Consider the following 57671-nt stretch of genomic DNA (forward strand, 5'->3'; position numbering starts at 1 on the left):
CCCGGGACCTCGTTGTGGCCGACGATGTGCTCCCGGTCCACGGGTATGCCGTAGCGCCGGCAGATGTCCGCGGTCAGCTCCGCCGACGAGCGGTACATCACGTCGGTCAGCGTCTCCGGGCGGTCCACGAAGCCCTCGTGCTCGATGCCGACGCTGCGCTCGTTCCACTCCCGGTTGCCCGCGTGGAAGGCCACGTCCAGCTCGCGGACCGTCTGCGCCACGTGCCCGTCCCCGGCGCGGATGACGTAGTGGGTGGCGGCGCCGTGGCCCGGGTCGCCGAAGACCTGGAGCGCCACCGCGTAGCTGCCCTCGGTGACGTGGATGACGACGCGGTCGATGCCGTAGTCCGCGGGGCGGTCGGCGCGGCGCCAGTTGGCCTCCGAGGCGCCGGCCCAGCCGGCGGCGGCGTAGTCCAGCTCGCCCGGCCTGCGCGGCTTGTCGATGCCGGGGATCTGCCACCACATGCGCTTGAGCTGCTCGTACCCGGCCCAGCCGAGGCCGGCGCCGACCGCGCCCACGCCGAGGGCGGCGAGCACGGCGCGGCGGCTGGAGCGCGTGCGCGGCTCCGCGCTCGCGGGCGGCCCGGGATCCGCGCCGGGCTCCCCGGCCCCGCGCGCCGGTTCTGCGCCGTCCGTCGTCGGCATGCGGTCAGTTCCTTCTCGTTCCCGCTTGTTCCCGCTCATTGGGTCTCGATCGGCCAACGCCTCCGGCCGCCGGACGGTTCCGCGCCGCGGGCTCGTTACCCTGGAGTGGCTATGACACCACGAGCGACACACACGGCCCGCCCCGCCCGTCTGAAGGTCCTCGCCGCCATGTCCGGCGGCGTGGACTCCGCCGTCGCCGCCGCCCGCGCCGCGGCGGCGGGGCACGACGTCACCGGGGTGCACCTCGCGCTCTCCGCCAACCCGCAGTCCTTCCGTACCGGCGCCCGCGGCTGCTGCACCATCGAGGACTCGCACGACGCCCGCCGCGCCGCCGACGTCATCGGCATCCCCTTCTACGTCTGGGACCTCGCCGAGCGGTTCCGCGAGGACGTCGTGGAGGACTTCGTCAGCGAGTACGCCGCGGGCCGCACGCCCAACCCCTGCCTGCGCTGCAACGAGAAGATCAAGTTCGCCGCGCTGCTCGACAAGGCGCTGGCCCTCGGCTTCGACGCGGTGTGCACCGGCCACTACGCGAAGGTCGTCACCCGCGAGGACGGCAGCCGCGAGCTGCACCGCGCGGCGGACGCCGCCAAGGACCAGTCGTACGTCCTCGGCGTGCTGGACGAACGGCAGCTCGCGCACGCGATGTTCCCGCTCGGCGAGACCGACACCACGAAGGCCGAGATCCGCGCGGAGGCCGCCGAGCGCGGGCTGTTCGTGGCGAAGAAGCCCGACAGCCACGACATCTGCTTCATCGCGGACGGCGACACCCAGGGCTTCCTCGCCCGCCGCCTCGGCACCGCCGAGGGCGACATCCTGGACGAGTCCGGCGCCCGCGTCGGCACCCACTCCGGCGCGTACGGCTTCACCGTGGGCCAGCGCAAGGGCCTGGCCCTGGGCCACCCGGCCCCCGACGGCCGGCCGCGCTACGTGCTCGACATCTCGCCCGTGGACAACACCGTCACGGTCGGCCCGGCCGCGTCCCTGGACGTCGAGGCGCTGACGGCGATCTCGCCGCGCTGGTGCGGTACGCCGCCGGCGGGACCCGGCGCGTACACCGCCCAACTGCGCGCGCACGGCGGCGAGACGGCGGTGACCGCCGAGGTCGCCGGCGGCGAGCTGCGGGTGAGCTTCGCCGCGCCGGTCCGCGGGGTGGCGCCGGGCCAGGCCGTGGTGCTCTACGACGGCACGCGCGTGGTCGGCTCCGCCACCATCGCCACCACCCGCCGCGCGGGCGCGCCGGCTGCATAGTGCGGCCAAGGCGGCATAGTGCGGCCAAGGCCGCGTAGCGCGGCCGAAACGCGCCGGTCCGCGGCGGTGATGCCCGCGCGTACGGTGTGACGCATGAACATCTGCGTCTTCCTCTCCGCCGCCGACCTCGACGAGCGCTACACGGCGCCCGCCCGCCACTTCGCCGAACTCCTGGGCAAGCGCGGGCACACGCTGGTGTGGGGCGGTTCCGACGTGGGGCTGATGAAGGTGGTCGCCGACGGGGTGCAGGAGTACGGCGGCCGGCTCGTCGGGGTCTCGGTGACGTTCCTGGCCGACAAGGCGCGCGCGGGCGCCGACGAGATGGTGATCGCCCGGGACCTCGCGGAGCGCAAGGCGGAGCTGCTCGGCCGCTCCGACGCCGTCGTGATCATGGTTGGCGGCACCGGCACGCTGGACGAGGCCACGGAGATCCTGGAGCTGAAGAAGCACGGGCTGCACGCCAAGCCGGTGGTGCTGCTCAACACCGCGGGGTACTACGACGGGCTGCGGGAGCAGTTCCGGCGGATGGAGGCGGAGGGGTTCCTGCCGCTGCCGCTGACGGAGCTGATGTTCTTCGCGGACGACCCCGAGGCCGCCATGACGTACCTGGAGGCCCGTCCGGCGCGGTGACAGGATGACCGCATGAGTGAGATCACCCCTGCCACCACACATCTGATCACGGGCGCCGGCTCCGGCATCGGCGAGGCGCTGGCCCGGCGGCTGGCCGCGCGCGGATCCGCCGGGCTCTGGTTCCTCGTCCGCGGCGAGGCCCGCGCCGCGGAGTTGGCGGAGCGTTTCCCCGGCGCGCACACCGTCGTCGCCGACCTCGGTGCGCCGGGCGGCCTGGCCGACGCGCTGGCCGGGCAGGAACTGCCCGCCCGGCTCGACTCGCTGGTGCACGTCGCGGGCGTGGTGGAGCTGGGCCCGGTCGCGGAGACCACCCCGAAGGTCTGGGACGAGACGCTGGCGGTCAACCTGACGGGTCCCGCCGAGCTGACCCGGCTGCTGCTGCCGCGGCTGCGGGCGGCGCGGGGGCACGTCGTGTTCGTCAACTCCGGCGCCGGGCTGAACGCGGGGCCCGGGTGGGGCGCGTACGGCGCGAGCAAGCACGGGCTGAAGGCGCTGGCCGACGCGCTGCGCGCGGAGGAGGCCGGCAGCGGCGTGCGGGTCACCACGGTCTACCCGGGCCGCACCGCCACGCCGATGCAGGCCAAGGTGCACCGGCAGGAGGGCCGGGAGTACGAGCCGGGGCGCTGGATCGACCCGGAGTCGGTGGCGACCACCCTGCTGACGGCCCTCGACCTGCCGCGCGACGCCCAGCTCACCGACGTCTCCGTACGCCCCGGCCCGTAGCCCGGCGGGTCTTTCGGCATACCCTCACCCTCGTGACTGAGACAGCGACGCGCCCCTGGGGCGCAGGTGCCGCCACCGGCGTGGGATCCATGCCGGGCGAGGACGCGCGGGAGACCGCGCGCACCGTGACCGGCGAGGTCGGCGACTTCCCCTTCCTGCCCGAGCTGCCCGCCCGCGGGCCCGGCGCCGACATGGTCGGCCGCAGCGTGGGGATGCTCGTCGACGTCTACGCGCACCTGCAGCCCAGTGGCTGGCGCATCGCCGACCGGCCGGGGATGGACACCCGCAGATCGCGCTCCTGGCTGGGCGAGGACCTGGACGCGCTGGAGGAGTTCACCCAGGGCTACGCGGGACCGCTGAAGGTCCAGGCCACCGGGCCCTGGACGCTCGCAGCCGCGCTGGAGCTGAAGGGCGGCGAGGCCGCCCTGCGGGACCCCGGCGCCTGCCGCGACCTGGCCGCCTCGCTCGCCGAGGGGCTGCGCGCCCATCTGGCGGAGGTACGCCGCCGGGTGCCCGGCGCCGAGGTGGTGCTCCAGCTCGACGAGCCGTCCGTGACCGCCGTGCTCACCGGCCGGGTCGCCACCGCCAGCGGCTACCGCACCTACCGGGCCGTGGACCGCGCCGTCGTCGAGGGCACCCTGCGCGACGTGATCGCCGCCGCCGGCGCCACCGGCCCGGCCGGCACCCCGGTCGTCGTCCACTCCTGCGCCCCTGACGTGCCCTTCGCCCTGCTGCACCGCGCGGGCGCCGCGGCCGTGTCGTACGACGCGGCGCTGCTGACCGAACGCCAGGACGAGACCGTCGGCGAGGCCGTGGAGGGCGGGCTCGGGCTCTTCGCGGGCGTCGTGCCGGCGACGGCGAACGCGTCCGCGGGCGCGCCCGGCGGTGCGGGTCCGATGTCAGACCCTGCGGGTAGCGTCGGGGGTGTCAGGACGTTGTGGCGCAGGCTGGGGCTGTCGCCGCAGGCGCTCGCCGGCAGTGTGGTGATCACTCCGGCGTGCGGCCTCGCGGGCGCAGACCCGGAGTACGCCCGCCGGGCCCTCGCCCACTGCGTCCGTGCCGCAGGGTCCCTCGCCCGGGACCCCGAGTGACAACGGGAGGCCGGTGTGAGTACGGACAGCGTGGCGCGTGAGCGGCATCGGCTGCTGGCGGAGCAGATCGAGGAGCACCGCTTCAGGTACTACGTGACGACGCCCGTCATCAGCGACGCCGACTTCGACAAGCTGCTCCGGGAGCTGGAGGCGCTGGAGGAGGAGCACCCGGAGCTGGTCACGCCCGACTCGCCGACCCAGAAGGTCGCCGGGGCGTACGAGACGGAGTTCACCTCCGTCCGGCACCGCGAGCGGATGCTCTCCCTGGACAACGCGTTCACGGACGAGGAGCTGGACGCCTGGGCCGACCGGATGGCCAGGGAGCTGGACCCCCAGCCGTACCACCTGCTGTGCGAGCTGAAGGTCGACGGCCTCGCGGTCAACCTGACGTACGAGCACGGCCGGCTGGTCCGCGGCGCCACCCGCGGCGACGGCCGCGCCGGCGAGGAGATCACGCCGAACATCCGCACCATCGGCGAGATCCCGCACCGGCTGCGGGGGGAGAACGTCCCGGATCTGGTGGAGATCCGCGGCGAGGTGTACTTCTCGCTCGCCGACTTCCAGAAGCTCAACGAGGACCTGGTGGCCGAGGGCAAGCCCCCCTTCGCCAACCCGCGCAACTCCGCGGCCGGTTCGCTGCGCCAGAAGAACCCTCAGGTCAGCGCCTCCCGCCCGCTGCACATGGTGGTCCACGGCATCGGCGCGCTCGAAGGCGCCCGCTTCGACCGCCTCTCCGGGGCGTACGACCTGCTCAAGGAGTGGGGCCTGCCCACCTCGCCGTACACGAAGGTGGTCGACGGGATCGACGGCGTACGGGCCTTCATCTCCCGCTACGGCGAGCGGCGGCACGACGTGGCGTACGAGTTCGACGGCGTCGTCGTCAAGCTCGACGAGATCGCCCTCCAGGGCCGCCTGGGCTCCACGTCCCGCGCGCCGCGCTGGGCCATCGCGTGGAAGTTCCCGCCGGAGGAGGTGAACACCAAGCTGGTCGACATCCGCGTCGGCGTCGGGCGCACCGGACGGGTCACGCCGTACGCGGTGGTCGAGCCGGTGACGGTGGCGGGATCCGAGGTCGAGTTCGCCACGCTGCACAACCAGGACGTGGTGAAGGCCAAGGGCGTCCTCATCGGCGACACGGTCGCGCTCCGCAAGGCGGGCGACGTGATCCCCGAGATCATGGGCCCGCTCACGGACCTCAGGGACGGCAGCGAGCGGGAGTTCGTGATGCCCGCGGAGTGCCCCGAGTGCGGCACGGCGCTCAAGCCCATGAAGGAGGGCGACGTCGACCTGCGCTGCCCCAACGCCCGCTCCTGCCCGGCCCAGCTCCGCGAGCGGCTGTTCTACCTCGCCGGACGCCGCTGCCTGGACATCGAGAACTTCGGGTACGTCGCCGCGACGGCGCTCACCCAGCCGCTGGAGCCGGCGGAGCCGCCGCTCAGGGACGAGGGCGGCCTCTTCGACCTGAAGGTCGAGGACCTGCTGCCCATCAAGTCGTACGTGCTGGACCAGGACACCGGACTGCCCAAGCGCGACCCGGAGACGGGCGAGGAGAAGGTCGTCACCTTCTTCGCCAACAAGGAGGGCAACCCGAAGAAGAACACCGAGCTGATGCTCGGTCACATCCGGGCCGCCAAGGACCGGCCGCTGGCCCGGGTCATCGCCGGGCTGTCCATCCGGCACGTCGGCCCCGTCGCCGCCGAGGCGCTGGCCCGCGAGTTCCGCTCCATCGACCGGATCATGGCGGCGAGTGAGGAGGAGCTGGCCGCGGCCGAGGGCGTCGGGCCCACCATCGCGGCCTCGCTGACCCAGTGGTTCGCCGAGGACTGGCACCGCGAGATCGTCGAGCGCTGGCGCGCGGCGGGCGTGCGGATGGAGGAGGAGGTGAAGGAGTCGGAGGGTGCGCGTCCGCTGGAGGGGCTGACCGTCGTCGTCACCGGCACGCTCCAGTCGCACACCCGGGACGGCGCGAAGGAGGCGCTGCAGAGCCGCGGGGCCAAGGTGACGGGTTCGGTCTCGAAGAAGACCGACTTCGTGGTCTGCGGCGACAACCCCGGGTCCAAGTACGACAAGGCCGTGCAGCTGAAGCTCCCGATCCTCGACGACGCGGGCTTCGCCGTCCTTTTGGAGCAGGGACCCGACGCCGCCCGCGACGCCGCCCTGCCCCCGCCCGAGTAGCCGCCGCCCCCGGCCTGTTCGCGTGCAGACCGAAACCCGGCGAGTCGGGGGCAATCGGGCGACCGCAGCCGATCGCCGCCCCAGAAAGGCTTTCGCAGCCTAGTGTGGATGGGCGCGCCGACGCGCGCCCAGGCGGTGAGAGGGACGGGATGCGACCGACGGAGAGCACGGAACCGGCGCCGGTGCTGCGCCGGTTGGTGCTGCCCGCCCTGCCGTGGCTGGCGCAGGCCGCGGGCGGCCTGGTGTTCGCCATCGGGGTGCTGTACGGGCTGCGGGAGGGCCACGCGCTCTTCCCCCGCGGCACCGCGGGCTGGGGCCTGGCCGTCCTGACGGTCGTCCTCATCGCCCATCTGGTCGCACCCGGCCGCGACCGCTGGTCCGGCGGCAACGGCTCGGCCGCCGCGCTCACCCTCGCCGTGCTGCTGCTCTACGGCTGGATCCCGGCCGTCGCCGTCAGCCTGCTGGTCATCCTCGCCGTCGCCCTCGTCCGCCGGCCGTACCGCCGCCAGGCGCCGCTGCACGGGGCCGTCGAGATCCTCGGCATCTCGACGGCCGCCGTGGTGCTGTGGACCTGCGGCGAGCACCCGACGGTCGAGGAGCCCTGGGAGCCGGGCTCCTGGGACCTGTACGCGCTGCCCGAGCTGATCGCCGCCGCCCTGGCGTACGTCCTGGTGACCCGCGTGCTCACCTGGTACGCGGACCCCGGCCACCGCGAGGGCCCCGGCCTGCTCGCCCGCGCCGCCCTCACCCGCCAGGGCCTGAGCGGCGCCGCGCTCCTCGGCATCGCGCCGCTCGTCATCGTCGTGGCCGTCAACACCCCCGTGCTGCTGCCGCTGTTCGCGGTGCCGCTCATCGCCCTCGACTCCAGCCTGTGGATGGCCCGCGCACGCGCCGAGGAGCAGTTGCGCGACCCGCTGACCGGACTGCCCAACCGCCAGTGGCTGCTGGAGCGCACCTGGCACGCCCTGGCCGAGGCCGAGAGCACAGGACGCCGCGCCGCCCTCATCCTCATCGACCTCGACCGCTTCCGCGCCGTCAACGACACCCTCGGCCACCGCGCCGGCGACCGGCTGCTGCTCCAGCTCGCCGGCCGGCTGCGGCTCGCGCTGCCCCGCGGCGCGGAGGCCGCCCGCCTCGGCGGCGACGAGTTCGCCGTGCTCATCCCGCTCACCGACTCCGCCACCAGCGCCCAGCGGGTGGCCCGTACGCTCGTCGCCGCCCTCGGCTCCCCGCTCGACCTCGACGGGATGAGCCTGGTGCTGGAGGCCAGCGCCGGCGTCGCCGTCTACCCCGAGCACGCCACCGAGACCGAGGGCCTGCTCCAGCGCGCCGACGTGGCGATGTACCAGGCCAAGCGGGACCGCAGCGGCGTCGAGGTCTACGAGGCCCGCCGCGACGGCAACACCCCCGACCGGCTGGGCCTGCTGGGCGACCTGCGCCGGGCGCTCCAGGCCCGCGAGGTCGCGCTGCACTACCAGCCGAAGGTCGGCTTCGACGGCCGCGTCGTCGGCCTGGAGGCCCTGGTCCGCTGGGCGCACCCGGAGCGCGGGCACGTGAACCCGGAGGAGTTCATCGCCATCGCCGAGACCTCGGGCCTGATGCCGGTGCTCACCGAGTACGTGCTGGAGACCGCGCTCGCCCAGGTCGCCGACTGGCGCGCCGCCGGCCTCCAGGTGCCCGTCGCCGTCAACGTCTCGCCGCGCGACGTGCACACGCCCGGCTTCGCCGGCGCCGTCGCCGCCCGCCTCGCCCGGCACGGCGTGCCGCCCGGCGCGCTGCAACTGGAGATAACGGAACACGTGCTGCTGGAGGACCCGCAGCGCGCGGCCGACACCCTCGCCGGGCTCACCGGGCACGGCGTGAAGATGTCGCTCGACGACTTCGGCACCGGCTACTCCTCGCTGGTCCATCTGCGCCGGCTGCCGGTGAGCGAGCTGAAGATCGACCGCTCGTTCGTCGCCCGGCTGGCCGTCGACCCGGAGGACCTGGAGATCGTCCGCTGCACCGTCGACCTCGCGCACTCCCTCGGCCTGCGCGTCGTCGCCGAGGGCGTCGAGGACGACGAGACCTGGGAACACCTGCGCGACCTCGGCTGCGATGCGGTGCAGGGCTGGCTCGTCGCCGCCGCCATGCCCCCGGCGGAGACCACCGCCTGGCTGCGCGCCCGCGGTCCCGGCCCCGGGGCCAGGGCCCTGCCGGCCGCGGCGTCCGCCGCGCGCGCGGCGGACGAGCCGGCGACGGCCGTGGCCGTGCCGCAGCCGGACGAGGCGGAGGAGCCGGTCAAGCCGGTGAAGTGACCGGTGCCCCGCCGCTGCAGGGCACCCGGGCGGACGAACCGTCACGTACGGCCGGGGCGGCCGTGGAGGCGGCCGGAACCGCCCCCGCCGGGAAACCCGGTCGGGCGCACCGCCCCGCGCCCCATAGGATTGCCCCGAAACCGTCACACCACCCTGTGAGGATGACCCGCATGCCTGGCATCACGCGCGAGGAGGTCGCCCACCTCGCCCGGCTGGCGCGCCTGGAGCTGAGCGGCGAGGAGCTGGACCACTTCGCCGGCCAGCTCGACGCCATCATCGGCGCGGTCGCCCGCGTCGCCGATGTGGCCGGCGAGGACGTACCGCCGACCAGCCACCCGCTGCCCCTGACGAACGTCATGCGCCCGGACACCGTCCGGCCGAGCTTCACCGCGCAGCAGGCGCTCTCCGGCGCGCCCGCGCAGGAGCAGCAGCGTTTCAAGGTGCCGCAGATCCTGGGGGAGGAGTGACCGTGGCCGACAGCTCGGGAATCATCAGGCAGACGGCGGCGGAGACCGCCGCGCAGATCGCCGCGGGCGACGTCAGCGCCGTCGAGGTGGCGGAGGCCCATCTCGCCCGCATCGAGGCCGTGGACGAGAAGGTGCACGCCTTCCTGCACGTCGACCGCGAGGGGGCGCTCGCCCAGGCGCGCGCCGTGGACGCCCGGCGCGAGCGCGGCGAGCAGCTCGGCCCGCTGGCCGGCGTGCCGCTGGCGCTCAAGGACATCTTCACCACCGAGGGGGTGCCCACCACCGCGGGGTCGAAGATGCTCCAGGGCTGGGTCCCGCCGTACGACGCGACCGTGACCCGGCGGCTGAAGGAAGCCGGCGTCGTCATCCTCGGCAAGACCAACATGGACGAGTTCGCGATGGGCTCCTCCACCGAGAACAGCGCCTACGGCCACACCGGCAACCCCTGGGACCTCACCCGGATCCCCGGTGGCTCCGGCGGCGGTTCGTCGGCCGCCATCACCGCGTACATGGCGGCGCTGGCCATCGGCACCGACACCGGCGGCTCCATCCGCCAGCCCGCCTCCGTCACCGGCACCGTCGGCGTCAAGCCGACCTACGGCGGCGTCTCGCGGTACGGGATGATCGCGTTCTCCTCCAGCCTCGACCAGGGCGGCCCGTGCGCCCGTACGGTGCTGGACGCGGCGCTGCTGCACGAGGTGCTGGCCGGCCACGACCCGATGGACTCCACCTCCATCGACGCCCCCGTCCCGGCCGTCGTCGAGGCCGCGCGCCACGGCTCGGTGGCCGGGACGCGCGTCGGCGTGGTCAAGGAGTTCCGCGGCGAGGGCTACCAGCCGGGGGTCATGCAGCGCTTCGACGAGGCCGTCGAGCTGCTGCGCGAGCTGGGCGCCGAGGTCGTGGAGGTGTCCTGCCCGGCGTTCGACAGGGCGCTCGCCGCGTACTACCTGATCGCGCCCGCCGAGGTCTCCTCGAACCTCGCCCGCTACGACGGCCTGCGCTACGGCCTGCGCGCCGGCGACGACGGCACGCACTCCGCCGAGGAGGTCACCTCGCTCACCCGGGCGGCGGGCTTCGGTCCCGAGGTCAAGCGCCGCATCATGCTCGGTACGTACGCGCTGAGCTCCGGCTACTACGACGCCTACTACGGCTCGGCGCAGAAGGTCCGCACTCTCATCACCCGTGACTTCGAGCGCGCCTACGAAGAGGTCGACGTGCTCGTCTCGCCGACCACCCCGACGACCGCCTTCCCGATCGGCGAGCGGGTCGACGACCCGATGGCGATGTACCTCGCCGACCTGTGCACCATCCCGTCCAACCTCGCCGGCAACGCCGCGATGTCGCTCCCCTGCGGCCTCGCGCCGGAGGACGGGCTCCCGGTGGGGCTGCAGATCATCGCCCCCGCCATGGCCGACGACCGGCTCTACAAGGTCGGTGCCGCGGTGGAGGCCGCGTTCACCGACCGGTGGGGCCACCCCCTGCTGGAGGAGGCACCCGCCCTATGAGCAAGTTCGCCAAGGCCAAGGACTTCAAGAAGTCCAAGACCGGTGTGTACATCTCCCTCACGTCCACGCTCTTCGGCGTGATCAGCGTCGCCAAGCAGATGAAGCAGGCGCGCTTCGAGGAGGACCGGCTGCGTCAGCTCGACGCCGCGGTGTCCGCCGCCGCCATCGCCACCGGCGTCGCCCTGCTGGTGCGGGAGCTGCGCCGGATGAACGACGACGACATCCTCGCCGGCTGAGCGGGCCGCGCCGGGGTCGAGAGGCTGGAAGAGAGCTGTGACTGTCACGTACGAGGACGCCCTCGCGACGTACGAGCCGGTGCTGGGCCTGGAGGTCCACGTCGAGCTCGGCACCGCGACCAAGATGTTCTGCGGCTGCGCCACCGCGCTGGGCGCCGGGCCCAACACCCAGACCTGCCCCGTCTGCCTCGGCCTGCCCGGCGCGCTGCCGGTGGTGAACGAGACGGGCGTGGAGTCCGCGGTCAAGATCGGCCTGGCGCTCAACTGCGAGATCGCCGAGTGGTGCCGCTTCGCCCGGAAGAACTACTTCTATCCGGACATGCCGAAGAACTTCCAGACCTCGCAGTACGACGAACCCATCGCGTACGACGGCTACCTCGACGTCGAGGTCGACGGCGAGGTCTTCCGGGTCGAGATCGAACGCGCCCACATGGAGGAGGACACCGGCAAGTCCACCCACGTGGGCGGTGCCACCGGGCGGATCCACGGTGCCTCGCACTCGCTGCTGGACTACAACAGGGCCGGCATCCCGCTGATCGAGATCGTCACCAAGCCGATCACCGGCGCCGGCGCCAAGGCGCCCGAGGTGGCGAAGGCGTACGTGGCCGAGCTGCGGGAGCTGATCAAGGCCCTCGGCGTCTCCGAGGCCCGGATGGAGCAGGGCCAGATGCGCTGCGACGTGAACCTGTCGCTGATGCCGGCCGGCGCCACCGTCTTCGGCACCCGCAGCGAGACGAAGAACGTCAACTCGCTGCGCAGCGTCGAGCGCGCGGTGCGCTCCGAGGTCGTCCGGCACGCCGAAGTCCTCGACGGCGGCGGCAAGATCGTCCAGGAGACCCGCCACTTCCACGAGGACACCGGCACCACCACCTCGGGCCGTACCAAGGAGGAGGCGGAGGACTACCGCTACTTCCCCGAGCCCGACCTCGTGCCCGTCGCGCCCGCCCGGGCCTGGGTGGAGCAACTGCGCTCCGGGCTGCCGGAGCTGCCGCGGCTGCGCCGCAACCGGCTGCGCGAGGAGTGGGGCGTCTCCGCGCACGACATGCAGTCCATCCTCAACGCCGGGGCCATCGGCCCGATCGTCGCCACCATCGACGCGGGCGCGGACGCCACCGCGGCGCGCAAGTGGTGGATGGGCGAGCTGGCGCGGCGGGCCAACGAGGACGGCGTCGAGCTGGCCGCGCTGGCGATCACCCCGGAGCAGGTCGCGCGGGTGGCGGCGCTGGTCGCGGAGGGCAAGCTGAACGACAAGCTGGCCCGCCAGGTCATCACCGGCGTCCTGGACGGCGAGGGCACCCCGGACGAGGTCGTCGACAAGCGCGGTCTGGCCATCGTCAAGGACGAGGGCGCGCTCGGCGCCGCGGTCGACGAGGCCATCGCGGGCAACCCGGCCATCGCGGAGAAGATCCGCGGCGGCAAGGTGCAGGCGGCCGGGGCGCTGGTCGGCGCGGTCATGAAGGCAACCCGCGGCCAGGCGGACGCCGCCCGCGCCCGGGAGCTGATCATGGAGAAGCTGGGCGTAGCGGACTGATGATGTGAAAAAAGCCACTCATCGGACAAACGATCTCCCGCACCTGTAACAGTGGCAGCGCAGGTGCAGGAGTCTTTGAGGGCCGACCTCCCTGAAAGATCGTGAATATCCCAGGGAGCCGCCCGTGTCCGGTCTCGCCCGGTGGTGTCTCCGCCGCCGCCTGCTCGTCGTCCTGCTCTGGCTCGCCGCCTTCGCCGGGACCGCCGTCGCGGCGGCCCTGCTGGGGCCGGCGTACTCGAACGACTACGACGTCCCGGGCACCGAGTCCGGGCGGGTGCAGGTGCTCATGGCCGAGGCGTTCCCCGGCATGGACGGCGTCGCGGACTCCGTCGTCTGGCACGACGACGGCGGGGTCGGCGACGCGCAGACCAGGGAGCGGGTGGACGCGGCGCTGACGGAGATCGCCGGGCTGCCGGGGGTCTCGGAGGTGAGCGGCCCCTACGGCTCGTACGCCGCCGGCGAGGCGGGGGCCGCCACCGGGAACGGCGCCGGCGACGGCGGGGCGGTGAGCGCCGACGGGCGCACGGCGTACGCCACCGTCACCTACGACGGGGCCGTGGACGACCTGGTGACCGGAGACATCCGCAAGGTCGTGGACGCCGCGGAGACGGCGGCGGGCGACGGTCTGGAGGTCGCCGTGGGCGGCCCCGGGGCCGGGCTGCTCCAGGCGCCGTCCGTGCACTACGGCGAGGCCGTCGGGGTGGTCGTCGCGGCGGTCGTGCTCTTCGTCGCGTTCGGCTCGCTCGCCGCGATGGCGCTGCCGATCGCGACCGCGCTCGTCGGCGTCGGCACGGCGTACTGGTGCGTCACGCTCCTCGGCCACGCCATGGCCGTCGCCGACTTCGCCCCCATGCTCGGCATGCTCGTGGGCCTCGGCGTCGGCATCGACTACGCCCTGTTCATCGTCACCAGACACCGCCGCGGGCTGCGCGAGGGGCTGCCCGTGGGCCAGGCCGCGCAGCGCGCCGTGGCCACGGCCGGGCGGGCCGTGGTCTTCGCGGGCGTCACCGTGTGCATCGCGCTGCTCGGCATGCTCGTGCTGCGGCTGAACTTCCTCACCGGCGTCGCCGTCGCCGCCTCGCTGACCGTGGTGCTCACCGTCGCCGCCTCGATCACGCTGCTGCCGGCGCTGCTCGGCGTCATCGGGATGAAGGCCCTCAGCCGCCGCGAGCGGCGGGCGCTCGTCGAGCACGGCCCGCGGCCCGACGTCCCGCGCGGGCTCGCCGCCCGCTGGGCCGGTCTCGTGCAGCGCCGGCCGCGGCTGCTGGGCGCGCTCGCGCTGGTGCTCATGGGCGTCCTCGCGCTGCCCGTCGCCGCGCTCCACCTGGGCAGCTCCGACCAGGGCAACCATCCCGCGAGCGCCACCACCAGGCAGGCGTACGACATGATGGCCGGGGGCTTCGGCCCGGGCAGCAACGGCCCGCTCACGCTCGTCGCCCACCTCGACGGTGCGGGCGACCGGGTCGCCTTCGACTCGCTGCCCGAGACGCTGCGCGGCACCCCGGGCGTCGCCGACGCCACCGCCGCGGTGCACGGCAAGGGCGGCGGCACCGGGCTGATCACCGTCACCCCGGAGACCGCGCCGCAGGACGAGGCGACGTCGGACCTGGTGGACCGGCTGCGCTCGGACGTGCTACCGGAGGCCGCGGACGGCACGTCGATGCAGGTGCACGTGGGCGGCATCACGGCGGGGCAGGACGACTTCGCCGAGGTGATCGTCGACAAGCTGCCGCTCTTCGGCGGCGTCGTGATCGCGCTGGGCTGCCTGCTGCTGCTGGTGGCGTTCCGCAGCGTGGGCGTACCGCTGAAGGCCGCGCTGATGAACGTGCTGGCCGTGACGGCGTCCTTCGGGGTGGTGGTGGCGGTCTTCCAGTGGGGCTGGGGTGCCGGGCTGCTGGGGCTGGGCGCCACCGGGCCGATCGAGCCGTTCCTGCCGGTGATCATGATCTCGGTGCTCTTCGGGCTCTCGATGGACTACCAGGTCTTCCTGGTCAGCAGGATGTACGAGGAGTGGCGGGCGACCCGCGACAACCGGCGGGCGGTGCGGGTCGGGCTCGCCGAGACCGGCCGGGTCATCAACTGCGCGGCGCTCATCATGATCGCGGTCTTCTCGGCGTTCGCGCTGGGCGGGGACCGGATCATCGCGATGTTCGGGGTGGCGCTGGCCGCGGCGGTGGCGCTGGACGCCTTCGTGCTGCGCACGCTGCTGGTGCCGGCGCTGATGCACCTGCTGGGCCGGGCCAACTGGTGGCTGCCCGGCTGGCTGGAGAAGCGGCTGCCGCACATCGGCGTCGAGGGGCCGGGGGAGCCGGCGGCGGCCGAGCACATCCGGCTGCCGGAGGAGACGGCGGTGCGTTAATACTCCTCTCAGACGGGCCGCCTACGGTGCCCGGCATGATTGCACTATCGAAGACCGACCGGGCGGCCGGCGCCGCCGGGACCGACGCCGCGGACGCCACGGGGGTCGCCGGCACCGCGAAGACCGCGGACGCGCCGGCTGCCGACGAGGCCGCGTACGGCGACACGGAGACCGGCGACACGGCGGAGGCCGACGGGGCCGATGAGACCGGCGGGGCCGGGAAGGGCCCCGACGGCGACGAGCCAGGTGAGCTGCTCCCCGCCGCCCGCGCCTCCACCGGCGTCGCCGCCGGCGCCGCGGCCATCGTGGGCGCCGCCCTGGGCCTCGCCTCGCTCACCGGCACCTGGCTGGCCGACCTCGTCTCCGCCCGCCGGGAGCTGACCGGCCAGCTCGAGTCCGCCAACGGCACCGCCGCCGAGCAGATCTCCGCCGCGTACGGCACCCCCTGGCACACCATCGCCCTCTTCAACGGCCTCACCGCGGTCGTCGCCCTGATCGTGTCGGCGGCGGTGCTCGTCCGCCCGGCGTTCGGCGACAGCGGCCCGCGGCCCGTGGTGTGGGTACGGGCCGTGGCCGTCGCGGGGGTGGTGCTGGGCGCGCTCGGGCTGGTGATCGCGGCCGTCATGCGCTTCGACGTCTTCGCCGGCCTGCCCACCGTGCCCGGCCAGTGAGAAAACCGATTCCACGCTGTCAGTGCAGCGTGCGATGCTCGACAGCGTGCAGAGCCGAACGATCAGCCCGGTGTTCGCAGGCCGTCATGACGAGTTGAAGACCCTCGACGCCGCGCTCGCCCGCGCCGCGCTCGGCGAGCCGCAGGTGCTGCTCGTGGGGGGCGAGGCAGGCGTGGGCAAGAGCCGGCTGCTGGACGAGTTCCTGGAGGCGGCGCAGGGCGCCGGCGCGGTCACCGCGGTCGGCGGCTGTCTGGAGCTGGGCGCGGACGGCCTGCCCTTCGCGCCGTTCGCCACGGCGCTGCGCATGCTGCACCGCAAGGTCGGCGCCGAGCTGACGGAGCTGGCCGCGGGCCAGGAGCCGGTGCTCGCCCGGCTCCTGCCCGACCTGGGCCCGGTCACCGAGGAGCCGCACGGCCAGGACAGCCGGGCCCGGCTCTTCGAGCTGACCGTCGGCCTGCTGGAGCGGCTGGCCGCGGGGCGCACCGTGGTGCTGGCCCTGGAGGACCTGCACTGGGCGGACCGCTCCACCCGCGAGCTGCTCGGCTATCTCGTCCGCTCGGTCCAGGGCGCCCGCCTCGTGGTCCTCATGACGTACCGCTCGGACGACGTCCACAGGCGCCATCCGCTGCGTCCCTTCCTCGCCGAGCTGGACCGGCTGCGCTCCGTGCAGCGGCTGGAGCTGGCCCGGCTCAGCGAGGACGAGGTGCGCAGCCAGCTCGCCGGCATCCGCGGCGTCGCCGAGCCCGAGCGCGAGCTGACCGCCGAGGTGTACGCGCGCAGCGAGGGCATCCCCTTCTTCGTCGAGGAGCTGGCCCTCAGCGAGGACGCGGGCCGCCTCAGCGACTCCCTCCGGGATCTGCTGCTGGTACGGGTCGAGGCGCTGCCCGAGGGCGCCCAGCGCGTGGTGCGCCTCGCCGCGCGGAACACGCGCGTCCCGCACGCGCTGCTCGCCGTCGTCTCCGGACTCACCGAGGACGAGCTGATCGAGGGCCTCCGCGCCGCCGTCGGGGCGAACGTGCTGGTGCCCGACGAGGAGGGCGAGGCGTACCGCTTCCGGCACGCGCTGCTGCGCGAGGCCGTGCTCGACGACCTCCTGCCCGGCGAGCGCACCCGCCTCAGCAGGCGGTACGCGGAGGCCCTGGAGGCCGACCCCGGGCTGGTCGCGGCGGAGGAGCGGGCGACCCGCCTGGCGAGCTACTGGTACTACGCGCGCGATGCCGCCAAGGCCCTGCCCGCCGTGCTCCACGCCGCCCTGGAGACCCGCGCCCGGCACGCCTACGCCGAGCAGCTCAAGCTGCTGGAGCGGGCGCTGGAGCTGTGGGACGAGGTGTCGCCCGAGGAGCGCCGCGGGCTGCCTTCGCAGGGCGGCCTGGAGTCGTATCCGCCGTGCGGCTGCGGGGACCGGCCGGAGGAGATCGAGCTGCACCTGGTCGACCTGCTGGCGCACGCCGCGTTCGCGGCCCGGCTCGACCACCAGTGGGAGGCGGCGCTGAAGTTCGTGAAGAAGGCGCTCAAGGTCGTCGACGAGACGCAGGACCCGCTGCGCGCCGCCTGGTTCTGGCTGGAGCGCTCCAAGCTCATCGCGCTCGCCGGCCGCGGCGACGGCCGCGCGGAGCTGACCCGGGCGCACGAGCTGGTGCACGACCTGCCGGCCTCGGCCACCCACGCCGACGTGCTCGCGCAGGTGGCGATGTGGGAGCTGCTGCACGCCTCCGACCTGGACAGCATGGCGCTCGCCGAGCGCGCCGTCGAGCTGGCCAGGCAGGCGGGCGCCGGGGACGTCGAGCTGGGCGCGCGGATCACGCTGTGCACGCTGCGCTCGGCCAAGGGCGACTCCGACGCCTGGATCGCCGAGTTGTACGAGATACGGGACCTGGCCCGGCAGCGCGGCGCCCATCGCCAGATGGGCCGCGCGTGTATCAACCTCTGCGACGCGCTGGAGAAGGCCGGCCGGTCCGCGGAGGCGGTCGAGGCGGGCCTCGCCGGCATGAAGGACATGTACGGCCGCGGGCTGTACGACGCCGCGGCCTTCGCCGCGCTCAACGTGGTGGAGTCGCTGACCTCGCTGGGCGAGTGGGACCGCGCCGAGCAGATGCGCCAGGAGTGGAAGCGGCACGCGGCCGGGTCCCGCACCGGCGCGTCGGTGGCGCTGCGGCGGGCCCAGCTCGCGCTGCTGCGCGGGGAGTTCGAGCTGGTGCCGGAGCTGATCGCCGCGGCCCGCAGGTACCGGGGGCGCAACGACGGCGAGCCGCAGTACGAACTGCCGTTCGCCGCGGTGGAGATGAGCGCCCTGTGGACGCTGGGCCAGGCGCCGGAGGCGCTGGACCTGCTGGAGCGGCACCTGGCGCTGCTGCCGCTCTCCGGCCAGGAGGCGTACGTCTGGCAGCTCCTGGTCGCCGGCGCCCGGCTGGCGGGGGATGTCGCCGGGGTGCCGGGCGTGCCGGAGGCGCGGCGGGCGGAGATCGTGGCGCGGCTGGCGGACGCGGCGGCAGTCCTGCCGGCCGAGGGGCCGCCCTGGACGCCGTCGTCCCGCCTCTTCGCGGCGGAACTGGCCCGCGCCCGGGGGCTCGCCGACCCCGCCGTCTGGGCGGCGGCCGCCGCGGCGTACGAGCCGCTGGGCCACCCGCACACGCTGGCGCACATCGCGTACCGCCGGGCGGAGGCGCTGCTCGCCGGCGCCGCGGGCGGCGGCGCGGCGGCCCGCGACATCGCGGCCCCGCTGCTGGCCGAGGCGCACGCGACGGCGGTCCGCCTCGGCGCGGCCCCGCTCCGCGAGTCCGTGGAACACCTCGCGGGCCGCGCCCGCGTCCCCCTCGGCCGGGCGTCCCGTCCGCCGGCGGACCCGGTGGAGTCGCTGGGCCTCACGGCCCGCGAGACGGACGTGCTGCGGCGGGTGGCGGTGGGTCGGAGCAACCGCGAGATAGCGGAAGAGCTGTTCATCGCGCCGAAGACGGCGAGTGTGCACGTGTCGAACCTGATGGCGAAGCTGGGTGTGTCGAACCGGGGCGAGGCGGCCGCGATGGCCCACCGCCTGCGCCTCTTCGAGGACTGAGCCCGCGGCTTTCCTGATTCGGGTCACGCGTGGCCGGCCGGGACTGCCGGACTCGTACCGTGACGGGGGCCTCCGGGCGGTACAGGATGGCGGTCCGCGTCGAACGGGCGCGGCCGTCCGCGGAGAGGCCCGCGACCATGCCCGCCGAGCCGTCAGAGTCCGGAGACAGACCGGCGCCCCACACCCCGGCGGGGCCGCCCGCGTTACCCCGGACGCGGCTGCGCGTCCTCGCCGTCTTCCTCTCCTTCGGCCTGCTCCTGGGCGTGTTCCGCGTCGCGAGCGGCGACATCTGGGCCGGCATCGGCTTCCACGTCGCCTACCAGGCCGCCGCCCAGCTCTTCGTCGGCGAGGGCGCGGTCTTCGAGGTGTCGGGGGAGGGCGTGTTCGGCGTGCTCGCGCTCGGCGGCCCGCCGTTCCTCGCCGCCTGGGCGTATCTGGCCGGGCGGCACCGCGCCGCGCTCGACTGGTCCGCCACCGCGCCATAGCGCCGGCCGCCGCCCGGGGGCGTACGGCCGGGTGTCAGGCGCTCTCGAAGAGGCGCATCCGGTGCGCCACCGCCGCGGCCTCACCGCGGTTGGACACGCCGAGCTTCGCCATCAGGTTGGACACGTGCACGCTCGCCGTCTTCGGCGAGATGAACAGCTCCTCGGCGATCTGCCTGTTGCTCCGCCCCGCCGTGACCAGCCGCAGCACGTCCGTCTCCCGCGCCGTCAGCCCCAGCGCCTCCGCCGGATCGGCGGGCGCCGGTGCCTGCGCCGCCGCATCGCCGGGAGCCGCGAGCGGGATCCGCGCGCGCGCCGCCAACTGCTCGACGCCGTCGCGCAGCGGCGCCGCGCCCAGCGCCTCCGCCGCCGCGTGCGCCTGCCCGAGCAGCCGCGCCGCCCGCTCCCGTACAGGCACGGCCGCGCCGCCCGCGAGCAGCGCCTCCGCCCACCGGTAGCGCACCCAGCCCAGCTCGTGCGGCCGCTCCAGCGGCTCCAGCGCCGACGCCGCCGCCTCCCACAGGGCCACCTCGGAGCCGCCCCGCGCCCGGGCCAGCTCCGCGACGAAATACCGCTGCCACGCCACCCAGATCGGCGTCGGCGTGTCCAACTGCCCCGCCGCGCGCTCCAGCCGGTCCAGCAGCTCGTCGCGGCCCGCCGCCGTGCCCGGCAGCCCGCGCGCGTCGCCCTCGGCCGCCGCCGCGGAGACCAGGAGCTGCCAGAGATACGACTCGTGCCCCAGCTCCGGCAGCTTCACCAGCCCTTCGGCGAGCATCGCCCGCGCCTCGTCGTACCGCCCGCGCTCCATCAGGATCCGCGCCCCGATCTGCACCATGCGGTACGAGCCCTGCGGCTCCGCCCGGCTCGCGCCCGCGTCCTCGCGCGCCTCGGCGAGTAGTTCCCCGGCCCGGTCCACGTCCCCGCGGTAGAGCGCGAGCCAGGCAGCGGCGAGCCCTGCGAACGCGCGGGTACGGGCCTGGGCCCCGTACGACCGCAGCCGGGCCAGGTCCTGCTCGGCGGCGTCCCACTCGCCGACGGAGATCATCGCGTCGACCATGTTGCACCCGATGAAGGCGATCGAATCGCGCAGTCCCTGCTTCCTGGCCGCCGCGAGACCGCCGCGTGCCGCCTCAATGGCGTCGCGGGACCTGCCGGTCATCTCCAGCACGGACGCGAGGTTGTTGTGCGCCCGGCCGATGACGGTCGGGGCCCCGCTGCGGTCAGCGGCGTCGCGCAGCTCGTACAGCTCGGCGATGCCGCGCTCGACGTCGGCGGCGTGGGTGCGGAGCGTGGCCAGCGTGATCCGCGCGTGCAGCTCGACCTCCGCGGCGCCGACCAGCCGGGCCTGCTCCACCGCGCTCTCCGCCAGTGGGATGCTCGCCGGATCGGGGCTGTGCAGCATCTTCCAGAGCGCGGCCGTCGCCAGCACGTCCGCCTTCACCGGCGACGGCGGCCGGTCCGCCACCAGCTCCTGCGCCTTGCCCAGCTCCGCCCAGCCGTCGGCGCCGCCGCTGTTCACGACCTGCCACTGCCGCTCCAGCCAGAACCACGCCGCCCGCTCCGGCTCCGCCTCCTCGTCGAGCAGCTCCAGCGCCCGGCGGGTGAGCGTGCGCGCCTGCTCGTGCGAGTCGTCGAGCCGGGCGGCGACGGCGGCCTCGGCGAGCAGGTCGACGAAGTGCAGGTGGGGCTGGTCGGCGCAGCGGCACAGCGGATACGACTCGGCGTAGCGCGCCGCGGGCAGCTCGCGCAACTGCTCCTCCGGCACCTCGTCCCACAGCTCGACGGCCCGCCGCAGCAGGGCCAGTTGCTCGGCGAACGCGTGCCGCACCCCCGCCTCGTCGGCCGCCTTGAGCGCGGCGGGCAGCGCCCGGGCCGGGTCGCGGGCCGCGTACCAGTGGCTGGCCAGCCGGGCGGCGTGCTCCTCCGGGCGGACCAGCGAGGGGTCGGCCGCCAGCGCCTCCGCGTAGCGCCGGTGCAGCCGGGAACGCTCGCCGGGCAGCAGGTCGTCCCCGGTGGCCTCGCGGAGCAGCGCGTGCCGGAAGCGGTAGCTGTCGGCGCCGGGGCCGCCCGCCGCGGGCATCAGGATGCCGGCGTCGACCGCGGGCCGCAGCGCCTCGATCAGCTCCTCCTCGTCCTGCCCGGACACCGCGAGCAGCAGCCCGAACTCCACGGTCGAGCCGGCCTCCGCGGCGGTCCGCAGCACCCGCTGCGTCGCCTCCGGCAGCGCCTCGACCCGGACGAGCAGCAGGTCGCGCAGCGACTCCGACAGCGCGTCCGGCGAGCCGCCGCAGTCCAGCAGGGCGGTCAGCTCCTCGACGAAGAAGGGATTGCCGTCCGAGCGCTGGAAGATCGTGTCCACCAGGTGGGGCAGCGGCCCGGCGCCGCGGATCGCGGTGAGCTGGCCGATCACCTCCTGCCGGGAGAAGCGCGCCAGCTCCAGCCGCTGCACTGTGCGCAGCCGCTCCAGCTCGGCGAGGAAGGGGCGCAGCGGGTGGCGGCGGTGGATGTCGTCCGAGCGGTACGTGCCCAGCAGCACGACGCGGGCGCCCTGCAAGGACCGGATGAGGTAGCCGAAGAGCTCGCGGGTGGAGCGGTCCGACCAGTGCAGGTCCTCCAGCACCAGCACCACCGTCCGCTCGGCGGCCAGCTTCTCCAGCAGCCGGGCGGCGTGCTCGAAGAGCCGGGCCTTGGCCTCGACGTCGTGCCGGTCCCCGGGCTCCTCCCCGCCGCCGGCACCCGCCAGCTCGGGCAGCAGCCGGGCCAGCTCGGCCTCGCCGCCGCGGGCGGCCCGCACCAGCTCGTCGCCGAGCGCGCGGTGCAGCGCGCGCAGCGCGGTGGCGAACGGCGCGAACGGCAGCCCCTCGGCGCCCAGCTCCAGACAGCCGCCGACGGCCACCACCGCGCCGGCCCGCTCGGCGCGGCCGGCGAACTCCTCCACCAGCCGGGTCTTGCCCACCCCGGCCTCGCCGCCGACCAGCAGGGCCTGCGGCGTGCCGGCACCGGCCCGCTCCAGGGCGGCGCCGAGGGAGCGCAGCTCGTCGGCCCGGCCGACGAGCACGGGGCTCACGCACGAGATCGTCACAGTGGAGAGCATCGCACAGCCTTACGACACGGCGGCAGCGCGGCGAAGCCGCGGGGGAGGGACCGCGGACGACGAGAGCGCCCGGCCCGCGATGCGCGGGTGGGCGCTCTGTGGTCCGGTCCGGGCGAGCGGGGCCAGGGCCGGTCTTCGGTGGGGGCGGCGGCCGCTGTCCGGCGGGGCAGCGGCCGGCCGCCCGGGGTCCTCGGGTCCCGCGGCGGGGCCCCGTCTCCCCGCGGCCCGGACCGTACGGCGATCCGCCGCACCGTACGGCACGTCAGGCCGCCTTCACCCAGCGGGCCAGGACGCGCGCCCGGCGGGCCGCGCGGCGCTGCTCCCGGCGGGCGACGGCGGCCTCGCGGGCGAGGCGGTACTGCGCCGCCTCGCGGCGCAGGTCGGCGGAGCGGGTCTCGTGCATCTGGTACGCGAACATCTCGTTCTCCCCTGCGTTCGGGCTGGTCTCCTGCGGTGTGATTCCAGCTTCGCGGCCCAGGGGGGTCCGCCACATCGGGAGACTTCCGCATCTCCGGGCGCCGCCCGCCTTACCCGGGGCGCCTACGCGCGCGTACATGCCTAAGGCCCCCGGGGATTCGCGCCGCCGGGGGCCTCAGGTGCCTTAGAGCCGCCGCCACCTCGGCCGGAGCCGGGCGGCGGGTCGCGGCCGTCCGTCCTACGCGTCCTCGAAGAGCCGGAGGCGGTGTGCCGTCGCGGCGGCTTCGCCGCGGGCGGAGACGCCGAGTTTGGCCATCAGGTTGGACACGTGCACGCTCGCCGTCTTCGGCGAGATGAACAGCTCCTCGGCGATCTGGCGGTTGCTGCGTCCCGCCGTCACCAGCCTCAGCACCTCCTGCTCCCGCGACGTGAGCCCCAGCGCCCGCACCGGGTCCGCCGGGGCCGGGTCCGGGCCGCCGAGGGAGACCCGGGCGCGGGAGGCAAGCGCCGTGACCGCCGTGCGCAGGGGGACCGCGCCCAGGGCGCCGGCCGCCGCGTGGGCGTCGGCGAGGAGGGGCGCGGCGCCCTCCCGGTCGCCGGTGGCCAGCAGCGCCTCCGCCCACCGGTGCCGCACCCGGGCCAGCTCGTACGGCCGGTCCAGCGGCTCGAACGCGGCCGCCGCCGCGGCCCACGGCGCCGGGTCGGGGTCGCCGGCGGCGCGGGCCAACTGCGCGCGCAGGAGCAGCGCGTGCGCCGCCCACACCGGCGCCGAGCAGGACAGTCCCGCCGCCGCCGTGCGGATCCGCGCCAGCGCCGCGGCCGTGCCCCGGGCGAACGCCGGCACCCGCCGCCCGTCCCCCTCGGCCTCCGCCGCCACCTCAAGCAGCAGCCACGCGTACCGGTGCACGCCCGGCGCCAGACCGGCGTCGACGGTGCGGGCGGCCTCCTCGCGGGCGCCCGTCAGGTCGCCGCGCGCCGCCGCGACCGACGCCGTCAGCGTGCTCAGCGGGATCGCCATCTGCGGCTGCGTCTGCTGCGGCCCGAGCCGGTCGCGGGCGGTGGCCAGCAGCGCCTCCGCCCGCGCCACGTCGCCGCGGAACAGCGCGAGACGAGCGCGGGCCTGGACGAGGTTGCCGTACGTCAGGGCGACGACCGCGTCCCGCTCCGCCCGGTCGGCGACGCGCTCCGCCTCGTCCCAACGGCCCATCGCCACCAGGGAGTCCACCTGGTTGCCGAGCGAGAAGGCCACCTTGTCGCGCCGCCCGCGGCTCGCCGCCGCCCGCGCCGCGTCCGCGGCGACCTCCGCCGCCTCCCGGGAGCGGCCCAGGTTCTCCAGCGCCGCGGCCAGGTTCAGCTCCGCGCGCGCCGCCGCCGTGTAGTCGCCGCTGCGCCGGGCCCGGTCGCGGGCCTCGCGCAGGATGCCGACGCCCACCTCCTCCCGGCCGGAGTCCTCCAGGTGGATGCCGAGGGTCACCTGCGCGTTCAGCTCCAGGTTCTCCTCGCCGGCCGCCGCGGCGGTACGTACCGCGAGCTCGGCCGCCGCCAGCCCCTCGGGCCGGCCCGGCCGGTGCAGCATCTCCCAGCTCGCCGCGGCCGTCAGCACCAGCGCCGGGACCCGCGACGGCGGCAGGTCGCGTACCAGCAGCAGCGCGTGGTCCAGCTCCGCGCGGCCGTCGCCGCGCGCCAGGTCCTCCACCAGCCAGTGCCGCTGCACCCAGAACCACGCCGCGCGCAGCGGCTCCGCGGCCTCGTCGATGGCCTCCAGCGCGCGCCGGGTGAGCGCCAGGGCCCGTTCCCGCTCGTCCGCGAGCCGGGCGGCGACGACGGTCTCGGCGAGCAGGTCCAGCTCGGTGAGGGGGGTGTCCGCCGCGCCCGTCTCGAAGTCCTCGATGCGGTCCGCGGGCCGCAGCCGGGCGCGGATCTCCCGCGGTACGTCGTCCCACAGCTCCATCGCGCGCTTCAGCAGTTCGTACTGCTCGGCGAAGGCGTGCCGGCAGCGCGCCTCCACCGCCGCCGCCAGCACCGCGGGCAGCGCCCGGGTGCTGTCCCGGCCGTGGTGCCAGTGGCGGGCGATGCGGGTGAGCCGCTGCTCGGCCCGGACGAGCGTGGGGTCGGCCTGGAGCACCTCCGCGTAGCGGCGGTTGAGCCGGGAGCGCTCGCCGGGCAGCAGGTCGTCGCGGACCGCCTCGCGCAGCAGTGCGTGCCGGAAGCGGTACGACTCGCCGTCCTCGTCGGGTACGAGCACGTTGTGGGCGACGGCCTCGCGCAGCGACTCCAGCAGCGCGTCCTCGCCCTCGCCGCTGACCGCGGCGAGCAGCGCGTGCTCCGCGTGGCTGCCGGCCTCGGCGGCGACCCGCACCACCCGCTGGGCCGGCTCGGTCAGCCGCTCGACCCGGACGAGCAGCAGGTCCCGCAGCGACTCGCTGAGGCTGCAGTCGGGGTTGGCCGACAGCTCCTCGACGAAGAAGGGGTTGCCCTCGCTGCGCCGGAAGATGTCGTCGGCGTGGGTGGGCGCCGGCACGGTGCCGTGGATGCCGGTGAGCTGGGCGGCGACCTCGTCGCGGCTGAGCCGCGCCAGCTCGATGCGGCGCACGGAGCGCAGCCGGTCCAGCTCGGCGAGGAACGGGCGCAGCGGGTGGCGGCGGTGGATGTCGTCGGAGCGGTACGTCGCCAGCACCAGGAGCCGGGTGGCCTGCATGGTGCGGAAGAGGAAGGAGAGCAGTTCGCGGGTGGAGCGGTCGGACCAGTGCAGGTCCTCCAGGGCGAGGACGACGGTGCGGTCCGCGGCCAGCCGCTCCAGGCTCTGCGCGGTCAGCTCGAAGAGGCGGGTGCGGCCGTCGCGCTCGTGCGGCGGGGCGCCGGCCGGGGGCGCGTACGAGGAGTCGGGCAGCAGCCGGGACAGCTCCTCCTCGCGGCCGCCGACGGCCGCGGCGATCGCCTCGTCGCCCAGCTCGCGCTGGAGGGCGCGCAGGGCGGTGGTGAACGGGGCGAACGGCAGCCCGTCCGCGCCCAGCTCGACGCAGCCGCCGGCCGCGGTCACCGCGCCCGCGGCCCGCGCCGCGGTCAGGAACTCCTCCACCAGGCGGGTCTTGCCCACCCCGGCCTCGCCCGCGACGACGAACGCCTGCGGCTCGCCCGCGGAAGCGCGGGCGAGCGCGGCGTCGAGCGTCTCGAGTTCTTCCGTGCGCCCGGCGAGTACAGGGCTGAGGCGGACGGCTCTCACGCCGCCGAGGATGTCATGCGCCTCGGCCCCGGCGACAGGTGCCGGCGGGGCGGCCATCCTCAGGCCGCCTTCACCCAGCTCCCGCGGCGGGCGGCGGCCCCGCCCGGGTCGCCGGCCGCGCCGCGGCGGCGCTCCCGGCGGGCGGCGGTGGCGCCGCGTGCCATCCGGTACTGCTCCGCCTCGCGGCGCAGCTCGGCGGACCTGGCCCGGTGGATCTCGTAGTCGTACATATTCGCTCCCCTGTGAGTCGGCTTCCTCGCCGTGTTCTCCCTGTGCCTCAAGACTCGTCTCCCAGGCGGGTGCGGCGCATCGGGCGACTTCCTCATCTCTCCGCGCCCGGCGCCTTAGATGCCCGCCCCGGCCGGGCCCCGCGGCCTAAGGCCCCTCTTACGGGCGCCGAGGACCCCCTCATACGGCCCTCCAGCGGCCCCCCGCGGCCCCGGCCGCGCCCGGTTCCCCGGCGACCTCCGGGCCGGCGCCGCGCCCGGCCGCGTGACGTGCGATGCTCGGTCGCGTGGAGTCCCCGGAGCCCTCGGAGCCGGCAGGCGCGGACGCCGGCACGCGCACCGGCGCCCGGGTCTTCGTCGGCCGCGCCGCGGAGCTGGGCGCGCTGACGGAGGCGTACGAGCGGGCCGCCGCGGGGGAGCCGTGCGCCGTGCTCGTCGGCGGTGAGGCGGGCGTCGGCAAGTCCCGGCTGGTGGAGGAGTTCCTGGCGCGCGCCGAGGCCGCCGGTGCGGTCACCGCCGTCGGCAACTGCATCGAGTCCGGCGCCGACGGCCTCCCCTTCGCGCCCTTCTCCACCGCGCTGCGCGCCCTGCGCCGCCGCCTCGGCGACCGGCTGGACGAGGCCGTCGCCGGGCAGGAGGGCGAGCTGGCCCGGCTGCTGCCCGAGCTGGGGCCGATCCCCGACGTGCCGGCGGCCGCCCAGGGCGAGGCCGGGCGGGCGCGGCTGTACGAGCTGGCCGCCCGGATGCTGGAGAAGCTGGCCGGCGAGCGGGTGCTCGTGCTGGTCGTCGAGGACCTGCACTGGGCCGACCACTCCACCCGCGAACTCCTCGGCTACCTGCTGCGCTCCGTCCAGGCCGCCCGGCTGCTCGTCGTCGCCACCTACCGCTCCGACGACCTGCACCGCCGCCACCCGCTGCGCCCCGGCCTCGCCGAGCTGGACCGGCTGCGCGGCGTCCGCCGGTTCGAGCTGGCCCGGTTCAGCCGCGACGAGGTGCGCAGCCAGCTCGCCTGGCTGCGCGGCGGCGAGCCGCCGGAGGACCTGGTGGCGGAGGTCTACGGGCGCTCGGACGGCAACGCGTTCTTCGTCGAGGAGCTGGCCGCGGGCCTCGGCGCCGGCACGGGCGGCAGGGGCGGCCCGGTCGCCGGGCGCCCCGCGGGCGGGATCGGCGAGTCGCTGCGCGACCTGCTGCTCGTACGGGCCGAGGCGCTGCCGGACCCCGCCCGCCGGATCGTCGCACTGGCCGCGGTCGGCGGCGACCGCGTCGACACCGCGCTGCTCGCCTCCGTCTCCGGGCTCGGCGAGGACGCCCTCTTCGACGCGCTCCGGACCGCCATCGGCGCCGGGGTGCTGCTCCCGGCGGACGAGCGGGTGGACGCGTACCGCTTCCGGCACGCCCTGATGCGCGAGGCCGTCTCCGAAGACCTGCTGCCCGGCGAACGCGCCCGCCTCAGCCGCCGCTTCGCCGAGGCGCTGGAGGCCGACCCCGCCCTCGTACGGGCCGACGAGCGCCCCGCGCGGCTGGCCGGCTACTGGTATCTGGCCGGCGATCCCGCCCGCGCCCTGCCCGCCGTCCTCGCCGCCGCCGCGGACGCCCGCGCCCGGCACGCCTTCGCCGACCAGCTCGCGCTGCTGGAGCGGGCCGTCGCGCTGTGGGACGAGGCGCCGCCCGCCTCCCGTACCGTGCCGGACTCCGGCGGCGCCTACCCGCGCGCCGAGGAGCCCGAGTTCGCCGACCTGCTGGCCGAGACGGTGTTCGCGGCCCGGCTCGCGTCCGCGTACGGCAGGGCGATCACGCTCGGCGACCGGGCGCTGCGGCTGCTCGGCACGCGCGCGCCGCTGCGCGCCGCGTGGTTCCGCGTCGAGCGCGCCCGCTGCGTCCAGGGCCTCGGCCGCGGCGACGGCTGGGCGGACCTGGACCGGGCGCAGGAACTGGTCCGCGGCCTGCCGCCGTCGCCGGTACATGCGCAGGTGCTCGCCGAGGTCGCCAACTGGCAGGCGATGCACACCCCCGGCGGCGGCGCGATCGAGGCCGCGGAGCGCGCCGTACAACTGGCCCGGCTGGTCGGCGCCGAGGAGACCGAGCTGACCGTGCGCATCCCGCGGGCCTGGATGATGGTCGACTCCGGCGATGTCGAGGGCGGCATCGCGGAGTTCCACGCGGTACGGGAGCGGGCGGTGGCCGACGGCCTCGTGGTGGCCGCGGCCCGGGCGTACGCGAACCTGCCCTCGGCCCTCGAAGGCGTCGGCAGGTCCGCGGAGTCGCTCGCCGCGGCCGAGGAGGCGATCGCGATGCTGGCCGACTCGGGGCTGGCCACGTACCTCTCGCTCAGCCACGGCAACCGCGCCAACGCGCTGCTGTCGCTCGGCCGCTGGGACGAAGCCGAGGAGGCCGTGGACGCGCAGTTCCGCACCGCGCGCAGCACGCAGTTGCGCGGTAGCGCGCTGCTGGACCGGGCGCTGCTGGCGCTGCTGCGCGGGGACTACGCCGTCGTGCGCGGCGAACTCGCCGCGGCCCGCGAGGAGTTCGGCAACGACCGGCAGCCGCAGTACGAGCTGCCGCGGGCCGGGATGACGATCCGGCTGGCCGCCGCGGAGGGGCGGGTCGCCGACGTGCGCGCCGCGTTCGGGCAGGCCGTCGGCGACGGGCTGCGGCTGGGCATGCAGCGCTACGCCTGGCCGCTGCTGTACGCCACCGCGGGCGCCGAGGCCCGGCTGCGCGGGCTGCCCGCGGCCGAGACGGGCCGGCCCGCGGCGCTGGCCGCGATCCGCGCGGCGATGCGCAACCTGCCGCGGTTCGCGCCGCCGTGGGAGGCGCTGGCGCTGATGACGGAGGCGGAGCTGTGCGCGGCCGAGGGCCGCGACGCGACGGCCCGCTGGGCGGAGGCCGAGGCGGCGTGGGCGGAGCTGGAGTGGCCGTACGAGCAGGCCGTGACCCGCTACCGCTGGGCGGAGTCGGCGCTCGCGGGCGGCCAGGCCGCGGCCGCCGCCCGGGACGGCGCGGCGCGGGTGCTGCGGCTCGCGTACGACACGGCGAGGGACCTCGGCGCGGCCGGGCTCGTCCGCGACGCGGAGGCCCTGGCTGCCCGCGCCCGGATCGCCCTGACCGCGGCCGCCGCCCCGGCGGAACCGGAGGATCCGGCGGAGTCGCTGGGGCTGACGGCGCGGGAGGCGGACGTGCTGCGGCTGGTGGCGGCGGGGCGGAGCAACCGGCAGATCGCCGAGGAGCTGTTCATCTCGCCGAAGACGGCGAGTGTGCACGTGTCCCACATCCTGGCGAAGCTGGGGGTGGCGGCGCGGGGCGAGGCGGCGGCGGTGGCGCACCGGCTGCGGCTCTTCGAGGGCGCCTGAGTCTTCGCCCCAGCACGTCTGCCCGCGTACGCCTCCTGGCGTACGCGTTCCGGGCGGGGCCCAGGCCCTGTCTGGCAGATCCCGCCTGCGTCCGGGGGTACCGCCCACGCGCGCTTGCGCGCTGTGGGGGAGCCCGCCCAGAGGGCGGACGGCGCTATGTGCCGGACAGGGCCTAGCTGACCTCCAGCCGCAGGATGCGGTCGTCGCCCTTCTCCGGCGTGCCGCGCAGGTCCGTCTCGTTGGTCATCAGCAGCAGATCGCCGTCCGACGCCCGCTGCACCGTGCGCAGCCGCCCGTACGTGCCGTCGAAGAACGCCTGCGGGTCCGCCGCCGCCTTTGTGCCGTCCAGCGGGATCCGCCACAGCCGCTCGCCGCGGAGCGACGCCATCCAGATCGACCCGTCCGCGAACGCGATGCCGCTCGGCGAGGCGTCCGGGGTGGGCCACTGCACGACGGGGTCGACGAAGCCGTCGCGGTTCTCCTTGCCCTCGACCTCGGGCCAGCCGTAGTTCTTCCCCGGCTCGATGAGGTTCAGCTCGTCCCACTTCTGGTCGCCGAACTCCGCCGCCCACAGCCGCTTGTCGTCGTCCCAGGCCAGCCCCTGCACGTTGCGGTGGCCGTACGAGTACACCACCGAGCCCGCCTCCGGGTTGCCGCGCGCCGGCTCGCCGTCGGGCGTCATCCGCAGGATCTTGCCGCCCAGCGAGTCCATGTCCTGCGCCAGCGCCGGCTCGCCGGCCTCGCCGGTGCCCACGTACAGCATCTTGTCCGGGCCGAACGCGATCCTCCCGCCGTTGTGCCGGCCGCCCTTGGGGATGCCGCGGAAGACGGTGTCCGGCGCGCCCAGCCGGTTGCCCTCCGCCCCGTCCGAGTCGTACGTCATCCGTACGATGCGGTTGTCGCTGTCGGAGGTGAAGTAGGCGTAGAGCATCTCGTCGGCGCCGAGCGCGAGTCCCAGCAGGCCGCCCTCGTTGCCCGGCTCGCGCTGCACGCCCGGCACCTCGCCGGCCTCGGTGACCTTCCCGCCCCCGGCCGCCACGTGGTAGACGGTGCCGGTGTCGCGGGAGGAGACCAGCAGGTCGCCGCCGGGCAGCTCGGCCAGGCCCCACGGGGTCTCCAGGTTCTCGGCGACGGTGCCGACGACCTTCGCGGAGCCCTTGGCCGGCGGCGGCTCGCCCCCGTCGGTGGCGCCGCCGCTGCCGGCGGGGGCGGTGGAGGACGACGCGTCCTTCCCGCCGGCCCCGTCGTCGTCGCCCGACGAGCAGCCTGCGGCGAGCACGAGTGCGGCGGCGGCCACGGCGGTGAAGGCGCGGGCTCTCACGGGACGGTTCTCCTTCGGCGGGCGGCGGCCGGAACGTACCCAGCACATCACAACCGGGCGTACACCGCGCGCCGGTGGGGCGTTCCCGCCCGTACCGACGGGCGTCACGCGTCCGTACGAGCCCGCCCGCCCGCGCGCGTACGCACCGGCCGCCCGGCGGCCCCCGGCCGGAAGGCCGTCCGCGCGGCTACTCCCACGATCCCTGCGCCGGCGGCAGCGCCGCGATCTCCGCCAGGTCCGCGGGCCCCAGCCGCAGCCCCGCCGCCGCGGCGTTCTCCACCGACCACCGCGCCCGCTTCGCCCCCGGCACCGGGACCACGTGCGCCCCCTGCGCCAGCACCCACGCCAGCGCCGCCTGCGCCGGCGTCGCGCCGTGCCGCTCGGCGACCCGGCGCAGCCCGGCGACCACCGGCTGGTTCGCCGCCATCATCTCGGCGGTGAACCGCGGGTGCCTGGCCCGTATGTCGTCCGGCTCGAAGCCCTGCCCCGGCGTCAGCGTGCCGGTGAGGAACCCGTGCCCCAGCGGCATCGCCGCGAGGAACCCGACCTGCCGCGCCTCGCACCACGGCAGCAGGCTCGCCAGCGCCTCCGGCGACCAGACCGACAGCTCCGCCTGCACGCTGCTGACCGGGAACACCTGCTGCACCCGGCCCAGCCGGCGGATCGTCGCGTCGTACATCCCGCCGCCCGCCCGGCGGTCCGCCCGCGCGCCGACCGCGCAGAACCCCAGCGAGCGCACCTTGCCCGCCGCCACCAGCTCGGCCATCGCCCCCCAGGTCTCCTCGACCGGGACCTCCGGGTCCTCGCGGTGCAGTTGGTACAGGTCGATGACGTCGGTCTGGAGCCGGCGCAGCGAGGCGTCGCAGGCGCGCCTGACGTACGCGGGGCGGCCGTTGGCGACGACGTGCTGCTCGCCGACGAGGAGGCCGACCTTGGTGGAGACGAACGCGTCCGCGCGCCGCTCCTTGAGCACCCGGCCGACCAGCAGCTCGTTGGTGAACGGCCCGTACATGTCGGCGGTGTCCAGCAGGCTCACGCCGGCGTCGAGCGCCGCGCACACGGCGCGTACGGACTCGTCGCCCTGCTGCCGTGACGTGCTGTACGCCCAGCTCATCGGCATGCAGCCGAGGCCGACCGCGCCCACCTCCAGGGCCGCCGCCCCGATCGTCCTGCGCTCCACGCAAGGCACACTAAACCCTGGCGCCGACACCCGGCCGGCGGCTTCCGGCCGCCGCACGCCCTCCTCACGCCCCGCGCGCCCGCGTCGATCACCTAGCCTCGTACCCATGAGCGATGGACAGGTGTGGCTGCCGATTCCGCCGGACCAGATCACCGGTCTGCCGCCGGAACTCGACTACGTCCACTGGGACGCCGAGCCCGAGTTCCCCGCGGACCCGGCGGACTGCGTGTTCCTGGTGGCCCCCTACATGCGCCGGATCACGCACGACCCGGTGCCGCGGATGACGGCGCTGAAGGTGCTGCAGACGCTCACCGCCGGGGTCGACGACTTCCTGCCCAGGCTGTCCACGCTGCCGCCGGGGACCCGGCTGTGCAACGCCCGCGGCGTGCACGAGGCGTCGACCGCGGAGCTGGCGCTCGCGCTCACCCTCGCCTCGCTGCGCGGCATCCCCGACTTCGTCCGTAACCAGGACGCGGAGGAGTGGCGCGGCGGCTTCCACCCGTCGCTCGCCGACAAGACCGTGCTGATCCTCGGCTACGGCGCCATCGGAGGCGCGGTGGAAGACCGGCTTGCGGGCTTTGAGTGCGAGCGGGTCATACGCATCGCGCGCTCCCCGCGCACCACACCGCGCGGCCCTGTCCACGCCCTCGACGGCGTAGGGGAGTTGCTGCCCGCCGCCGACGTGGTGATCGTGACGACCCCGCTGACCGACGCCACCCGCGGCCTCGTCGACGCCGGGTTCCTGGCCCGGATGAAGGACGGCGCGCTGCTCGTGAACGTCGCCCGCGGTGCCGTCGTCGACACGAAGGCCCTGCTGGACGAGGTGACACCGGGCCGGCTGCGGGCCGCGCTCGACGTGACGGACCCCGAGCCGCTGCCGCCGGGGCACCCGCTGTGGCATGCAGCGGGAGCGCTGATCAGCCCGCACACCGGCGGGCCCACGTCCGCCTTCCGGCCGCGTGCGGAGAGGCTGCTGCGTGCCCAGTTGCGGCGGTTCGCCGCAGGTGAACCGGTGGAGCACGTGGTCGCCGTTGCCTGATGGACAACCGCATGAACACTCTACGTAGTTGACAGGCAACTCTCGGTTTTAGTTACGCTCCGTAGAGGAAGTATGTCCCTGCGTGACGAACCTGGTGTATCGTCCGCAGCGGGGATTGCTCCCGACGTCAACGTGGCCGGCCCGCTGCCGGCGGCGCATCCGATATCGAGGGGGGCGATGGGCACATGCACGGCAAGTGGGAATCCTTTCCGGGACGCGGGCAGCGCGGTAGTCCCGCGCGCCTCCCGGTCCTGAGAGCCGGCGTCGCGGCGCGGCCGCGGACGGGGCCGGCTCCCGGCAGCCGGGGGGCGCGGTGACCGCGTCGATCGGGGCGGTGGTGCCCAGGCCGCCGTTGCCCGCGGGGTTCGTACCCCAACTGGTCCTCGCGGTGCTCTGCGCGGGGTATGCCACCGGTGCCGCTCTGGGCTGGGGCTCTTCCCGGATCGCCCTGATCATGGGGGACTTCGGGCTGAGCGCGGCGGCGTTCGCGGCCGCCTTCTCGTGTCTCTACTACGCGCGTATCCGCCAGGGCCGCTTCCGGCCGGCCTGGCTCATGTTCGGCGTCTCGTCCGCCATGGCGGGCATCGGCAACGGGATCTGGGGCTGGTACGAGGTCGTGCTCCGGCGCCCCCTGCCCGAGGTCTCCGTGGCGGACTTCTTCTTCCTGCTCTTCGCGCCGCCGGCGGTCATCGGACTGCTGGTGCTGGCCCGGCGGCCGGTGAGCAGAGCGGGCTGGATCTGCCTGGGCCTGGACACCTGGCTCATCGGCGGCTCCCTGCTCACCATCTCCTGGACGCTCGCCCTGGCGCACGCGGCGGGGGACGACGAGTCGGTGCCGCGGGTCGCGCTCTCGCTCGCGTACCCGCTGCTGGACATCGTGCTGGTGAGCATGGTGCTGGCACTGCACTTCCGGCGCACCGCGGCGGGCCGCTCCGCGATCAACACGGCGATCGGCGCGCTGGTGCTCACCGTGCTGTGCGACGCGCTGTTCACCTCGCCGCTGCTCCAGGAGCAGTACCGCTCGGGGCAGTTGCTGGACGCCGGCTGGTTCGCCGGCTCGGTGCTCCTCGCGTACGCCCCCTGGGTCGGCAGGGCCGAGGAGGCGGAGGAGGCCGAGGAGCCCGGCCAGAAGGAACGCGGCCGCCCCATCGCCGGGCACATCGGCGCGCTCGCGCCGTATCTCGCGGCCGGGGTCTGCACGCTGGGGATCCTCTACAACCTGCTGGACGGCCACAGTGTCGACCGCGTGGTGCTGATGACCGCGTGCACGGTCGTGCTGGCGCTGGTCGTCCGCCAGGCGATCATGCTGCTGGACAACATCAGCCTCACCCAGGAGCTGGCCCAGAAGGAGAACCACTTCCGCTCGCTGGTGCAGGGGTCGAGCGACGTCATCATGATCGCGGCGCCGTCCGGCGTGCTGCGCTACGTCAGCCCGGCCGCCCAGGGGGTCTACGGCACGGACCCGGAGGAGCTGGTCGGCTGCGAGCTGGCCGGGCTCATCCACCCCGACGACCTGGGCCGGGTGCTGCACGAGGTGCGCCGGTTCCTGTCGGCGCCGCCCGGCGGGGCGCGCTCGATCCGCATCGAGTGCCGCTTCCGGGCCGGCCGGGGCCGCCGCGGCGCCCGCGCCGGCGAGGGCGGCTACGGTGAGGACGGCTGGCTGAACGTCGAGTCGACGGTCAACCGGCACCACAACGGCCTGATCTTCAACTCCCGGGACGTCACCGAGCGCGTCCGGCTCCAGGCGCAGTTGCAGCACAGCGCCTCCCACGACGCGCTCACCGACCTGCCGAACCGGGCGCTCTTCACCGAGCGCGTCGGCCACGCCCTCGGCGGCCGGCGGGCCGGGGACGCGAACGCGGCCGTGCTCTTCATCGACCTCGACGGCTTCAAGGCGGTCAACGACACCGTGGGCCACGCCGCCGGGGACGAGCTGCTCATCCAGGCCGGCCGCCGGCTGCAGGAGTCGATCCGCTCCGGGGACTCGGCGGCCCGGCTCGGCGGCGACGAGTTCGCGGTGCTGCTCGTCGGCGGCGCGGCGGGCGAGAACCGGTCCGACGGCGCCGGGCGCGAGCGGCGCACCCGCGAGGTCGCCGACCGGCTGCGGGTGCGGCTCTCCGAGCCGTACACCGCCGGCGGCGTCGAGGTGCGGGTCGCGGCCAGCATCGGCGTGGCCTTCGCCGAGCCCGGCAGCACGCCCGCGGAGCTGATGCGCAACGCCGACCTGGCGATGTACCGCGCCAAGCAGGCGGGCAAGGCGCGCGTCGAGCTGTACGCGCCGCAGATGCAGGCCGAGGTGGTACGCCGGATAGAGATGGCGAACCGGCTGCGCTCCGCGCTGGACGACGGGCAGTTCACGCTCGTCCACCAGCCGGTGGTGGAGCTGTCGAGCGGGCGGCTGGCGGCGCTGTCGGCGCAGCCGCGCTGGCGCTCGGCACAGGGCATCGTGCACACGCCGGCCGAGTTCATGCAGGGCCCGCCGGACACCGGCGGGCGCGGCAGCGGGCAGGACCGGGCCCGTACCGCGGAGCTGGCGCGCTGGCTGCTGGAGGCGACGGTCGAGCAGGCCGCCGCGCGGTACGAAGCGGGCATGGGCATCCCCGTGACCGTACGGATGTCCGCCGCCCGGCTCACCGACCGGAGCATGTCCCCGCAACTGGTGGAGGCGCTGCTGATGCGGCACGGGCTGCCGCCCGGCGCGCTGACCATCGAGGTCGCCGACAGCGACGCCCGGGCCGGCATGGACGAGCTGGAGCGGCGCCTGGTGGCGCTGCGCCGCCTCGGCGTGCGCATCGCGCTCGACGGCTTCGGCAGCGGTCACGCCGCCATCGCCGCGCTGCGCCGGCTGCCGGTGGACGTGCTCAAGCTGGACCGCGGCCTGGTCGACGGCCTGGCCGAATCACCCCGGCTGCGTGCCATCGCGGCCGGGATGATCGGCATCGCCGGCGAGCTGGGCCTGGACTCGACCGCCGAGGGAGTCGACCTGCCCGAGCAGGCCGAGGTACTGCGCGCGCTGGGATGCCGGCACGCGCAGGGCATGGCCTACTGCGAACCACTGGAGGAGGAGCGAGTACGGGACGCACTGGCCCTGGGAGCGTTCGCGCTGCCGGAAGAGGACGCATCGGCCATTGCGCTCACATAGTGAGACCCGGGTTCCACGAACTTGACACCCCCGGCGCGCCGGGGGCAAGGTCTGGTCCATGCGCACCCGAATTCTCGTACTTGGACAGCGCGTCGGCTGAAGCGGATCCCGACTCCCGGACCGCGCCGACGCGCTCCCCTCGCTTGCCATCCGGCACGAGGGGTTTTTTGTTGCTCGAACCCGCTGCTCCAACCCAACCCTCGCACCGATCGAAGACGAGAAGAGAAACCGATGACCGAGCAGGCTCCCCCGCGGAGTGAGCCCCACCCGCAGCCGCCGCGGGCCCGCAGCGGGGGACAGTCCCGCGTTCCGGGGCACACACCGGCAGACAAGACCGTGACGGGCGCGCAGTCCCTCATCCTCGCCCTGGAGGCCGTGGGCGCGGACACGGTGTTCGGCATTCCGGGCGGGACCATCCTCCCCGCGTACGACCCGCTGATGGACTCCACGAAGGTCCGGCACGTCCTCGTCCGCCACGAGCAGGGCGCGGGCCACGCCGCCACCGGGTACGCGCAGGCCACCGGCAAGGTCGGCGTCTGCATGGCCACCTCGGGCCCGGGCGCGACCAACCTCGTCACCCCGATCGCCGACGCGCACATGGACTCCGTGCCGCTGGTCGCGATCACCGGCCAGGTGGTGGTCAAGTCGATCGGCACCGACGCCTTCCAGGAAGCGGACATCTGCGGCATCACCATGCCGATCACGAAGCACAACTTCCTCGTCACCGATCCGGCGGACATCCCGCGGGTGATCTCCGAGGCCTTCCACATCGCCTCCACCGGGCGGCCGGGGCCGGTGCTGGTCGACATCGCCAAGGACACGCTGCAGTCGCCCACCGTCTTCTCCTGGCCGCCGCGGCACGAGCTGCCCGGCTACCGCCCGGTCACCAAGCCGCACGCCAAGCAGATCCGCGAGGCCGCCCGGCTCGTCGGCGCCGCCCGGCGCCCGGTGCTGTACGTCGGCGGCGGGGTGCTCAAGGCCCGCGCCACCGCCGAGCTGAAGGTGCTCGCGGAGCTGACCGGCGCGCCCGTCGTCACCACCCTCATGGGCCTCGGCGCCTTCCCCGACACCCACCCGCAGCACCTGGGCATGCCGGGCATGCACGGCACGGTGGCCGCCGTCACCTCGCTGCAGAAGGCCGACCTGATCGTGGCGCTCGGCGCCCGGTTCGACGACCGGGTGACCGGCAAGCTGGACACCTTCGCGCCGTACGCCAAGATCGTGCACGCCGACATCGACCCCGCGGAGATCGGCAAGAACCGCGAGGCGGACGTGCCGATCGTCGGCGACGCCCGCGAGGTCATCGCCGACCTGATCGTGGCGGTGCAGAGCGAGCAGGAGCAGGGCGACCGGCAGGGCACGGGCACCGGCCGGTACGCGGAGTGGTGGCAGCAGCTCGACCGCTGGCGCGAGACGTACCCCCTCGGCTACGACCTGCCCTCCGACGGCACCCTCTCGCCCCAGCAGGTGATCCAGCGCATCGGCGAGCTGGCCCCGGAGGACACGGTCTACACCGCGGGTGTCGGCCAGCACCAGATGTGGGCCGCCCACTACATCGACTACGACAAGCCCCGCACCTGGCTCAACTCCGGCGGCGCCGGGACCATGGGCTACGCCGTCCCGGCCGCGATGGGCGCCAAGGCCGGCGCGCCGGACGCGACGGTCTGGGCCATCGACGGCGACGGCTGCTTCCAGATGACCAACCAGGAGCTGGTCACCTGCGCGCTGAACGGCATCCCGATCAAGGTCGCGATCATCAACAACGGCGCGCTGGGCATGGTCCGCCAGTGGCAGACCCTCTTCTACAACCGCCGCTACTCCAACACCGTGCTGCACTCCGGGCCGAACGGCAACGGCGGCGCGGCCGAGGGCGCCGGCGGCGCCGAGGAGCAGGCCCGCCAGGCCGCCGGCACCCGCTGCCCGGACTTCGTCAAGCTCGCCGAGGCCATGGGCTGCGTCGGCCTGCGCTGCGAGGACCCCGAGCAGCTCGACGCGGTCATCGAGAAGGCCAACGCCATCAACGACCGCCCCGTCGTCGTGGACTTCATCGTCCACCAGGACGCGATGGTCTGGCCGATGGTCGCGGCCGGCACCTCCAACGACGAGATCATGGCCGCGCGCGACGTCCGCCCGGACTTCGGCGACGGCGAAGACGACTGAGGCCGGGCAGCGAAGAGAGAGACGAAGACATGTCCAAGCACACGCTGTCGGTCCTGGTGGAGAACAAGCCGGGCATCCTGGCCAGGATCTCCGCGATGTTCTTCCGCCGCGGCTTCAACATCGACTCGCTCGCCGTCGGCACCACCGAGCACCCGGACATCTCCCGGATGACGATCGTGGTGAACGTCGAGGACCAGCCCCTGGAGCAGGTCACCAAGCAGCTCAACAAGCTCGTCAACGTGCTGAAGATCGTCGAGCTGGAGCCGGGTGCGGCGGTGCAGCGCGAGCTCGTCCTGGTGAAGGTGCGCGCCGACAACGAGACCCGCTCCCAGGTCGTCGAGATCGTCCAGCTCTTCCGCGCCAAGACCGTGGACGTCTCCCCGGAGGCGGTCACGATCGAGGCCACGGGCAGCGGCGAGAAGCTGGAGGCGATGCTGAAGATGCTGGAGCCGTACGGCATCAAGGAGCTGGTCCAGTCCGGCACGATCGCCATCGGCCGCGGCGCCCGCTCCATCACGGACCGCTCCCTCCGCGCGCTCGACAGGACCGCGTAACCCCTCGGGCGGGGTGCCGCCGCAGCGGCGCCCCGCCCCCGCCGTATCCCTGCTGCACTCCGTGCAGTCGCAGTGAAGGAAGATTTTTCGGGGGGCGCCCCCCGAACCCCCCAGGACCCCCCGCCGCGCCAGACGTACGGTGGGGCCAACCGCAAGACTCAAGGAGATCGCAACCGTGGCCGAGCTGTTCTACGACGACGACGCCGACCTGTCCATCATCCAGGGCCGCAAGGTCGCGGTCCTCGGCTACGGCAGCCAGGGCCACGCCCACGCGCTGTCGCTGCGCGACTCCGGCGTGGACGTCCGCGTCGGCCTGCACCAGGGCTCCAAGTCCCGGGCGAAGGCCGAGGAGCAGGGCCTGCGGGTCGTCACCCCCGCCGAGGCCGCCGCCGAGGCCGACGTGATCATGATGCTGGTGCCGGACCCGGTGCAGGGCAAGGTCTACGAGGAGTCCGTGAAGGACAACCTCAAGGACGGCGACGCGCTGTTCTTCGGCCACGGCCTCAACATCCGCTACGGCTTCGTCAAGCCGCCCGCCAACGTCGACGTCTGCATGGTCGCCCCGAAGGGCCCGGGCCACCTGGTCCGCCGCCAGTTCGAGGAGGGCCGCGGCGTGCCGTGCATCGCGGCCGTCGAGCAGGACGCCAGCGGCGGGGGCTTCGCGCTGGCCCTGTCGTACGCGAAGGCCATCGGCGGCACCCGCGCCGGCGTCATCAAGACCACCTTCACCGAGGAGACCGAGACCGACCTCTTCGGCGAGCAGGCCGTGCTCTGCGGCGGCACCTCGGCGCTGGTCAAGGCCGGCTTCGAGACCCTGGTCGAGGCGGGCTACCAGCCGGAGATCGCGTACTTCGAGTGCCTGCACGAGCTGAAGCTCATCGTGGACCTCATGTACGAGGGCGGCCTGGAGAAGATGCGCTGGTCGGTCTCCGAGACCGCCGAGTGGGGCGACTACGTCTCGGGGCCGCGGATCATCAACGACAACACCAAGGCCGAGATGAAGAAGATCCTCGGCGAGATCCAGGACGGCTCGTTCGCCAAGGACTGGATGGCCGAGTACCACAACGGCCTGCCGCGCTACAACGAGTACAAGAAGCGCGACGCCGACCACCTGATCGAAACGACCGGCAAGGAGCTGCGGAAGCTCATGAGCTGGGTCGACGACAAGGACTGAGCGGACCGGGTCGCTCGTTCGGGCGGTGGCGGGGCGCAGGGGCGCCCGGCCACCGCCCGGCGCCACTACACTCTTGATACATCGCGCGTCAGGCTCACAGCGTCGTGTGTCCTTCAAACGCGGCAGCACGCGTCTGTCCGGCGGACCGGCGCCTGCATCCCTCCACCTGCGGCCGTCGGGACGGCCGTCCCGTACAGGAATCCAGTGAGGACCACGTGAGCACTGCCCCCGCAACCGGCGCCACCCCCGGGAAGCCCGCCGTACTGATCGCCGAGGAGCTCTCGCCGGCCACCGTCGACGCCCTCGGTCCCGACTTCGACATCCGCCACTGCAACGGCGCCGACCGGGCCGAGCTGCTCGCCGCCATCGCCGACGTGGACGCGATCCTGATCCGCAGCGCCACCAAGGTCGACGCGGAGGCCGTGGCCGCCGCGCGCCGGCTGAAGGTCGTCGCCCGCGCGGGCGTCGGTCTCGACAACGTCGACGTGCCCGCCGCCACCAAGGCCGGCGTCATGGTCGTCAACGCGCCGACCTCCAACATCGTCACCGCCGCCGAGCTGGCCTGCGGCCTGATCATCGCCAGCGCGCGCAACATCCCGCAGGCCAACGCCGCGCTGAAGGCCGGCGAGTGGAAGCGCTCCAAGTACACCGGCGTCGAGCTGAACGAGAAGGTGCTCGGCGTCGTCGGCCTCGGCCGCATCGGCGTGCTCGTCGCGCAGCGCATGGCCGCGTTCGGCATGAGCGTCGTGGCGTACGACCCGTACGTGCAGGCCGCGCGCGCCGCTCAGATGGGCGTCAAGCTCGTCTCGCTCGACGAGCTGCTGGAGACCTCCGACTTCATCACCGTCCACCTGCCGAAGACCCCCGAGACCCTGGGTCTGATCGGTGACGAGGCGCTGCAGAAGGTCAAGCCGTCCGTCCGGATCGTCAACGCCGCCCGCGGCGGCATCGTGGACGAGGAGGCGCTGACCGCCGCGCTGAAGGAGGGCCGGGTCGCGGGCGCGGGCCTCGACGTCTACGCCACCGAGCCGTGTACGGACTCGCCGCTCTTCCAGTTCGACAGCGTCGTCGCCACCCCGCACCTCGGCGCCTCCACCGGCGAGGCGCAGGAGAAGGCGGGCATCTCCGTGGCCCGCTCGGTGCGGCTCGCGCTGGCCGGCGAGCTGGTGCCGGACGCGGTCAACGTCCAGGGCGGCGTCATCGCCGAGGACGTGCGGCCCGGGCTGCCGCTGGCCGAGAAGCTGGGCCGGATCTTCACGGCGCTGGCCGGCGAGGTCGCGGTCCGGCTCGACGTGGAGGTGTGCGGCGAGATCACGCAGCACGACGTGAAGGTGCTGGAGCTGTCCGCGCTCAAGGGCGTCTTCGAGGACATCGTCGCCGAGACCGTGAGCTACGTGAACGCCCCGCTGTTCGCGCAGGAGCGCGGCGTCGAGGTGCGGCTGACCACCAGCTCGGAGTCGAACGCCCACCGCAACGTGGTGACGGTGCGCGGCACGCTCGCCAGCGGCGAGGAGGTGTCGGTCTCCGGCACGCTCTCCGGGCCGAAGCACCAGCAGAAGATCGTCGCCGTCGGCGAGCACGACGTGGACCTGACGCTCGCCGACCACATGGCCTTCTTCAGCTACGGGGACCGCCCCGGCGTCGTCGGCACCATGGGCCGGATCCTGGGCGAGGCGGGCATCAACATCGCCGGCATGCAGGTGTCGCGGGCCAAGGCGGGCGGCGAGGCGCTGGTCGCGCTCACCGTGGACGACACGATCCCGCCGGCCGTCGTGCAGGAGATCGCGGGTGAGATCGGCGCGGCCTCGGCGCGCGCGGTGAACCTCACCGAGTAGCGGACCGGGGGAGACCCCCGGGTGCCGGGCCCGGGCGGGCGGCAGCGATGCCGCCGGCCCGGGCCCGTACGCGTGCCAGGGCCCGGTTCTCCGGCCGGACCGGGGTGCCCGCGGCGTGATACGGAGGATCTTCGCGCGATGCCCTCTCACTTCGCCCCAGACGGATGAAATCTCTCCGGTTCAGTCCTACGGTGCGGGTAAGTGGAGAATTTCCCTTCGGTTGAGGAGTGGCCATGCGGACCCCGATGCGCGCGGACGCCCGGCGGAACCGTGAGCTGATCCTGAAGGCGGCCGGCGAGGTCTTCGTGGGCGAGGGCCCCGACGCCCCGCTGGAGGACGTCGCCCGCCGGGCCGGCGTGGGCATCGCCACGCTCTACCGCAACTTCGGCAGCCGCGAGGCGCTGATCCGCGGCGTCGCCGCCGCCACCCTCGCCGAGCTGCGCGGCGCGGCCGAGGAGGCGCTGGCCGGCGGGGACGAGCCGTTCGAGGCGCTGCGCCGGTTCGCCCACACGGCGCTCAACCTGCGGATCGGCGCGGTGCTCCCCGCGCTCTCCGGCCGGATCCGGATCGACGAGGAGCTGGCGGAGCTGCGCGCGCGGACGCTGCGGCCGGTGCAGGAGCTGATCGTACGGGCGCAGCAGGCCGGCCGGCTCCGCGACGACGTGGTCTTCGGCGACGTGCCGTTCATGGTGATGCGGCTGACGCTGCTGCTGCCCGGCGGCGGGTTCGCGGAGGACGAGGCGCTGGCCCACCGCCATCTGGAGCTGTATCTCGACGGGCTGCGCCCCGAGGCCGCCCGCGCCCGCGGGGCGGGGCTGCCGGGCCCGGCGATCACCGCCGCCCGGTTCATCAGGGCGACGGACCGCATCGTCGGCGGGAACGACGGCTAGCGCCGGTCCCGCCGCAAACCCCGCAGCCACCCGAAACCCCGAGCACGCACGAGAAAGATAGTGGCATGGACACTACAAAAACGGAAGCGACCGGATCACGGCGCTGGCTCGCCCTCGCCTTCATCGGGCTGGCGCAGCTCATGATCGTCCTGGACGTCACGATCGTGAACATCGCCCTGCCGTCCGCGCAGGCGGACCTCGGCATCTCCGACGGCGACCGGCAATGGGTGATCACCGCGTACACCCTGGCCTTCGGCGGCCTGCTGCTCCTCGGCGGCCGGATCGCCGACTACACCGGCCGCCGCCGGGCCTTCCTCACCGGGCTCGTCGGCTTCGCCGCCGCCTCCGCGCTCGGCGGCGCGGCACCCGGCTTCGGCGCGCTGCTGGGCGCGCGGGCCGCGCAGGGGGCGTTCGCCGCGCTGCTCGCGCCGGCGGCGCTGTCGCTGCTCACCACGAGCTTCACCGAGCAGCGCGACCGCGCCCGCGCCTTCGGCATCTTCGGCGCGATCGCCGCCGGCGGCGGCGCGATCGGCCTCGTCGCGGGCGGCGCGCTGACCGAGTATCTGGACTGGCGCTGGTGCCTCTACGTGAACGTGCCCATCGCGGTGCTGGCGGCGGCCGGCTGGTGGGTGCTGCCCGCCGACACCCGCCCGCAGGTACGGCAAAGGATCGATGGGCCGGGCGCGGTGCTCGCGGTCACCGGCCTCGTCGCCGTCGTCTACGGGTGCAGCGAGGCGGAGTCGGAGGGCTGGGACTCGGCGCTCGTGCTCGGGCTGCTCTTCCTCGGCGTGGCGCTGCTCACCGGCTTCGTGCTGTACGAGCGGAACGCCGCGGCGCCGCTGCTGCCGCTGCGGGTGGTGCTCAGCCGGGCCCGGGGGAGCGCGTTCCTGGGCATCGCGCTGGCCACCGTGGGGATGTTCGCCATGTTCCTCTTCCTCACGTACTACATGCAGGTCGTCATGGGCTACTCCGCGCTGAAGACCGGAGTGGCGTTCCTGCCGCTGACGGCGGGGGTACTGGCGGGGGCCGGAGGGCTCGCCAGCCGGCTGCTGCCCCGGGTGCCGCCGCGGGCGCTGATCGTCCCCGGGCTGCTGCTCGCGTCGGCCGGCACCGGGTGGCTGGCGACGGTGGACGTGGACACCTCGTACGCGGCCGGGGTGCTGCCCGCGGAGCTGGTCCTGGGCTTCGGGATGGGGATGGTGATGGCCCCGGCGATCAACTACGCGACCCACGGCGTGCGCGCGGAGGAGGCCGGGGTGGCGTCGGCGACGGTCAACACCGCGCAGCAGATCGGCGGCTCGATCGGCACCGCGCTGCTCAACACCATCGCGACAAGCACCACCGCCGACTACCTCGCCGAGCGGCTGCCGGCGGCGGGTGCGCTGGAGGAGCGGCGGGCGGCGGGCGGGCCGGTGCCGGACGTGGTCAAGGCGGGCCTGGTCGAGGGCTTCAGCTCGGCGTACACGGTGGCATCGGCGATCCTCGTCGTGGCCGCGGCGGTGGTGGCGGTGGTGATGAACACCCCGCGCCCCGCCCCCGCCAAGCCCGGCGCCCCGGCCCCCGCCCCCGCGGCACACCTCGGCTGACGCCCACCGGACCCCCGGCCCGCCACACCCCCGAGGCGGGCCGGGCACGTCTCGCCTGCGGCGCGCCGCGTGGGGCCGCGGTCAGAGGCGGGCGGACTTGAGCGACATGTGGAGGAGCAGGCGGTCCTCGCCCGCCGAAAGGTCCAGGCCGGTCAGTTCCTCGACGCGCGACAGCCGGTAGTAGAGCGTCTGGCGGTGGATGCCCAGCGCGGCGGCGGTGCGGGCTGCCTGGCCCGCGTGGTCGAGATAGACCTCGGCGGTACGGGCCAGGGCGGCGTGGGCCGGCTCCAGCAGCCGGCCGACCACCGGGTCGGCGCCGCCGGGCAGGTCGGTGAGCAGCCGGTACGGGCCGATCTCCGGCCACCGCGCCACCGGGCCCAGCCGCGGCGCGGCCCGCGCCGCCCGGGCGGCGGCCAGCGCCTCGCGCCAGGTGCCGGGCAGCCCGGCGAGGTCCGCCCGCCCGTCGCCGACGCCCGCCACGGCGTCCGGTACGCCAGCCGCGCCCTCCCCGGCGGCGGGCTCTCCGGCGCGGGTGCGTGCCGCGCCCCGCGCCCCGCGCCGTACCCCCGCCGGCACCTCACCCGGCGCACCGGCCCGCGTCCCGCCCGGCGGCCCGCCGCCCGCCGCGTGCAGCAGCCGCTCCGCCGCCGCCACCGCAGGGTCCACCGAGCCCGCGGACGGCAGCAGCACCAGCGCCGCCAGTGCCCGCACCGGCCCCGCCCCGCCGCCTGTCCCGCCGCCCACCCGCACCAGCGTCGTCGCCGCCGTCCGCGGCAGCCCCGGGCCGGGTGCCGCCGGGTCCGCCGGGCGCCAGGGCAGCACCGCCACCGCCGCCACCGGCCCCGCTGCGCCGCCCGGCAGCGCGTCGCGCAGCTCCGCGAGCGCCGCGTCCCGCCCCGCCGCGGGGCCTGCCAGCACGTCGTGCAGCAGCGCGCCGGCCGCCGCGCCCGCCCGGGTCTCCGCCGCCAGCAGCGCCCCGATCCGCGCCGCCGTCCGCATGGCCTGCGCGATCCGCGGGTCCTGCGCCCGTCCAGGACCGCCCAGCTCGACGTCGGAAAGGTGCCCGTCGTCGAGCAGCCAGACGTACCCCTGCACCACCCCGTCGTGCCGCGCCGGCAGGCAGATCCGCCCGGTGAGCACCCCGGCGGAGGGGTCCGGCGGGATCCGCAGCGGCCCGGTCGCCCGCGCGATCCCGTACGCCTCGAACCACGCCCGCACCGCCGCCGTGGAGCGCCGGTGCAGGATGGACTTCGTGCGGACCGGGTCCATGAGCGAGGAGACGCCGCCCGACGAGCCGTCGCCCGTGTCGTGGACGCCGAACGCGATCAGCCCGAAGTCCCGGTCCTCCAGGGTGGCGGGGGCGCCGAGCGCCGCCGAGACCTCGTCCACCAACTGCTGGTAGTCGCCGCGCATGACCGCAGCCTCTCATACATCTGTATGAGACGGCGCTCCCGGATGCGTGACAGGTGTCGATGGCCCGGGATCGGAGCGATCCTTAGATTTCACGGAGGTGTTACCTGCGCCCCGACCGTGGAGGTGCCCCGTGCTGGGTCCCGTGCTTCTCGCCGCCGCGCGCAGCGACGGAATCCGTCGCCTCGTCTCGGCCGCGCCGGTCAGCCGCCAGGTGGTCGCGCGCTTCGTGGCCGGCGAGGAGCTGGCCGACGCCGTCGCCGCCGTCCGCGACCTGTCCGCCCGCGGCCTGGAGGTCACCCTCGACCACCTCGGCGAGGACGTCACCGACCCCCGCGAGGCGCTGCGCGCCCGGGACGCGTACCTCGCCCTCACCGAGGCGCTGACGCACGAGGGCCTGGGAGCCCGCGCCGAGATGTCCGTGAAGCTCTCCGCCTTCGGCCAGGCGCTGCCCGGCGGCCACGACCTCGCGCTCGCCCACGTCACTCCGGTGGTCGAAGCCGCCGCCGCGGCCGGCACCACGGTCACCCTCGACATGGAGGACCACACCACCGTCGACTCCACCCTCGCCATCCTGCACACCCTGCGCGAGCGCTTCCCGCAGACCGGCGCGGTGCTGCAGGCGTACCTCTTCCGCACCGAGGAGGACTGCCGCGACCTCGCCGGCGAGGGTTCCCGGGTGCGGCTGGTGAAGGGCGCGTACAAGGAGCCGGCCGTCGTCGCCTTCCAGGACAGGGCGGAGGTGGACCGGGCGTACGTACGCTGCCTGAAGATCCTCATGACCGGCCGCGGCTACCCCATGATCGGCACCCACGACCCCCGGATGATCGCCATCACCCAGGAACTGGCCCGCCGGCACGGCCGCAAGACCGACGAGTACGAGTTCCAGATGCTCTACGGCATCCGCACCCAGGAGCAGCAGCGGCTGGTGGCCGAGGGCCACAGGATGCGCGTCTACACCCCCTACGGCACCGACTGGTACGGCTACTTCATGCGCAGGCTCGCCGAGCGCCCGGCGAACACGGCCTTCTTCCTGCGCGCCCTGGCCGGCCGCCGCTGACGACCCCCGCGAGCCCCCGGAAGACTCCGCACCTCGAAGGAGAACGGCAACCATGGACGCTGTGACCCAGGTCCCCGCCCCGTACAACGAGCCGGTGCACACCTACGCCCCCGGCACGCCGGAGCGTGCGCGGCTGGAGGCCAGGCTCAAGGAGCTGGCCGAGAGCCCCATGGAGCTGCCGATGACCATCGGCGGCGTACACCGCATGGGCGGCGGCGCGCGCGTCGACGTCGTGCAGCCGCACAACCACAAGGCCGTCCTCGGCACGTACGGCACCGCCACCCGCGCCGACGCGCAGGACGCCATCGACGCCGCCCTGGCCGCCGCGCCCGGCTGGCGCGCGCTGTCCTTCGACGACCGCGCCGCGATCCTGCTCAAGGCCGCCGACCTGCTCGCCGGGCCGTGGCGCGAGACGATCGCCGCGTCCACCATGCTGGGCCAGTCGAAGACCGCGCAGCAGGCGGAGATCGACGCGCCCTGCGAGCTGGTCGACTTCTGGCGCTTCAACGTCCACTTCGCCCGCCAGATCATGGACGAGCAGCCGCCGGTCCAGCCGCCCGGGGTGTGGAACCGGCTCGACCACCGCCCGCTGGAGGGCTTCGTCTACGCGATCACGCCCTTCAACTTCACCGCGATCGCCGGCAACCTGCCGACCGCGCCCGCCCTCATGGGCAACGTCGTGGTCTGGAAGCCGTCCCCGACCCAGACGCACGCCGCCGTGCTGCTCATGCGGCTGCTGGAGGAGGCGGGGATGCCGCCCGGCGTCATCAACCTCGTCACCGGCGACGGCAAGGAGGTCTCCGAGGTCGCGCTCCCGCACCCGGACCTGGCCGGCATCCACTTCACCGGCTCCACCCGCACCTTCCAGCACCTGTGGGGCGAGGTCGGCAAGAACCTGCCCGGCTACAAGGCGTACCCGCGGATCGTCGGCGAGACCGGCGGCAAGGACTTCATCGTCGCCCACCCGACGGCGGACCCGGCGAAGCTGAAGACCGCCATCACCCGCGGCGCCTTCGAGTACCAGGGCCAGAAGTGCTCGGCCGCCTCCCGCGCGTACGTCCCGCGCTCGCTGTGGGACGGCGGGCTGAAGGAGTCGCTGGTCACCGAGGTCGAGGGCCTGGCCATGGGCGACGTCACCGACCTGGGGAACTTCATCGGCGCCGTCATCGACGACCGGGCGTTCGCGAAGAACAAGGCCGCCATCGACCGCGCCAGGACCGACCCGGCGTGCGAGATCGTCGCGGGCGGCACGTACGACGACACCGTCGGGTACTTCGTCCGCCCCACGGTCATCGTCTGCTCGGACCCGGAGAACGAGGTCTTCACCGAGGAGTACTTCGGCCCGATCATCGCCGTGCACGTGTACGAGGACGACACCTACGACGCGATGCTGGACCAGATGGAGTCCGTCGCCGCGTACGCCCTGACCGGCGCCGTCCTCGCGCAGGACCGCGCGGTCATCGCCGACGCGACCCGGCGGCTGCGCTTCGCGGCCGGCAACTTCTACGTCAACGACCGGCCCACCGGCTCGATCGTCGGCCAGCAGCCCTTCGGCGGCGCCCGCGCCTCCGGCACCAACGACAAGGCGGGCTCGAAGTTCAACCTCCTGCGCTGGTCCTCGCCGCGCGCCATCAAGGAGACGATGGACGCTCCGACGGACTACCGCTACCCCCACATGGGCTGACGCCCGCAGGACCGCTCCGCGCGGTCCCCGCACACGCCGCCCCCGGTCGCCTCCCCCGTCGGCCGGGGGCGGCCCCGTGCGTGCGGGCCGGTGCTGTGGTCCGATGGATCGCGTATGAAGAGGAACAGCTTCTTCGCCGCCGTCGTCGTGGCCGCCATCGGGTGCACCCTCGCCGCGACGCTGGTGTCCGGTGCGTGGTGGCCGGCCGCGGGCGTGTTCCTGGCGCTCGCCGCGCTCGGCGTGTGGGACGTGCTCCAGCGCCACCACTCCGTGCTGCGGAACTACCCGCTGGTGGGCCATCTGCGCTTCCTGCTGGAACGGCTCCGCCCCGAGATGCAGCAGTACTTCATCGAGCGGAACTTCGACGGCCGCCCCTTCGACCGCAACGTGCGCAGCATCGTCTACGAGCGTGCCAAGGGCACCGACGCCGAGGAGCCCTTCGGCACGGAGCTGGACGTGGAGGCCCCCGGCCACCGGTTCCTCGTGCACTCCATCGCCCCGGTGGCGATGCCCACGACCCCGCCGCGGGTCCGCGTCGGCGGCCCCGACTGCACCAGGCCGTACGACATGGCGCTGCTGAACGTCTCGGCGATGAGCTTCGGCGCCCTGTCCTCCCACGCCATCCTCGCGCTCAACGGCGGCGCCGCGCGCGGCGGCTTCGCGCACGACACCGGCGAGGGCGGCATCTCCGAGTTCCATCTGCGGCCCGGCGGCGACCTGGTGTGGGAGATCGGCACCGGCTACTTCGGCTGCCGTACCCCCGACGGCGACTTCGACGCCCGGCAGTTCGCCGGCAAGGCCGCCGACGACCGGGTCAGGTGCGTGTCGCTGAAGCTGTCCCAGGGGGCCAAGCCCGGCATCGGCGGGCTGCTGCCCGGCGCCAAGGTCGACGCCAGGATCGCCCGCGCCCGCGGCGTGCCCCAGGGCGAGACCGTGGTCTCGCCGCCGTACCACCGGGTCTTCTCCACCCCGCGCGAGCTGGTGCGCTTCGTCGCCCGGATGCGGGAGCTGGCCGGCGGCAAGCCGGCCGGGATCAAGCTGTGCGTGGGCTCGCGGGTGCAGCTCCTCGCGGTCTGCAAGGCGATGCTCGCCGAGGGCACCGCGCCCGACTTCATCCTGGTCGACGGCTCGGAGGGCGGTACGGGGGCGGGGCCGCTGGAGTTCGCCGACAACATCGGCGCCCCGCTCACCCAGGGACTGGCGGCCGTGCACGGCGCCCTCATCGGCACCGGGCTGCGGGACCGTATCCGCATCGGCGCCGCGGGCAAGGTCGCCACTGGCTCCGACATCGTCAAGCGGCTCATCCAGGGCGCGGACTACACCAACTCGGCCCGCGCGATGATGTTCGCCCTCGGCTGCCTGCAGACCCAGCGCTGCCACACCAACACCTGCCCGGTCGGCGTGACCACGCAGGACCCCCGGCGGGTGCACGCGCTGGACGTGGCGGACAAGACGGTGCGCGTCGAGCGCTTCCAGCGCGCCACCGTGCAGAGCGCCCTGGAAATCATGTCGGCGATGGGCGTGGAGGACCCGGCGCAACTGCGCCGGCACCAGCTTCGCGTCCGCATCGAGCCCCGCGCCGTCCGCCGCGACGACCGGCCGCTGCCGCCGCCGGCGCCCGGGCAGCTCCTGGCCGAGCCGCCGCGGGCCTGGGCCGCGGACTGGGCGGCGGCCGACCCGGACCGGTTCACGATCTGAAGGACGCCTCCGCGCGCTCTCCGGCAGCCGCCCGCGCCCTCCCCGCGCTACCGTCGTGACATGCGGATACTCGCCGTGGTCTGGGACATCGACGACACGATCTTCGACCACTCGGGCGCCGAGCGCCGCGCCGCGCTCGAATACCTGACCGCGCGCGGGCTGCTGGGCCGGTACGCCTCGCCCGGGGCCGCCGCGGACCACTGGCACGCGGTCTCCGAGGAGTACGTGGACCGCTACCTCGCCGGGGAGTTCACCTTCCTGGTCCAGCGCCGCGAGCGGGCCCGGGTGCTCGCCGGCCGGAGGCTGACCGACGCCGAGGCCGACGTCTGGATGGCCGGCTACCTGGCCGCGTACCGGCGGCACTGGCGGGTCTTCCCCGACGTCGTACCGGCGCTCGACGGCCTCACCCCGCCGCGCCGGCACGGCCTGCTGTCCAACAGCAGCGCCCCGCACCAGGAGGAGAAGCTCCGCGCCATCGGCGTGCACGACCGCTTCGAGGCGCTGGTGTGCTCCGAGGAGCTCGGCATCGCCAAGCCCGCCGCCGGCGCCTTCCACGCCGCCTGCGCCGCCCTCGGGCTGCCGCCGGAGCGCGTCGCGTACGTCGGGGACCGTCCGGACACCGACGCGGCGGGCGCGGACGCGGCAGGGCTGACGGGGATCTGGCTGGACCGTCCGGGCGCGGCCGCACGGGTGGCCGGGAAGAGGGCCCCGGATGTGCGCCGCATCACCTCGCCCGGCCAGCTCGGGCCGCTCCTCGGCACCCTGGACCCGTAACGATCACCGCAGGTCAGGGGCGGTGCCGTCTCAGATAGTAGGAAGCCCGAGTATATGGCGAGACAAGAACGCTGTGACGTCCTACTTTTGTAGGAGCCGAACGCTCGCCGATCAGCGACGGTGGTCGAGGTCTGGCGCCTCACGCAGGTCACCCCTGCGGCGCCGCTCCCGCCCCAGCGGCGTCCCCACGTCTTCCCAGCGCCCCAGAGGAGCTGCCCCATGGCTGCCACCACCACGGTCCGCCGCGCCCGCCACTCCGCCCGCACCGCGCAGAGCCAGGACTCCGCGATCGCCCGGAAGAACGCCGCCGCCGCGCTCCAGCGGGCGTTCGACCGCCGCGACAACGGCGGCGCGACCGGCCACTGAGCCGCCGCCCCGCCACCGCCGCACCCGGCCCCCGCGCCACCGCCCCCGGGATCCCGGCCCGCGCGCGGCGTTCGCTCAGCGGCCCCGTACCAGCTCGAACCGGTCGATCCGCGTGCCGTCCTCGGCGTACGCGGCGACCCGCAGCGCGGGCGAGGTGCCGGGCCGGGACTCCACCGCCAGGAACGAGTAGCCGGTGTAGCGCACCCGCGACCACTCCACGTCCTCCGGCGCCTTCCGGCCGTCGCGCGTCCAGACGAAGGTGTGCACCACGTCGCGGTCGCGGCGCCGGCCCTCGTAGCTGTCCGGCGCGGTGAAGTCGTAGAGCTTGCGGCCGCCGCCGCCCGCGGTGACGTAGACCGCGCCGTCGCGCGCCGGGTCCGCGGAGCCGCCGGTCGGCAGCGGGCGGGTGAGGGCCCCGGCGCGCAGCGCGTCGGTGCGCTCGTAGACGTGGTTGTGGCCGTTGATCACCAGATCCACCCGGTGCCTGTCGAAGAGCGGCGTGAAGTGCCTGCGCACCCCGCCGTCCGAGGCGTGCGTGCTGGTGGAGTACGCGCAGTGGTGGAAGAAGACCACGACGAAGTCGACGCCGGGCGCGCCGCGCAGCTCCCCGAGCCGCCGGTCGAGCCAGCGCGCCTGGGCGCCGTCGGTGTAGCCGAGGTTGGCCGGGATCTCGTACGACACGTCGTTGGCGTCCAGCGCCACGACGGCGACGTTGCCGTAGACGAAGGAGTACGCACCGGGCGCCTCGCGCGGGTCGAACCCGTTGCCCGGCAGCGTCCAGCGGGCGCGCTGGCCGCCGTAGCCGTCGGGGGAGTACCACGCCTCCATGTCGTGGTTGCCCATCGCCGGCATCCACGGGACCCGCGAGGACACCGGGTCGATCTGCCGCAGGAAGCGGTCCCAGACCCGGGCGTCGTAGCGGTCGCTCTCCAGGCCGCGCCCGGAGTCCTCGGCGTAGCAGATGTCCCCGGCGTGCAGATGGAAGGCCGGCGGGCCGCCGGGCAGGTCGCGGATGCCCCGGGTGACGGCGCGGGCGGCGGATCCCGTGCCCTGGTCGCCGAAGGCGGTGAAGACGAAGCGCCGGGGCCCGGCGGGCGCGGTACGGAACGTCGCGAGGTGCCCGGCGGCGTCGGGGGAGGCGGGGTCGAACCCGTCGTGGCCGAGGCCGTAGACGTACGCCGTGCCGGGCGCGAGGCCGTCGAGCGCGGCGTGCACGTAGTGCTGCTCCACCGCCGGGAGGCCGCTGAGCGCCGGGGTCTTCAGCGGCCGGATCTCCGCCTCGACGCGCTCGCCGAGGCCGCCGTCCTGGGTGCCGAAGCGCACGTACGGCCGGCGCACCGGCAGCGGGAGCTGCCAGCCCACCCGCATCTGGCTGCGCGGGTCGGCGCCGAACGCCAGATGCCGGCCGAACGCCGCCGCACCGGAGGGCGCGGGGCCGGCGGAGCGCGCCGGGGAGTCGTCCATACGGCCGGGGCCGCCGCCGTCGCCGCACCCGGCGAGGAACAGCCCGCCGGCCAGACCGCCGGCGCCGGTGACGACGCGGCGCCGGGAGAGCGCGCGGCGCAGGTACTCGTGCTGTTCGGCCATGCTCATGCTGCGGGCGAGCCGTGGGGGGATGCCGAAGCCGGGGGTCTCCATATGGCCGAGCATTCCCCCTCGTTGCCGGCGCACCGGAGAACCGCGGCCGTCGGCGTGGTGAACGCCCGCGGTCTGTCCACATCCCGGACGGCGGTGTCATCCCGCAAGACGTAGCGCGTAGGCTCCCCCACATGTCTCGCAGCATTCGTCTCGCGTCCATTCCCGGCGACGGCATCGGCCCGGAGGTCGTGGCCCAGGGCCTGAAAGTGCTCTCCGCCGTCCTGCCGCAGGACGTGAAGCTGGAGACCGAGAGCTACGATCTGGGCGCCCGGCGCTGGCACGCCACCGGCGAGACCCTGCCGGACGCGGAGCTGACCGCCCTCAAGGACTTCGACGCGATCCTGCTCGGCGCCATCGGCGACCCCTCGGTGCCGTCCGGCGTGCTGGAGCGCGGGCTGCTGCTGAAGCTGCGCTTCGCCTTCGACCACTACGTGAACCTGCGCCCGTCGAAGCTCTTCCCGGGCACCGAGACCCCGCTCGCCGGCCGCCCCGCCATCGACTTCGTCGTCGTCCGCGAGGGCACCGAGGGGCCGTACACCGGCAACGGCGGCAGCCTGCGCACCGGCACCCCGGCCGAGGTCGCCACCGAGGTGAGCGTCAACACCGCGTACGGCGTGGAGCGCGTGGTCCGGGACGCGTTCGAGCGCGCCCAGGCCCGCCCGCGCAGGAAGCTGACGCTCGTGCACAAGAACAACGTGCTCGTGTACGCCGGCCACCTGTGGAAGGACACCTTCGACCGGGTCGGCGCCGAGTACCCCGACGTCACCACGGACTACCTGCACGTCGACGCCGCGACGATCTTCCTCACCACCCGGCCCGAGCGGTTCGACGTGATCGTCACCGACAACCTCTTCGGCGACATCCTCACCGACCTGGCCGCCGCCATCAGCGGCGGCATCGGTCTCGCCGCCTCCGGGAACATCAACCCGGCCGGCGCCTTCCCGTCGATGTTCGAGCCGGTCCACGGCTCCGCGCCGGACATCGCCGGCACCGGCAAGGCCGACCCGACGGCCACGGTCCTGTCGGTCGCCCTGCTGCTGCGCCACCTCGGCTACGCCGCGCAGGCCGCCCGCGTCGAGAAGGCCGTCGAGGCCGACCTCGCCGCGCGGGGCTCCGCTGCGCGCACCACGGACGAGATCGGCGACGCGCTCGCCGCCCGAGTATCCGGCTGACCGCCGGGACCACACACGCTCGCTGCGGCCGGCCCGGCCGGTCAGGTTTCTCCGTACGGCCGACGACCCTGCCCTCCGGGCGGGGTCGGTGCGACGATGACCCTTCGGGCCGCGTACCACCGCCACGCTTGCCGCTGCCCGCGCCCCCGTCATAATCGAGAGCGGGGCCGCGGCACGGGGTAATGCTCGGACGTCCTAGTACCTTCGGGTGCGAGGACTTCGGTACGGGACGCGGTCCGCCACCCACCGAACGGTGAAGGACACGAATCTCATGACCACGATCGAGCTCAAGCCGTCCGCGCACCCGCTGTCCGACGCGGAGCGCGAGGCGATCCTCACCAACCCCGGCTTCGGCAAGCACTTCACCGACCACATGGTCACGATCAAGTGGACCGAAGGCCGCGGCTGGCACGACGCGCAGCTCCAGCCGTACGCGCCGCTCACCCTCGACCCGGCGACGATGGCGCTGCACTACGGGCAGTCCATCTTCGAGGGGCTGAAGGCATACCGGCAGCCGGACGGCAGCGTCCGCACCTTCCGGCCCGACGCCAACGCGCGCCGCTTCCAGCTCTCCGCGCGCCGGCTGGCGATGCCGGAGCTGCCGGTCGAGACCTTCGTGGCGGCCATCGACGCGCTGGTGCGCCAGGACAAGGCGTGGGTGCCGGGCACCGGCGAGGAGTCGCTCTACCTGCGCCCCTTCATGTTCGCCACCGAGGTCGGCCTCGGCGTGAACTCCCCGGCGCACGAATACCTGTTCATGGTCCTGGCCTCGCCCGCGGGCGCGTACTTCACGGGCGGCATCAAGCCGGTGTCGGTCTGGCTCACCGAGGAGTACGTGCGCGCCGCGCCCGGCGGCACCGGCGAGGCCAAGTGCGCGGGCAACTACGCGGGCGCGATGGCCGCCACCCTCCAGGCCGTCCAGCAGGGCTGCGACCAGGTGGTGTGGCTGGACGCGGTGGAGCGCCGGTGGATCGAGGAGATGGGCGGGATGAACCTCTACTTCGTCCGGGGCGAGGGCCCCGAGGCGGAGGTGGTCACGCCCGAGCTGACCGGCACGCTGCTGCCGGGCATCACGCGCGACTCGCTGCTGACCATCGCCGCCGGCCTCGGCTACCGGACCGGCGAGGTGCGGATCTCCAAGGAGGAGTGGCAGGCCGGCTGCCTGGACGGCACGATCTCGGAGACCTTCGCGTGCGGCACGGCGGCGGTCATCACGCCGGTGGGGCACGCCAAGTCGAGCACGGCGGAGTGGACGGTCGCCGACGGGTCGATGGGGCCGGTCACGGCGCGGCTGCGGAAGGCGCTGGTCGACGTGCAGACGGGGCAGGCGGCGGACCCGCACGGGTGGATGCACGAGCTGGGCTGAGGCAGGGGCCGGGGGCCGCTGCCGGGCTGCGGCGGCGGCCCCCTTCGTGCCGTGGTGCGCTGCCGTGCGTCAGTAGACGCTCACACCGTACGCGCTGAGCGCCTCGGTGACCGGCTGGTGGATGGCGGAGCCGTTGGTGCCGGAGCAGCCCGAGCTGCCGGAGTGGATGCCGTACGCGACGTTGCCCGAGAAGTGGGCGCCGCCGCTGTCGCCGCCGGCGGAGCAGGCGGTGGTGCGGACCATGTTGTAGACGGGGCCGTCGCTGTAGTTGACGGTCACGTTCACCGCGGTCACGGTGCCGCTGGTGACCTGGGTGGTGGAGCCGCTCTTCTGGATGGCCTGGCCGACGACGGCGTTGGCGGCGCTGGAGATGTCCCGGGTGCTGCCGTTGTAGAGGTTCACGGTGCCCGCGGGGGAGGAGCCGTCGGTGTAGCGGACGATGCCGTAGTCGTTGGTCGGGAAGCTGGTGCCCTCGCGGGTGCCGATGGCCGCGCCGCCGCTGGTGGCCGACCAGGAGGCGCCGGCGTTGGTGCAGTGGCCCGCGGTGACGAAGTAGCGGGCGTTGTTCTTGGTCACGTTGAACGCCGCGGAGCAGCGGTAGCCGCCGCCGTAGATCGCGTCGCCGCCGAGCACCTCTTTCTTGAACGCTCCGGGTACCCGCTCCACCCGGGCCGCGCCGTCGAGGCTCTTCGCGACGCGCTTCAGCTTCGCGTACTCGGCGGCGGAGACGGTGGAGTCGGCCTGCACGGCGATCTGGTTGGTGGCCGGATCGACACCCCAGGAGGTGCCGGTGATCTTCGCCCGGTCCTCGAAGGCGCCCATCGCGGAGCGCAGTTCCGCGGCGCTGTGCTCGACCAGCTCGGCGCGGGCGCCGGCGGCGCGGGCCTCGGCGGCGGCGGCCTTGTCGGTGACCGTCACGACCAGGTCGCCGGTGTCGGCGTCCAGGTACGTGCCGGCGCTGTCGCTGCCGAGGGTGCGGGTGACGTCGGCGTCGAGCGCGAGGGTGGCGGCGTCGGCCTGCACCCCCTGCCCGGAACGGTCGGCCGGCGGGGGCGCCGCGGCGGCCGTGGAGCCGAGTGCGGCGGTGCCGAGGAGGAGAAGGGCGGCGAAGGTGCCACCCAGACGCGCGGACTTCTGGGGTCTCATGCGGTGGTTCTCCTTTGTGTGAACCATGTGGGGGTTGTGGGAGGTGCCGTACCGACTGGCCTGGACCAAATTGGCACGCGCATGACATCCACACAAGACCGCGATTGCGCCCTGACCTCCTCGTACGAAACGTGGGCACTCTGCCCGTATCGTGAGACGGGTCTCCAGACCGGGCGGAGTGTGTGCCACACTTCCCGACGTGACCTCGTCTGCCGTCATGATTATTGGCAACAGGCGCGCCGGTCCGCGCTGACCCGTACCGCGATCCGCATGCGGTGCCGGCTCACCGCGTCCCAGACCCGCGCGCAGACCTCTCGCGACCCGCGAGGGGTCTTTTCCATTTCCGGGACCGGAGAGCACACACCATCCCGACAGGAGCACTTCGATGAGCACAGAGCCCGCCGCCCCCGAAACCCCCGACGACGCGTTCCACGTCTTCGACACCACGCTGCGCGACGGCGCGCAGCGCGAGGGCATCAGCCTGACCGTCGCCGACAAGCTGGCCATCGCCCGGCACCTCGACGACTTCGGCGTGGGCTTCATCGAGGGCGGCTGGCCCGGCGCGGTGCCCCGGGACACGGAGTTCTTCCGCCGTGCCCGCGACGAGGTCGACTTCCGGCACGCGCAGCTCGTCGCCTTCGGCGCCACCCGCAAGGCGGGCGTACGGGTCGAGGACGACCCCCAGGTCCTCGCGCTGCTGGAGTCGAAGGCCCCCGTCGTCACCCTGGTCGCCAAGGCGCACGACCGGCACGTGGAGCTGGCGCTGCGCACCACGCTCGCCGAGAACCTGGCGATGGTCCGCGACACGGTCGCGTTCCTGCGCGAGCACGGCCGCCGGGTCTTCGTCGACTGCGAGCACTTCTTCGACGGCCACCGCGCCAACGCCGCGTACGCCAAGCAGGTCGTCGCCGCCGCGCACGAGGCCGGCGCGGACGTCGTCGTGCTCTGCGACACCAACGGCGGCATGCTCCCCGGCCAGGTGCGCGAGACCGTCGCCGAGGTGCTGGCCCGGACCGGAGCAAGACTGGGCATGCACGCCCAGGACGACTCC

41 protein-coding genes (2 of these 41 only partly in view) are annotated in these 57671 nt (G+C 74.5%); 31 read left to right on the top strand and 10 right to left on the bottom strand.

Annotated elements, in window-relative coordinates:
- Positions 1-644, bottom strand: the 5' portion of a protein-coding gene (locus tag FB457_RS31415; RefSeq protein ID WP_145784060.1) for an N-acetylmuramoyl-L-alanine amidase. Its footprint begins 118 nt before the window's first position; 644 of the gene's 762 nt are visible here — the first part of the coding sequence; it begins with the start codon at positions 642-644; its stop codon lies beyond the left edge, outside the window.
- Positions 645-755: 111 nt separating this feature from the next.
- On the opposite strand from FB457_RS31415, the gene mnmA reads away from it, so the two are divergent.
- The 14 genes from mnmA to FB457_RS36580 all read left to right on the top strand — a co-directional run bounded on the left by mnmA (position 756) and on the right by FB457_RS36580 (position 19117).
- Positions 756-1895, top strand: a complete 1140-nt coding sequence (gene mnmA, locus FB457_RS31420) for a tRNA 2-thiouridine(34) synthase MnmA (protein ID WP_047018256.1) — start codon at positions 756-758, stop codon at positions 1893-1895.
- A 93-nt stretch (positions 1896-1988) separates the two neighbouring features.
- Positions 1989-2525: an LOG family protein gene (locus tag FB457_RS31425; protein WP_047018257.1), complete on the top strand. Its 537-nt coding sequence runs from the start codon at positions 1989-1991 to the stop codon at positions 2523-2525.
- Positions 2526-2537: 12 nt separating this feature from the next.
- Positions 2538-3248: an SDR family oxidoreductase gene (locus FB457_RS31430; protein ID WP_047018258.1), complete on the top strand. Its 711-nt coding sequence runs from the start codon at positions 2538-2540 to the stop codon at positions 3246-3248.
- Positions 3249-3280: 32 nt separating this feature from the next.
- Positions 3281-4339 (top strand): methionine synthase, encoded by a 1059-nt coding sequence (locus tag FB457_RS31435; protein ID WP_078898456.1) that lies wholly within the window; start codon positions 3281-3283, stop codon positions 4337-4339.
- 15 nt (positions 4340-4354) lie between these two features.
- On the top strand, positions 4355-6514 hold the full coding sequence (gene ligA, locus FB457_RS31440; RefSeq protein WP_047018260.1) for an NAD-dependent DNA ligase LigA: 2160 nt from the start codon (positions 4355-4357) through the stop codon (positions 6512-6514).
- A 149-nt stretch (positions 6515-6663) separates the two neighbouring features.
- Positions 6664-8811, top strand: coding sequence for a putative bifunctional diguanylate cyclase/phosphodiesterase (locus tag FB457_RS31445; protein WP_047018261.1), 2148 nt, complete (start codon positions 6664-6666; stop codon positions 8809-8811).
- A 170-nt stretch (positions 8812-8981) separates the two neighbouring features.
- Positions 8982-9278 (top strand): Asp-tRNA(Asn)/Glu-tRNA(Gln) amidotransferase subunit GatC, encoded by a 297-nt coding sequence (gatC, locus tag FB457_RS31450; RefSeq protein WP_047018262.1) that lies wholly within the window; start codon positions 8982-8984, stop codon positions 9276-9278.
- A complete protein-coding gene (gene gatA / locus FB457_RS31455) occupies positions 9275-10783 on the top strand; it encodes an Asp-tRNA(Asn)/Glu-tRNA(Gln) amidotransferase subunit GatA (protein WP_486589209.1) in 1509 nt (502 codons plus the stop codon). The genes gatC and gatA overlap by 4 nt, the downstream gene beginning before the upstream one ends.
- Positions 10780-11019, top strand: coding sequence for a hypothetical protein (locus FB457_RS31460; protein WP_047018264.1), 240 nt, complete (start codon positions 10780-10782; stop codon positions 11017-11019). The genes gatA and FB457_RS31460 overlap by 4 nt, the downstream gene beginning before the upstream one ends.
- 37 nt (positions 11020-11056) lie before the next feature.
- Positions 11057-12550, top strand: a complete 1494-nt coding sequence (gene gatB / locus FB457_RS31465) for an Asp-tRNA(Asn)/Glu-tRNA(Gln) amidotransferase subunit GatB (protein ID WP_047018265.1) — start codon at positions 11057-11059, stop codon at positions 12548-12550.
- Positions 12551-12674: 124 nt separating this feature from the next.
- Complete coding sequence (locus FB457_RS31470) at positions 12675-14909, top strand: MMPL family transporter (RefSeq protein ID WP_145784062.1); 2235 nt, start codon at positions 12675-12677, stop codon at positions 14907-14909.
- Positions 14910-14944: 35 nt separating this feature from the next.
- A complete protein-coding gene (locus tag FB457_RS31475; protein ID WP_047018267.1) occupies positions 14945-15580 on the top strand; it encodes a hypothetical protein in 636 nt (211 codons plus the stop codon).
- A 34-nt stretch (positions 15581-15614) separates the two neighbouring features.
- Positions 15615-18632, top strand: coding sequence for a helix-turn-helix transcriptional regulator (locus FB457_RS31480; protein WP_052770480.1), 3018 nt, complete (start codon positions 15615-15617; stop codon positions 18630-18632).
- 137 nt (positions 18633-18769) lie between these two features.
- Entirely contained in the window at positions 18770-19117 is a 348-nt protein-coding gene (locus FB457_RS36580) for a hypothetical protein (RefSeq protein WP_347615210.1), read from the top strand.
- Between the two features lie 34 nt (positions 19118-19151).
- Here FB457_RS36580 and FB457_RS31490 read toward each other — a convergent pair whose 3' ends face one another.
- The 4 genes from FB457_RS31490 to FB457_RS35500 all read right to left on the bottom strand — a co-directional run bounded on the left by FB457_RS31490 (position 19152) and on the right by FB457_RS35500 (position 26078).
- On the bottom strand, positions 19152-22172 hold the full coding sequence (locus tag FB457_RS31490) for a helix-turn-helix transcriptional regulator (protein ID WP_078898457.1): 3021 nt from the start codon (positions 22170-22172) through the stop codon (positions 19152-19154).
- Positions 22173-22470: 298 nt separating this feature from the next.
- Complete coding sequence (locus tag FB457_RS31495; RefSeq protein WP_145784063.1) at positions 22471-22701, bottom strand: hypothetical protein; 231 nt, start codon at positions 22699-22701, stop codon at positions 22471-22473.
- A gap of 162 nt (positions 22702-22863) precedes the next feature.
- Complete coding sequence (locus FB457_RS31500) at positions 22864-25905, bottom strand: helix-turn-helix transcriptional regulator (RefSeq protein ID WP_145784064.1); 3042 nt, start codon at positions 25903-25905, stop codon at positions 22864-22866.
- Positions 25906-25907: 2 nt separating this feature from the next.
- Positions 25908-26078, bottom strand: a complete 171-nt coding sequence (locus tag FB457_RS35500; protein ID WP_164492586.1) for a hypothetical protein — start codon at positions 26076-26078, stop codon at positions 25908-25910.
- 272 nt (positions 26079-26350) lie between these two features.
- Between FB457_RS35500 and FB457_RS31505 the strand changes: the two genes are divergently transcribed.
- Complete coding sequence (locus tag FB457_RS31505; RefSeq protein WP_145784065.1) at positions 26351-29425, top strand: helix-turn-helix transcriptional regulator; 3075 nt, start codon at positions 26351-26353, stop codon at positions 29423-29425.
- 172 nt (positions 29426-29597) lie between these two features.
- Here the strand turns inward: FB457_RS31505 and FB457_RS31510 are convergent, their stop codons facing one another.
- Together FB457_RS31510 and FB457_RS31515 are read right to left on the bottom strand one after the other, a co-directional pair.
- A complete protein-coding gene (locus FB457_RS31510; protein WP_145784066.1) occupies positions 29598-30746 on the bottom strand; it encodes a PQQ-dependent sugar dehydrogenase in 1149 nt (382 codons plus the stop codon).
- 187 nt (positions 30747-30933) lie between these two features.
- Positions 30934-31926 (bottom strand): aldo/keto reductase, encoded by a 993-nt coding sequence (locus tag FB457_RS31515; RefSeq protein ID WP_047018273.1) that lies wholly within the window; start codon positions 31924-31926, stop codon positions 30934-30936.
- Positions 31927-32047: 121 nt separating this feature from the next.
- Here FB457_RS31515 and FB457_RS31520 point away from each other — a divergent pair, with 121 nt between their 5' ends.
- The 8 genes from FB457_RS31520 to FB457_RS31555 all read left to right on the top strand — a co-directional run bounded on the left by FB457_RS31520 (position 32048) and on the right by FB457_RS31555 (position 44306).
- Complete coding sequence (locus tag FB457_RS31520) at positions 32048-32965, top strand: 2-hydroxyacid dehydrogenase (protein WP_047018274.1); 918 nt, start codon at positions 32048-32050, stop codon at positions 32963-32965.
- Positions 32966-33278: 313 nt separating this feature from the next.
- Positions 33279-36107, top strand: a complete 2829-nt coding sequence (locus FB457_RS31525; RefSeq protein WP_145784068.1) for an EAL domain-containing protein — start codon at positions 33279-33281, stop codon at positions 36105-36107.
- Positions 36108-36338: 231 nt separating this feature from the next.
- Positions 36339-38267: an acetolactate synthase large subunit gene (locus FB457_RS31530; RefSeq protein WP_047018276.1), complete on the top strand. Its 1929-nt coding sequence runs from the start codon at positions 36339-36341 to the stop codon at positions 38265-38267.
- 29 nt (positions 38268-38296) lie between these two features.
- On the top strand, positions 38297-38821 hold the full coding sequence (ilvN, locus tag FB457_RS31535; protein ID WP_018838935.1) for an acetolactate synthase small subunit: 525 nt from the start codon (positions 38297-38299) through the stop codon (positions 38819-38821).
- Positions 38822-38996: 175 nt separating this feature from the next.
- Positions 38997-39995, top strand: a complete 999-nt coding sequence (gene ilvC, locus FB457_RS31540; protein ID WP_047018277.1) for a ketol-acid reductoisomerase — start codon at positions 38997-38999, stop codon at positions 39993-39995.
- A 215-nt stretch (positions 39996-40210) separates the two neighbouring features.
- Positions 40211-41830, top strand: coding sequence for a phosphoglycerate dehydrogenase (serA, locus tag FB457_RS31545; protein WP_047018278.1), 1620 nt, complete (start codon positions 40211-40213; stop codon positions 41828-41830).
- A gap of 233 nt (positions 41831-42063) precedes the next feature.
- Positions 42064-42720 (top strand): TetR/AcrR family transcriptional regulator, encoded by a 657-nt coding sequence (locus FB457_RS31550; RefSeq protein ID WP_047018279.1) that lies wholly within the window; start codon positions 42064-42066, stop codon positions 42718-42720.
- Between the two features lie 65 nt (positions 42721-42785).
- Complete coding sequence (locus tag FB457_RS31555; RefSeq protein ID WP_047018280.1) at positions 42786-44306, top strand: MFS transporter; 1521 nt, start codon at positions 42786-42788, stop codon at positions 44304-44306.
- An 81-nt stretch (positions 44307-44387) separates the two neighbouring features.
- Here FB457_RS31555 and FB457_RS31560 read toward each other — a convergent pair whose 3' ends face one another.
- A complete protein-coding gene (locus FB457_RS31560; protein ID WP_047018281.1) occupies positions 44388-45719 on the bottom strand; it encodes a helix-turn-helix domain-containing protein in 1332 nt (443 codons plus the stop codon).
- A gap of 130 nt (positions 45720-45849) precedes the next feature.
- On the opposite strand from FB457_RS31560, the gene FB457_RS31565 reads away from it, so the two are divergent.
- From FB457_RS31565 to FB457_RS35505, 5 genes are all read left to right on the top strand, one after another.
- Positions 45850-46776, top strand: a complete 927-nt coding sequence (locus FB457_RS31565; RefSeq protein ID WP_047018282.1) for a proline dehydrogenase family protein — start codon at positions 45850-45852, stop codon at positions 46774-46776.
- A 52-nt stretch (positions 46777-46828) separates the two neighbouring features.
- Positions 46829-48460 carry an L-glutamate gamma-semialdehyde dehydrogenase gene (gene pruA, locus FB457_RS31570; protein ID WP_047018283.1) on the top strand — a complete coding sequence of 544 codons (1632 nt, stop codon included), beginning with the start codon at positions 46829-46831 and terminating at the stop codon, positions 48458-48460.
- Positions 48461-48574: 114 nt separating this feature from the next.
- On the top strand, positions 48575-50158 hold the full coding sequence (locus FB457_RS31575; RefSeq protein ID WP_047018284.1) for an FMN-binding glutamate synthase family protein: 1584 nt from the start codon (positions 48575-48577) through the stop codon (positions 50156-50158).
- Between the two features lie 60 nt (positions 50159-50218).
- Positions 50219-50932, top strand: coding sequence for an HAD family hydrolase (locus FB457_RS31580; protein WP_047018285.1), 714 nt, complete (start codon positions 50219-50221; stop codon positions 50930-50932).
- A gap of 219 nt (positions 50933-51151) precedes the next feature.
- The gene (locus FB457_RS35505) at positions 51152-51298 is read left to right on the top strand and encodes a hypothetical protein (RefSeq protein ID WP_164492587.1); all 147 of its coding nucleotides are present in this window, start codon (positions 51152-51154) and stop codon (positions 51296-51298) included.
- Positions 51299-51373: 75 nt separating this feature from the next.
- On the opposite strand, the gene FB457_RS31585 is transcribed toward FB457_RS35505, so the two are convergent.
- The gene (locus FB457_RS31585) at positions 51374-52936 is read right to left on the bottom strand and encodes a purple acid phosphatase family protein (RefSeq protein WP_047018286.1); all 1563 of its coding nucleotides are present in this window, start codon (positions 52934-52936) and stop codon (positions 51374-51376) included.
- 131 nt (positions 52937-53067) lie between these two features.
- Between FB457_RS31585 and FB457_RS31590 the strand changes: the two genes are divergently transcribed.
- Positions 53068-54108 carry a 3-isopropylmalate dehydrogenase gene (locus FB457_RS31590; RefSeq protein ID WP_047018287.1) on the top strand — a complete coding sequence of 347 codons (1041 nt, stop codon included), beginning with the start codon at positions 53068-53070 and terminating at the stop codon, positions 54106-54108.
- 271 nt (positions 54109-54379) lie between these two features.
- On the top strand, positions 54380-55474 hold the full coding sequence (locus FB457_RS31595) for a branched-chain amino acid aminotransferase (RefSeq protein WP_047018288.1): 1095 nt from the start codon (positions 54380-54382) through the stop codon (positions 55472-55474).
- A gap of 69 nt (positions 55475-55543) precedes the next feature.
- Here FB457_RS31595 and FB457_RS31600 read toward each other — a convergent pair whose 3' ends face one another.
- The gene (locus tag FB457_RS31600; protein ID WP_047018289.1) at positions 55544-56620 is read right to left on the bottom strand and encodes a S1 family peptidase; all 1077 of its coding nucleotides are present in this window, start codon (positions 56618-56620) and stop codon (positions 55544-55546) included.
- A gap of 385 nt (positions 56621-57005) precedes the next feature.
- Between FB457_RS31600 and cimA the strand changes: the two genes are divergently transcribed.
- Positions 57006-57671, top strand: partial view of a citramalate synthase gene (cimA, locus tag FB457_RS31605; RefSeq protein WP_047018290.1) — the start only. The gene runs 963 nt beyond the window's last position; 666 of the gene's 1629 nt are visible here — the first part of the coding sequence; its start codon is at positions 57006-57008; the stop codon falls past the right edge of the window.

The sequence above is a fragment of the Streptomyces sp. CNZ287 genome (genome assembly GCF_007827615.1).

Excerpts from the sequence above, each read along its gene's own strand:
- FB457_RS36580 (WP_347615210.1), top strand. The coding sequence starts at position 18,770 with ATGCCCGCCGAGCCGTCAGAGTCCGGAGACAGACCGGCGCCCCACACC.
- FB457_RS31460 (WP_047018264.1), top strand. The coding sequence starts at position 10,780 with ATGAGCAAGTTCGCCAAGGCCAAGGACTTCAAGAAGTCCAAGACCGGT.
- FB457_RS31595 (WP_047018288.1), top strand. The coding sequence starts at position 54,380 with ATGACCACGATCGAGCTCAAGCCGTCCGCGCACCCGCTGTCCGACGCG.
- FB457_RS31495 (WP_145784063.1), bottom strand. The coding sequence starts at position 22,701 with ATGTGGCGGACCCCCCTGGGCCGCGAAGCTGGAATCACACCGCAGGAG.
- FB457_RS31445 (WP_047018261.1), top strand. The coding sequence starts at position 6,664 with ATGCGACCGACGGAGAGCACGGAACCGGCGCCGGTGCTGCGCCGGTTG.
- FB457_RS31555 (WP_047018280.1), top strand. The coding sequence starts at position 42,786 with ATGGACACTACAAAAACGGAAGCGACCGGATCACGGCGCTGGCTCGCC.
- FB457_RS35500 (WP_164492586.1), bottom strand. The coding sequence starts at position 26,078 with ATGTACGACTACGAGATCCACCGGGCCAGGTCCGCCGAGCTGCGCCGC.
- FB457_RS31580 (WP_047018285.1), top strand. The coding sequence starts at position 50,219 with ATGCGGATACTCGCCGTGGTCTGGGACATCGACGACACGATCTTCGAC.
- FB457_RS35505 (WP_164492587.1), top strand. The coding sequence starts at position 51,152 with ATGGCTGCCACCACCACGGTCCGCCGCGCCCGCCACTCCGCCCGCACC.
- FB457_RS31500 (WP_145784064.1), bottom strand. The coding sequence starts at position 25,905 with ATGGCCGCCCCGCCGGCACCTGTCGCCGGGGCCGAGGCGCATGACATC.
- FB457_RS31600 (WP_047018289.1), bottom strand. The coding sequence starts at position 56,620 with ATGAGACCCCAGAAGTCCGCGCGTCTGGGTGGCACCTTCGCCGCCCTT.
- gatC (WP_047018262.1), top strand. The coding sequence starts at position 8,982 with ATGCCTGGCATCACGCGCGAGGAGGTCGCCCACCTCGCCCGGCTGGCG.
- FB457_RS31505 (WP_145784065.1), top strand. The coding sequence starts at position 26,351 with ATGCTCGGTCGCGTGGAGTCCCCGGAGCCCTCGGAGCCGGCAGGCGCG.
- FB457_RS31430 (WP_047018258.1), top strand. The coding sequence starts at position 2,538 with ATGAGTGAGATCACCCCTGCCACCACACATCTGATCACGGGCGCCGGC.
- FB457_RS31575 (WP_047018284.1), top strand. The coding sequence starts at position 48,575 with ATGAAGAGGAACAGCTTCTTCGCCGCCGTCGTCGTGGCCGCCATCGGG.
- FB457_RS31475 (WP_047018267.1), top strand. The coding sequence starts at position 14,945 with ATGATTGCACTATCGAAGACCGACCGGGCGGCCGGCGCCGCCGGGACC.
- FB457_RS31550 (WP_047018279.1), top strand. The coding sequence starts at position 42,064 with ATGCGGACCCCGATGCGCGCGGACGCCCGGCGGAACCGTGAGCTGATC.
- FB457_RS31480 (WP_052770480.1), top strand. The coding sequence starts at position 15,615 with ATGCTCGACAGCGTGCAGAGCCGAACGATCAGCCCGGTGTTCGCAGGC.
- FB457_RS31585 (WP_047018286.1), bottom strand. The coding sequence starts at position 52,936 with ATGGAGACCCCCGGCTTCGGCATCCCCCCACGGCTCGCCCGCAGCATG.
- FB457_RS31560 (WP_047018281.1), bottom strand. The coding sequence starts at position 45,719 with ATGCGCGGCGACTACCAGCAGTTGGTGGACGAGGTCTCGGCGGCGCTC.
- mnmA (WP_047018256.1), top strand. The coding sequence starts at position 756 with ATGACACCACGAGCGACACACACGGCCCGCCCCGCCCGTCTGAAGGTC.
- FB457_RS31425 (WP_047018257.1), top strand. The coding sequence starts at position 1,989 with ATGAACATCTGCGTCTTCCTCTCCGCCGCCGACCTCGACGAGCGCTAC.
- ilvN (WP_018838935.1), top strand. The coding sequence starts at position 38,297 with ATGTCCAAGCACACGCTGTCGGTCCTGGTGGAGAACAAGCCGGGCATC.
- FB457_RS31530 (WP_047018276.1), top strand. The coding sequence starts at position 36,339 with ATGACCGAGCAGGCTCCCCCGCGGAGTGAGCCCCACCCGCAGCCGCCG.
- pruA (WP_047018283.1), top strand. The coding sequence starts at position 46,829 with ATGGACGCTGTGACCCAGGTCCCCGCCCCGTACAACGAGCCGGTGCAC.
- FB457_RS31590 (WP_047018287.1), top strand. The coding sequence starts at position 53,068 with ATGTCTCGCAGCATTCGTCTCGCGTCCATTCCCGGCGACGGCATCGGC.